Origin of the sequence: Oerskovia douganii, assembly GCF_015142735.1 — a bacterium.
Lineage (GTDB): Bacteria > Actinomycetota > Actinomycetes > Actinomycetales > Cellulomonadaceae > Oerskovia > Oerskovia douganii.
Genome location: NZ_JACSPN010000019.1, coordinates 1,175 through 58,088, shown reverse-complemented (window position 1 = coordinate 58,088; position 56,914 = coordinate 1,175). Strand labels below are relative to the sequence as shown.

Genomic DNA, 56,914 nt, shown 5'->3' with positions numbered 1-56,914 from the left:
CGGTGCCCGGGCGGGAGAACAGCGGGCGATTTCACGGCCCGACGGCGCTGCTCGCCCGCCCGGGCGGGTCCGGCCGCGCAGGTCTCCCCCGGGCCCGGGGCGGGTCCTGCGGGCCGCGACCCGTGCGCGGGACCGCCGTGGCGCCGTCGGGCCTGCCGTGCCTCTTCCCGGAGAGAGCGACGCCTGCCACGGCCGCCCGCTTGGCGCTCCCCTCGCGCCTGAGGAACACTGCCAGAGAGGGACCCCGGCCGACCGCCGGGGTCGGGCGAGCTCAGGAGGACGTCGTGACCAGCGAGGAACAGCGGACGATCACCGGCATCGGGGTGTGCCCCGGAAAGGTCGTCGGGCCGGTCGTCCTCCTGCCCGAGCCGCTCGCCGAGCCCTCCCCCGGGCTCCGGCTGAGCCCCACGGCCGACCTGCGCGCCGAGGCCGACCGCATCCCGGTCGCGGCCGCGCAGGTGCAGGCCGACCTCGACCGCGCCGCGGCCGCCGCGACCGGGGACACGCGCGACGTCCTGGAGGCCACGGCCGCCATGGCCACCGACCCCACGCTCGCGGCCGACGCCGAACGACGGGTCGTCGAGGAGCACCTCGTCGCCGAGCGCGCGGTGTGGGAGGCCGCCGAGTCCGTGGCCCAGCAGTTCGAGGCCCTCGGCGGGTACTTCGCCGAGCGTGCGCGCGACATCGCGGACGTGCGCGACCGGATCGTCGCCGCGCTCTCGGGCCGTCCCGCCCCCGGCGTCCCGGACCACCCCGAGCCGTTCGTGCTCGTCGCGTCCGACCTGGCCCCCTCGGTGACCGCCGGGCTGGACCCCGCACGCGTGCTCGCGATCGTGACGGACGGGGCCGGGCCGACGTCGCACACCGCGATCGTCGCGAACGCCATGGGCATCCCTGCGGTCGTCGCCGCGGCCGGGGCCAGCGCGGCGCTCGTCGCCGGCGACGCGGTCCTCGTGGACGGGTCGGCCGGGACCGTGGTCGTGCACCCCACCGACGCGCAGGTCTCGGCGGCGCGCGCGCTCGCCGCGACCGTACGGACGTTCTCCGGGGAGGGACGCACCGCCGACGGGCACCGCGTCCAGCTCCTGGCCAACATCGGCGACCCGGCCGGTGCGGCGCCCGCCGCGGCGGCCGGGGCCGAGGGGGTCGGCCTCTTCCGCTCCGAGTTCGCGTTCCTCGACCGTGAGGAACCGCCCACGACCGAGGAGCAGGTCGAGGCCTACCGCACCGTCTTCCGCGCCTTCCCCGGCCGCAAGGTCGTGATCCGCACGCTCGACTCCGGGGCGGACAAGCCCCTGCACTTCCTGTCGGTCGACGACGAGGAGAACCCGGCCCTGGGGGTGCGCGGGCTGCGCACGGCCCAGAAGTGGCCCGACCTCCTGGAGCAGCAGCTCGAGGCGATCGCCCTCGCGGCCGCCGCCGAGGAGGCCGTCGTGTGGGTCATGGCACCGATGGTCTCGACCGTGGCCGAGACCGAGTGGTTCGTCGCGCGCTGCGCGGCCCACGGCCTGGGGACCGCGGGCGTCATGATCGAGGTGCCCAGCGCGGCCCTGCTCGCCGGGCCCGTGCTCGCCCGCGCGCACTTCGCGTCGATCGGCACCAACGACCTCACGCAGTACACGATGGCGGCCGACCGCCTCCTCGGCTCGCTCGCCGAGCTCAGCGACCCCTGGCAGCCCGCCGTGCTCCAGCTCGTGGCCGCGACCTGCCGCGGCGGCGACCTCCAGGGTCGACCCGTGGGCGTGTGCGGCGAGGCCGCGTCGAACCCCGTGCTCGCGTCCGTGCTCGTCGGGCTCGGGGTGTCCTCGCTGTCCATGACGGCCCGCGCGATCCCCGACGTCGCCGCCCTGCTGGGCGCGGTCACGGTCGCCGAGTGCCGCGAGGTCGCACAGCTCGCGCTCGCCGCCGAGAGCGCGGCCGACGCGCGAGCAGCCGTGCGTGCCGCCCTCCCCCAGCTCGACGAGCTGGGGCTGTGAGGAGCCCGACAGCGGCGAGCGTCACGTCACCCGGGTCCTCCGGCCGGTCCGACCGGGTGGGATGATGGCCGCGTGACCAGCGATCCTGTCCCCCACCCCGGCGGCTCGCCCGCGCCGCCCGGCAGCTCCCCCAGCGCCCTCCCGGTGAGCACCGCGGCTCCGCGCCTGCGCGAGTCCGTCGCGTCCTCGGACAGCCTGTACGACGCGATCGGGGGTCACGAGACGTTCGTGCGCCTCGTCGACGTGTTCTACGAGGGCGTCGCCGCGGACCCCGTGCTCAAGCCCATGTACCCCGAGGAGGACCTCGGCCCCGCCAAGGTCCGCCTGACCATGTTCCTGGAGCAGTACTGGGGTGGTCCCACGACGTACTCCGAGCAGCGCGGGCACCCGCGGCTGCGCATGCGGCACGCGCCGTTCAAGGTCAACCCCGACGCGCGGGACCGCTGGCTCGCGCACATGCGCGCCGGCGTCGACTCCCTGGACCTCGCCCCGCTGCACGAGGCAACTCTCTGGGACTACCTGGAGCGTGCCGCCCACTCGCTGATCAACACCTTCGAGGAGTGACGTGACCGACGTGACGGCCCCCCGCGCCGACCAGCCCGAGCAACGCGACCGAGCCCAGCCCTTGCGCACCAAGGTCACGGCCGACGAGCTCGCCCGCGACCCCCTGGGCAACCTGCTGCGAGCGCTCCAGCTCGAGGAGAAGCCCGCCGACGACTCCCGCTCCGACGGCGCCGACGTGCGCTTCGGCGGCCTGAGCGTCGACCAGCCCAACGCCCGGATCTACGGCGGCCAGGTCCTCGCGCAGGCGCTCATGGCCGCGGGCCTGACGGTCGACGGAGACCGACGCCCCCACTCGATGCACGGGTACTTCCTGCGCGCCGGGGACCTCGACGCCCCGATCGAGTTCGCGGTCGAGAAGCTGCGCGACGGGCGCTCGTTCAGCGCGCGCCGCACGCACGCCGTGCAGCACGGCAAGCCGATCCTGTCGATGATCGCCTCCTTCCAGGAGGAGCAGGACGGCGTCGAGCACACGTCGCCCATGCCCGAGGCCCCGGACCCCGAGACGCTGCCCTCGGCGTTCGACGAGCTGGGCGCGATCCCGCACCCCGCGGCGCGCTCGCGCTCGCACGAGTCGGCGTTCGACCTGCGGCACGTGGGCGGGTCGCTCTACCTGGGCCCGGGCGCCGAGCGCACCGACCAGCAGATGGTGTGGATGAAGGCCCGCGGCCCGGTCGAGGGCGACCAGCTCCTGCACCGTGCCCTCATGGCGTACGCGTGCGACCAGATCATGCTCGAGCCCGTGCTGCGCAAGACCGGTTCGAGCTGGGTCACGCCCGGTGCGTCGATCGCGAGCCTCGACCACGCCATGTGGTGGCACCGGGACGCCCGCGTCGACGAGTGGCTGCTGTACGTGCAGTCCTCGCCGAGCGCGCAGGGTGGCCGCGGCCTCGGCGCCGCGCGCGTCTTCACGCGTGACGGGCGGCTCGTGGCGAGCATCGCGCAGGAGGGCATGCTGCGGCTCCCGGTCTGAGGGCCTCGCTGAACGAGCGAGCCACCGGGACGCGGTGCAGGATGACCGGATGGTCCGCCTGCGCCGCGTCTCGCTCTCCTCCCCCGGGTACGGGCGCCGCCGCCACGGGAAGGGATTCTCCTACCTCGACGTCGACGGGTCACGCCTGACCGACGCGGACGAGGTCGCACGCTGCACCCGGCTGGTCGTCCCGCCCGCCTGGACCGAGGTCTGGATCTGCCGCTACCCCGACGGCCACATCCAGGCGTTCGGGTACGACGACGCGGGCCGCGGCCAGTACCTGTACCACGAGCAGTGGCGCGAGCGCCGGAGCCGCCGCAAGTTCGACCACGTCCTCGCGGTCGGTGCCCGGCTGCCCGCCGCGCGCCGTCGGGTCGCCAAGGACCTCGCGCTGGACGGCATGCCGCGGGACAAGGTCCTCGCGCTCGCGTTCCGGCTGCTGGACCTCGCGTACTTCCGCGCGGGCAGCGAGACGTACGCGAAGCAGAACGGCAGCTACGGGCTCGCGACGCTCCGCACCGAGCACGTGCGCGTCCGGCGCGACGGCTCGGTCCACTTCCACTACCCCGCGAAGTCGGGCCAGGTGCGCGACGTCGTCGTCGAGGACGACCACGTCCGCGAGGTCGTCACGACGCTCGTACGGCGTCGCGGTGCGCGCGACCTGCTCGCGTGGCGCGAGGAGACGCCCGACGGCGTCGTGTGGCACGACGTCACGAGCACCGACGTGTCCGCCTACCTCAAGGAACGCCTGGGCGAGGACGCGACCGCGAAGGACTTCCGCACCTGGCACGCCACGGTCCTCGCGGCCCGCGCCCTGGCCGACGCCGGTGACGCGCCGCGGTCCGCACGCGACCGTCGGGCCGTGGTCGCGGGCGTCGTGCGCGACGTCGCCGACGAGCTCGGCAACACGCCCGCCGTCGCACGCTCGTCGTACATCGACCCTCGTCTGATCGACCTCTGGGAGCGCGGGCAGACCGTCGCGCCGTTCCTGGGACGGCGTCGGAGCCAGGCCGCCGCCGAGCGTGCCGTGCTCGACCTCCTCGGGTGACGGGGACGGCCGGTCGCGAGTCACGCGCACCCGCGTCACCATGGGGAGCACCATGACTCCCGACGACGCCGCTCCCCCACAGCCCGCACCGCCCGCGCCCGCCGACGCGCCCGCGCCCGCCGACGCGCCCACGACGACGCCGACGGCCTCCGGCCCGGCCCTGACCGTCGCGGTCACGGGCGTCACGGGCTACGTCGGGGGCCGGCTCGTCCCCGAGCTCCTGGAGGCCGGGCACCGGGTGAGGGCCCTGGCCCGCCGTCCCGAGCGCCTGGCCGGGCGCGACTGGGCCGAGCGCGTCGACCTGGTCCGCGCCGACGCGTCCGACCTGGACCAGATCCGCGAGGCGCTGCGCGGCGCCGACGTGGCGTACTACCTCATCCACTCGCTGGGGACGGGCCGCTCGTTCGCGGCCCGCGACCGTCGCACCGCGCTGACGTTCGCGCAGGCCGCCCGCGAGGCGGGCGTCGGGCGGATCGTCTACCTGGGCGGCCTGTCGCCCGACGTCGACGACTCCGAGCTGTCCCCGCACCTGGCCTCGCGCAAGGAGGTCGGCGAGATCCTGCTCGCCTCGGGGGTCCCGACGACGGTGCTCCAGGCCGCGGTGATCCTCGGCTCGGGCTCGGCGTCGTTCGAGATGATGCGGTACCTGACCGAGCGCCTGCCCGCGATGACGACGCCCCGCTGGGTCGACAACCGGATCCAGCCCATCGCGATCCGCGACGTGCTGCGCTACCTGGTCGGCTCCGCGAGCATGCCACCGGACGTCTCGCGCGCGTTCGACATCGGTGGCCCGGACGTCCTCACCTACCGTCAGATGATGCAGGGCTACGCGCAGGTCGCGGGGCTCCCCCGCCGCCTGATCGTGAGCGTCCCGGTCCTGACGCCGCGCCTGTCGAGCCACTGGGTGGGCCTCGTGACGCCCGTCCCCGCGAGCATCGCGCGCCCGCTGGTCGAGTCGCTCGTCCACGAGGTCGTGTGCGACGAGCACGACGTCGCGCAGTACGTCCCGGACCCTCCCGAGGGTCTCATCGGCTTCCGGCGCGCGGTCGAGCTCGCGCTCGAGCGCATCCACGACGGCGAGGTGACCACGCGCTGGTCCTCGGCCGCGGTCGAGGGCGCCCCGAGCGACCCGCTGCCCTCCGACCCCGACTGGGCGGGCGGCTCGCTCTACGTCGACGAGCGTCGTCGTGTCGTGGACGCCCCGGCGGACGTCCTGTGGCAGGTCATCGAGTCGATCGGCGGGCAGCGCGGCTGGTACTCGTGGTCGCTCGCGTGGCGCGTGCGGGGCCTGCTGGACCGGTTGTCGGGCGGTCCGGGTCTGCGGCGCGGCCGTCGCGACGAGCGCACGCTCGTGGTCGACGACGTCCTGGACTTCTGGCGCGTCGAGGCGATCGAGCCGGGGCGTCGTCTGCTGCTGCGCGCCGAGATGCGGCTCCCGGGGCTCGCGTGGCTCGAGCTGCGCGTCGACGAGGCGGCCGTGGAGATCACGGGGCCCGACGACGTCGGGCCCGCTCCCGAGGAGGCGTCCGGCCCGGACCGGAGCTACTTCGCTCAGCGGGCGCTCTTCCACCCGCACGGGCTTGCCGGGCAGGCCTACTGGTGGGCGGTCAAGCCGTTCCACGGCGTGGTGTTCGGAGGCATGCAGAAGAACATCGCCGAGGCCGCGGAACGGGCGGCCCGCGCCGGGAGCTCGGCCCCGCGTGCTGCGACGCACCCGAGCCCTCGTCCCCCGGAGCCGTCGAGGAGGTTCACTCCTCGAGCGCGCTGAGCATGCGGTCCACGAGCGCGAACGCGGTCTCGCTCACGACCATCCCGGCGAGCGTCACGTCGGTGAGGTCGGCGTAGTCCTCGATGAGCTCCCGGATGTCCTCGTCGAGGATCCCGGGCCGGTGCACGGCCCCGCGGGCCGGGACCGCCCCCGAGACCAGGTCGAACGTGAGGGACGCGATCGCGGCCACCAGGGGGTCGTCGTCCGCGACCAGTCGGGCGATCGCCGCGCGACCGGCGGCCGAGGTCGCGTCGCCCGTGACGGCCTGGAACGCGAGGAGCGCGACCTGCAGGGTCCGCGGACCGTCGAGGAACGAGCGGTCCAGCGCGGGCAGGACCTCCTGCGCGGCGAGCAGCACCTCGAGCTGGAGGTCGACCTGCTCGGCGGGCTCACCGGGCAGGTGCGCGGCGCCCATGGTCAGCAGCAGGAGCGCCACCCCGCTCCGCACGTCCTCCGCCAGGCGCTCGTCGCGCACCATGGCCGTGAGGACGCGCAGCGCGGGGACCGACACCTCGTAGAGGGCGCCCTCGTAGTTCACGACCTGCCACAGCAGGTCGAGCGCCTCGTCCTGCTCGGCTCCGGGGGGCCCGACGACGGCACGCACGAGGTCCGGCAGCACGTCTGCCGCGCCGAACGCCCCCTGGTAGGCAGCCCAGTCCACGACGTCGAGCTCGGCGTCGACCTCCGAGACGGCGGCCTCGGACCGGTGCACGACGGGCAGAACGACGGGGAGCTCGGTGCTGACGGCCGCGTCAGCGCCCACAACCTCTACGGTGTCCACGCGCGCATCATGACATCTACCAGGGGCATCCGTCACGGCCGGGTTCGTCACCGGCCCTTCGACCGTCTCGTCCCGGCGCCGGGAGCGCCGGCGGGCAGGACGTTCCGCGGCCCCCTCAGCGGCCCCGGCGGCGGAACTCGAGCGGCTCCTCGACGAAGGGCTGCCAGGCGGCCCGCTCGGCCTCGGTGATGCGCCGCGGCGCACCCGTCGCCGCGTCGACGACCACGATGGTCGTCGCAGCCTTGGCGTACGGGCGGCTCCCGATGGCCGGACCCGTGCGCCCCGGTCCCTCGGGCCACTCGGTGTGCACCTCGTAGCAGACCTCGAGGCTCGCGCCGCCGAGGTGGCCCAACCACATCTCGACCCGCACCGGGCTGCGCGTGAACCCGAGCGGCCGCAGGTACTCGATCTCCTGCCGGGCGACCAGGGTGTGCGAGGTCGCGTGGGGCCCGGTGTCGAGCACGGCCGTGGGCCAGCTCTCCTCGATCGAGGCCTCCGGGTGACGCCAGAACGCCGTGATGCGGGCGTCCTCGAGGAGCCTGAGCATCTCGACGTTGTTGACGTGCTGGTAGGCGTCGAGGTCGGACCAGCGCAGGGCGACCGGGACGTGCAGGCGAGTCATGGAAGTCCTTCCTTGGCGAGAGGTTCGCGCCCTCCGCGACCGAGATCCGGCAGGGGGCACCCCGGTCACCTTACGCCCGCCTCACGTCCCCGCGACCTGGGCGGCCACCCGGCACGTCCCGAGCGCCGAGAGCTCCTCGCTCACGGGCAGCCAGACGCGTCTGCCCGCGACCTTCGCGACGGACTCCCGCAGCCTGCGCCGCGCGCGGGCCGCCCGCCGTCGGGCACCGAGGGCACCCGCGACGCGCGCGACGAGGGCCAGGAGCAGACCCACCACGACCCCGCCCACGACCAGGAGCGTCGGCCAGGGGAAACCTCGCCACGCGGGCGTCTCCGGGGCCGGGAGCTGGAGGTACGCGAGGACCGCCAGCACGCCCAGCCAGACGAGCCCCGCCACGACGACCGCGAGCACGACCCACTGGACGAAGCCCACGACCGCCCACCAGCGGGGACGTCGCGCAGCCTCGAGCTCGGTGCCCGCGACCGCCTGGTCGAGCGCGTCGGCGAGCCCCCCGGCGCTGTCCGTCACGCGTGACCGCGCGGCGAGCGCCCAGTCCTCGGGGATCCCCGCGGTCATGGTCGACACGTAGTCACGGACGGCGACGTGCGCGCGGGCCGCGACCGTGGGCGAGGTCTGCGGCAGGGACGTGCGCGCGAGGTCGGGACGGTCGGTGCCGCGCGCGAGCCCGAGCCGCCGCAGAGGGTCCGCCCGGAACCGGCCGATCCAGCGCGTGGGCGGCCAGCCCGTCGCGGCGCGAGCTCGGCGGGCGGCCGAGACGCGCACCGCGTCGACCACGGTCGTCACCCCGGCCGCTGCCTCGAGGGCGTCGACCAGCCTGCCCCGGGCCACGTCCTGCGACCGCTCGGACACCTTGTCGCCGCACGCGTCCACGATGCGCCGGGCGACCCCGCGCACGTCCGCGACCATGCGTGCGACCGCGGCCTCCCGGCGCGCCGCAGCCTGCTCCAGGAGCGTGTCGAGCTCGTCGATCCCCTGCCCCGTGGTCGCGGACACGCCCAGCACGCGCGCGGCGGCGAGCCCGTCCTCGGCCACGAGCCTGCGCAGGTCCGCGAGGCACGCGGCCGCCTCCTCGGGCGTGAGCCGGTCGATCTGGTTGAGGACGACCACGACGACGTCGCCGTGGTCCGCGAGCGGGCGCAGGTAGCGCTCGTGCAGGGCCGCGTCCGCGTACTTCTGCGGGTCGACGACCCACACCAGCAGGTCGACGCGCTCGACCAGGCGCTCGGCGATCGCGCGGTGCTCGGTCACGACCGAGTCGTGGTCGGGCAGGTCGAGCAGCACGAGCCCGTCGGTGGCGACGCCCGCACGGCCCGGCGCGTGGTGTCGTTCGCCCACCTCGAGCCAGCCCAGGAGCGGGTCCGCCCCCGGGCCCCACACGACCGCCAGGGGGCGCGACGTCGTCGGGCGGGTGACGCCCGGGCGGGCGAGCGGGGCGCGCGCGACCGCGTTGAACAGGGACGACTTGCCCGACCCGGTCGACCCGGCGAGCGCCACGACCGTGTGCTCGGCCGACAGCGCGCTGCGCTCCGCCGTGCGCGCGAGGACGGTGCGCGCGTCGGCGAGCAGGTCGTCGGGGAGACGGTTGGTGCCGGCGGCGACCGCGGTCTCGAGGGCCGCGACGCGGGCGGAGAGGTCGAGGCGGGCCATCAGCGCTCGCCCTCGGCCGGTCCGGCGGCGTCCTGGCGCGGGCCGAACAGCCGGCGCCAGAAGCCCGGGCGCCCGTCCGGGGCCGTCGCGTCCCGGGTCTCGTCCTGGGGGGTGGACGCACGCGCACCGCGCAGCGCCCCCTCCTGCCCGACGACGTCGCCCACCTCGCGCGCGCCGCCCGCCGGCACGGGGCGCGCCCTCTGCTCGCGCCGGGCCGCCATGCGCACCTCGTGCGCCGCGGCCCGCAGCGCGGCGCCCGTGGCGTCGCCCGTGCCGAGCGCGTCGAGCTGCGACGTGAAGCGCCGGGCCTCGCCGTCGAGGACCGTCGCGACACGGTCGCCGAGCCGGTCCTGCGCGGTGCGGGCCAGGCGACGCACCGCGTCGTCCCCGAACACGGCCTCGAGAAGCTTCTGCGCGAGCACCGCCGTGCCGCCCGCGATGCCGATCTCCGCCCCGGTGACGCCGCCCGTCGAGGCGAACACCAGGATCATGAGCGCCACGCCCAACCCGTTGAGGCCGAAGGACAGCGCGCGGGCCGTCCCGCGCCGGGCCGCTGCCTGCTCGCCCACCAGGGCCAGGACGTCCGCCTGCCAGCCCCGGATCTCCTGCGCGACGCGGGGGCGCAACGATCCGGAGGCGCGCGACAGGTCCAGCCCGTCGAGCAGCGCTGCCCCGGCCGGGTCGACGCGCCACGCCCGATAGGTCCGTTCGGCGGCCTCCTCCGCGGCGTCGAGGACCACGGCCTCGAGCCCGTGCGTGATCGCCTCCTCGACCTGCGGGACGTTGCGCCCCCGGCCCCGGAAGAAGCCGCTGATCGCGTCCCGGACCGAGCCCACCTTCTGCTCGACCGCGCGGAAGACCTCGCCCGTCCCGACGAAGTCCTGCCACCGGGCGAGGACCTCACCGCGCAGCATCGCACCGTCGCTCGTCGCGGACGCGACCGTGCGGCGGGCGTCGTCGTAGGCCTCGACGACCACGGACCGCAGGTGCGCGTCGGCCTCGTGCTGCGCGTCGACCGCGGCGGCGAGCACGTCCGCACGGCGCACCAGGTCGTCGACCACGCCGTCACGCGTCGCGTCGATCACGGCGGTGCGAGCGCCCGCGTCCCCGCCGAGCGCGGACAGCCACCGCGAGACCTCGGCCACCGCGCTCTCGGGCAGCAGACCGTCCGTGAGGGGGGCCTCGGGCACCAGGAAGATCGGCGCGTCGCCCAGGCCGTTCTCGGTGGCCAGGCGCCGGAGGTCCGCACCGACGGCCTCCGCGCCGGGGTCGACGCGGTCGAGCACCAGGGCGACCTGGGCCCGGCGGGACGCGGCCTCGTCGAGCAGGTCCCACGGCACCGCGTCGGCGTAGCGCGCGGCCGTGGTCACGAAGAGCCACAGGTCGGCCGCCCCCAGGAGCTGGGCCGCGAGCTCGCGGTTCTCGACCACGACCGAGTCCACGTCCGGAGCGTCGAGGAGCGCGAGCCCCTGCGGCAGGACCTCGGACGCGACCAGCCGCACCGACCGGTGCGACCCGTCCGCGGTGCCGTGGTCCGCGGTCCCCGAGACCCGCGCGAGGCCCGGCAGGATGCGGTCCGTGCTGAACCAGCGGACGTCGAGCGGGTGGTGCACGAGCACGGGCGAGCGCGTCGTGGGCCGCAGGACGCCGGGCACCGTGACCTTCTCCCCCAGGAGCGAGTTCACGAGCGTCGACTTGCCCGCCCCCGTCGAGCCCCCCACCACGACGAGCAGCGGGGCGCTGCGCGACCTCAGGCGTGGCAGCAGGTAGTCGTCGAGCTGGTCGACCGCGAGGGCGAGCGTCCGACGGTCCTCCTCGACGCCGGGGGTCACCAGCGGGAGGCGTTGCGCCGTGAGCTCGCCCCGCAGGACGTCGAGCGCCGCGACGAGCTCGTCGGTGCCCTGCGACGCGGAGGTGGTGGCCCGCTCCACGACGGGGTCCTCGTCCGCGGCGTGGCGGCCGACGGCGACCTCCTCGGTGCCAGGGGGCGGTGCGTCACCGGTGGTCCGGCCGAGGTCGTCGCTCGGGTGGGTCATGGGGTTCAGTCTGCCGGACCGGACGCCGTCACGACCGGTGGGGGCTCCCGGCACGCCGAAGGGCCCCGGCGACGTGCGCCGGGGCCCTTCGGTCCGTCGTGCCGACCACCCGCGCGGGCGGTCCGTCGGCGTCGGGTCAGTCGCGCGTCAGCTTGCGGTACGTGACGCGGTGCGGGCGCGCCGCGTCGGCGCCGAGGCGTGCGACCTTGTTCTCCTCGTACGACGCGAAGTTGCCCTCGAACCAGTACCAGTTCGCCGGGTCCTCCTCGGTGCCCTCGTACGCCAGGATGTGCGTCGCCACCCGGTCGAGGAACCACCGGTCGTGCGAGACCACGACGGCGCAGCCCGGGAACTCGAGCAGAGCGTTCTCGAGCGAGCCGAGGGTCTCGACGTCGAGGTCGTTGGTGGGCTCGTCGAGCAGCAGGAGGTTTCCGCCCTGCTTGAGGGTCAGCGCGAGGTTCAGGCGGTTGCGCTCACCACCCGAGAGCACGCCGGCGGGCTTCTGCTGGTCCGGCCCCTTGAAGCCGAACGCCGCGACGTACGCACGCGACGGCATCTCGACGTTGCCGACCTTGATGAAGTCCAGCCCGTCCGAGACGACCTCGAACAGCGTCTTCTTGGGGTCGATCCCGCCGCGCGACTGGTCGACGTAGGAGATCGACACCGTCTCGCCGACCTTCAGCTCGCCACCGTCGAGGGGCTCGAGGCCCACGATGGTCTTGAAGAGGGTCGTCTTGCCGACGCCGTTGGGGCCGATCACGCCGACGATGCCGTTGCGCGGCAGCGTGAAGCTCAGCCCGTCGATGAGCTGACGGCCGTCGAAGCCCTTCTGCAGGTTCTGGGCCTCGAGCACGACCGAGCCCAGGCGCGGGCCCGGCGGGATCTGGATCTCCTCGAAGTCCAGCTTCCTGGTGCGGTCGGCCTCGGCAGCCATCTCCTCGTAGCGCGCCAGACGCGCCTTCGACTTGGTCTGGCGGCCCTTCGCGTTGGAGCGGACCCACTCGAGCTCGTCCTTCAGACGCTTCGCGAGCTTCTGGTCCTTCTTGCCCTGGATCGCCAGGCGCTCCTGCTTCTTCTCCAGGTACGTGGAGTAGTTGCCCTCGTACGGGTACAGGCGGCCGCGGTCGACCTCGCAGATCCACTCCGCGACGTGGTCGAGGAAGTACCGGTCGTGGGTCACGGCCAGGATCGCGCCGGGGTACGACGCGAGGTGCTGCTCGAGCCACAGGACGGACTCGGCGTCGAGGTGGTTCGTGGGCTCGTCGAGGAGCAGGAGGTCCGGCTTCTCGAGGAGGAGCTTGCACAGCGCGACGCGGCGACGCTCACCACCCGACAGGACCGACACGTCGGCGTCCGGCGGCGGGCAGCGCAGCGCGTCCATGGCCTGCTCGAGCTGCGAGTCGAGGTCCCACGCGTCGGCCGCGTCGATGGCCTCCTGGAGGGTGCCCATCTCCTCGAGCAGCGCGTCGAAGTCCGCGTCCGGCTCGGCCATGAGCGCCGAGATCTCGTTGAAGCGGTCGAGCTTGCCCTTGATCTCGGCGACGCCCTCCTCGACGTTGCCGAGGACCGTCTTCTCCTCGTTCAGCGGCGGCTCCTGGAGCAGGATGCCGACCGAGTAGCCCGGCGACAGCCGGGCCTCGCCGTTCGAGGGCTGCTCGAGGCCGGCCATGATCTTCAGGATCGTGGACTTACCGGCACCGTTGGGGCCGACCACACCGATCTTGGCCCCGGGCAGGAAGTTCAGGGTGACGTCGTCGAGGATGACCTTGTCACCGTGCGCCTTGCGCGCCTTGTACATGGAGTAGATGAACTCAGCCACTGGCTCTGTTCCACCGTTCGATCGCTCGCGGGATGCTGTGCGCCCGCCCCGGGACCGGGGGTGCCCCCGGTGGGGCGGGCGTCTTCGACCCCCCAGCCTACGCGGTCGGACCTCAGCGCGTCGCCAGGAGACCGCCCGTCAGGACGTCGTCGCGGTCGGCGTCGGTCCCGTCCGTGAGCCCCTCGTCGACGGGGCCCTCCGCCCCGGTCTCCCGGTCGCCCTCGTCCTCCTCGCCGGGGCGGGACCCGGCCCCCGTCCCGGGGACGCGGTTCGCGAGCGAGTCGTCGACCAGCCCGTGCTCGGCGTCGTCGTCCTCGGGGAACGGCTCCCCCAGCCGCCCCAGGTCCCACACGCTCCCGTCACCGGGTCCCGCGGCGAGGCCACCCGCCTGGGCACCGGCTCCCGCCTCCCCCGCGCCCTGCCCGGGCGCGCCCGAGGTCGGGGCGGACGTGCCGGCGTCGGGCGTCCCTGCGCGGTGCACCGTGTGCGAGAACTGCGCGCGGCCCCGCGTCAGGTCCGGTCCGAGCGCGCTCGCCTCGATCACGAGGTTGGTGCGCGGCCCCTCGGGACTGGTCCACTCGTCGACCGCGAGGCGGCCCGTGACGACGACCGCGTCCCCCTTGCGCAGCGACGCCGCGACGTTCTGCGCCATGGCGCGCCACGCCTTGACCGTGAACCAGATGGTCCGGCCGTCGACCCACTCGCCGCGCGAGCGGTCGAGGTAGCGCGTGGTGCTCGCGATGCGGAAGCTCGTGAAGTCGTTGCCGGTCGGCGACGTGAAGAGCTTGGGGGTCGTGCCCATGAAGCCTGCCAGCGTCACCGTGACGTCGTTGCCCATCGTTCCTCCTGGGTGCGGGGCCGGCCTGGTGCCGACCTCGCCCTCAGGCTGACGGTTCGCGCGTCGCGGCGTCCTCGGTCGAGGGCGCGTCTGTGGACAGACCGCTCAGGTCCTTGGCTGTGGGCAACGTCAGGGGCCCGGTGAGCGGCGACGCCTTGCCCGTGTCGCGCGCCGACTGCGCGAGCTCTCGCACCCTGCGGTGCTCGTCGAGCAGCGTCTGCGTCGGCTTGCCCATGGTCTCCTGGACCACGCGCTCGACGGCGCCACGCCCCGACGCGAGCACGGTCGCCTCCCGACGGCGCGCCAGGGTCCGCCGGATCTGGATGCCCGCGAGGAAGAACCCCAGGGCGACCAGGACCGCGACCCCCGCCACGATCGCGAACGTCGCCACGATCGCCCGGTCCAGGTCGAGGACGCCCAGCGAGCTCAGGATCGCGAGCGCCCCCGTGACCACGGCGACGCCGATCGCCACGAGCGCGGTGGTGCGCGTCGCACGCGCCGACGACGGCCCGCGCGTGTCGAGCGAGACCTTCGACAGAGCACGCTGCGTGTCCTCGACGAGCCGGTCCGCGGGGGCGACGGCCTCGTCGAGCGCGCGCTTCCAGCCCGGACGCAGGGCCTTGCCCGCCCGGGCGAGCCAGCGGCTGCGCGACAGCGCGACCGCGTCCGCCTGCGGCGGGGCGAACTCCGGGCGGCCGTACCCGTTGCGCACCGCTGCCGCGACCTGCCCCGCCACGGCCGAGAGGCCCGTGGCCTCGCCGATCGCGACGACCTCCTCCTCGACCGCGGTGCTCATGGTCCACGGCACCTCGCCCGGCGTCTCCTCGAGCAGCAGCGCCCCCGCCCGGTCGAGCTCGCCCGCGACGCGGCTCGCGGCCACGCTCCGGCGCGCCACGGCCTGCTCCAGGAGCTCGCGCACCTGGCCCAGGCCCTCGCCCGTGCGGGCCGAGACCATGGTCACGTACACGCCCGAGAGCCCGTCCTCCTCCAGGAGACGGCCCATGTCGGCGACCAGGTTGCCGCGCTGCGTCGTCGGGACGGTGTCGATCTGGTTGAGCGCCACGACCATCGACGCCTCGAGGCCCACCGACTTCTGCAGGTAGCCCGAGTGCAGCGCGTCGTCCGCGTACTTCTGCGGGTCCACGACCCACACGAGCAGGTCCACGAGCGGCAGGACGCGGTTCACGACCTCCTGGTGCGCGGGCTCGATCGAGTCGTGGTCCGGCAGGTCGAGCAGCACCAGGCCCTCGAGGCCCTGCTCCGCGTCGCCGTCGAGCTCGCTGCCGCGCGCGATCCGGCGCTCGGGGTCGACCTCGAGCCAGTCCAGCAGCGCCGTCGCGCGGTCGCTCCACGAGCACGCCGTGATGCGGGCCGTCGTCGGGCGCTTGGCTCCCACGTCCGCGAAGTTGAGCCGGGAGATGCGGTTGAACAGGCTCGACTTGCCCGAGCCCGTCCCGCCCGCGAGCGCCACGACCGTGTGGTCGACCCCGAGCGCGAGGCGCTCGCGCACGCCCTCGATCGCGGTGCGGATGCGGGCCGCGACCTCCGGGTCGAGGCGGTCGCCCGCGAGGTCGAGAGCCTTGGCGAGGTCGTCGGTGCGGGACCGGAGCTGGGTGTCGTGGGACGTCATGAGAGCCTCCTGAGCTCGGCGAGGCGTAGGCGCAGCCCGACGGCGGCATCCGGTGCGAGGGCGGGGACGTCGAGGCGTTCGTGCAGGTCGACGGCCTCGCGGTCCACCATGGCGGCGGCACGGTCGGCGAGGTCGGACCGGAGGGTCGTGACCGACGCGTCCCCCGCGTCGCCCAGCAGGTTCTGCACCAGGCGCGCGGCGTCGTCGGACCCGGCGGCGGCCGTGAGGAGCAGCGCCGCGACGCCCGTGGGTCCGAACGCCTTGACGGCGGCCTCCGCCCGGCGGGTCTCGGCGGTCTCCTGCGGTGCGATGCCGGGCTCGTCGACGCCACGCAGGGCCTCGACGGCGCGGTCGGCGACCGCGACCCACTCGTGGACCTGCTCCGCGGCGGCCTTCTCCCGGGCGGCCTCGCGGTCGGGGTCGCCGTGCTCGGGCGCGAACGCCGGGCCGCCCGGAGGGGCCGTGGGGCCGGACAGCGCGGCCCGCAGGGCGTCGTCCGCCGTGGCCCCGGCGGCCACGAGCGTGCGGGTCGCCGCGGCCCGCACCTCGTCGAGGAGCGGTTCGAGCGCGACCTCGCGCGAGCGCCCCCGGCGCTTGGTGGAGCGCGCCAGGCCGTGCCGGATCTTGACGCGGTCGATCTTCTCGGCGCCCGCGAGCTGCGCCCAGCGCGAGGCGACGGACCCCTCGGCCACGACGCCCGAGGCGACGGACGCGCGGGCCGTGGCCTCGGCGTCGGGCAGTGCGCGGTCGATCGTCTCGCGCAGGACCTCCGCGGCCTCGACCTGCTCCTGCACCGCGTCCGCGATGCCCGTGACCCACGCCGGCAGGGCTGCGAGCGACCCCTTGAGCGTGCGCACGATCACGGCGCGCGACCGGTCCGGGCCCGCGAGCATGGTCAACCAACGCGCGATGGGCGCGACCGTCGCGCGGTCGAGCATGCCCTCGTGCGGCCCGACGTCGGGGATCACGAACAGCGGGACGCCCGCCATGCCGTGCTCGCGCAGTCGCGCCAGGAGGTCGCCGCGGATCGTCGTCAGGTTGTGCTGCGGCACGCGGTTGAGGACCATCGCGACGCTCGCGCCCCGCTCCATGGCCTGCCCCAGCGCGACCCAGGGCAGCGCGTCGCCGTAGCGGGCCGCCGTGGTCACGAAGAGCCACAGGTCCGCTGCCTCGAGCAGCTGCGCGGCGGTCGACCGGTTCTCCGCGAGGAGCGAGTCCAGGTCCGGGGCGTCGAGCAGCGCGGTGCCGCGCGGGACGCCGTCGTGCTCGACGACGCGCGACATGGCCGTGGTGGGGCTGTGCACCAGGACGTCCACGTCGAGCGGGTTGTAGGCGAACACGGGCTCACGCGTCGTGGGGCGCAGCACGCCCGCCGTGGAGACCTCCTCGCCCAGCAGCGAGTTGTACAGCGTCGACTTGCCCGCGCCCGTCGACCCCGCGATCACCACGACCGCGGGCGAGGACAGCTCCTTGAGCCGGGGCAGGAGGTGCTCGTCGAGCTGGTTCAGGAGGCGCTTGCGGGCCTCCTCGACGTCGGATGCACCCGCCAGGTCCAGCGGGAGGCGGACGTCGGCGACGTCTCGTCGCAGGTCTCGGCCCACGTCGTAGACCGTCGTCCCGATCTCCTCGGGGGCGTTGCCAGGCGTGCTGCCGGGCGCCCGGCCCGAGGCGGAGAAGGCCCGCGGGGCGCGGTCGGAAGCGTGTCGGGTCGTCACCCGTTCATCTTCTGTGGTTCACCGGGCGATGCCAAACGCGCGCGCCGGTGAGCGGGTGACGGACTCTCCGCGAGCGGGTGAGTTGGCCGGCGGGGGGCGTGCCGGGGGCTCCGGGTGGCGTGCGACACGTGGCGTCGGCCCCACGACGGCACGGCCCGACGGCGGCGCCCGCCCCGCGCGACACGTCCGCCTCGCGCGCGTGCGCGCAGGTCACGGCCGCATCCCACTACGATGGTCCCCGCGCCCCGATAGCTCAATGGATAGAGCAACGGCCTTCTAATCCGTAGGTTGCAGGTTCGAGTCCTGCTCGGGGCACCTCGGCTGAGCTTCTCCCCGCGATGCCCTGCGGCGGCTCGTCCTCGCGCGCGTCGTCGGTGGCGTGGCCCGACGGGCGCAGCGCTGGACTCCCCCGCACGACCCGCTCGCCTGACTCCCGACCTCACGTCCGGGTGGGCCGCTGCGTCTTCAGGTCGTACCGGCCCACCCGTCGCGGAGGTTTCCCCATGCTGGCCGTCGAGAGCACCGAGCACGTCACGATCGACCCGTCGATCCTCTACTTCGGGACCCCGGTTGTGCTCGTCAGCACGACCGGCGCCGACGGACGGCCCAACCTCGCCCCGTTGTCGTCGATCTTCTGGTTGGGCCACACCGCGGTGATCGGGGTGGGGGCCAGGTCGCAGACGGCGATCAACCTCCGCGCGACGGGCGGGGCCGTGCTCAACCTCCCGTCGGTCGATCAGGTCTCGGCGGTCGACCGGATCGCGCTCACGACCGGCCGCGACCCGGTCTCGGCACGCAAGGCGTCCGTGGGGTACCGGTACGAGCCCGACAAGTTCGGGCGCGCGGGCCTGACCCCCGTCGCGTCGGACACGGTGTCGGCGCCCAGGGCGGGCGAGTGCCCTGTTCAGCTCGAGGGTCACGTGGTGGACGTCCACCCTCTGCGCGAGGACGACCCGCTCGCGGCGGGCAGCATCCTCGCGGTCGAGATCGCGGTCAGCCGTGTCCACGTCCACGAGTCGATCCGCCTCGCGGGCTCGGCCCACCGGATCGACCCCGACCGGTGGCGGCCGCTCATCATGAGCTTCCAGCAGTTCTACGGGCTGGGCGACCGGGTGCTGCCGTCGAGGCTCTCGACGATCGACGAGGAGTGGTACCGCTGACCGGCCCGCCCCGGCACCCGCCACGTCTCTGACACGATCTCCCCATGTCCCTCCCCGACCTCCTGCGGCTCGCCGTCGCAGTCCTGGCCCTGCTCGCCCTCGCGTGCGGGGTCATGGCGTGGACGGGACGTCGCACGATCCCCGACGCCCTCGTCGCGGTCCTGCGTGCCGCGGTGCAGCTCGCCCTGGTGGCCCTGGTCATCGGGTGGATCTTCGCGCACCCGGTCGCGGTCGGCCCGTACCTCGCGGTCATGCTGCTCGCGGCGGCGGTCACGTCCGCGCGACGCATCGGCGGCGGCTGGGCCGTCCTGCCGTCGTTGCTCGTCTCGATCGGGTCGGGGGCGGCGATCGTCCTCGGAGTGGTGCTCGCGGCGGGGGCGCTGGCCCCGACCGGACAGGAGGTCCTGCCCTTCACGGCGCAGGTCATCGGCGGCGCCATGACGGCCGCCTCGCTCGCGGGCCTGCGCATGCGCGACGACGTCGCGCACCGCTGGGGCGAGGTCGAGGCCATGCTGGCGCTGGGCTTCTCACGGCGCGAGTCGGTCGCGGACCTCGGCCGGCGGGCCGCGGCCCGTGCGCTCGTCCCGACGCTCGACCAGACACGGGCAGCGGGCCTGGTCACCCTGCCGGGGGCCTTCGTCGGGCTGCTGCTCGCGGGCGCCCCGCCCTGGCGGGCCGCGCAGGTCCAGCTCCTGGTGCTCGTGGGCCTGCTGGCCGCCCAGGCGGTCTCCGCCGTCGGGACCGCGGTGCTGACGGCCCCTCTGTGGGCGGCCGCCCGGCCCATGGTGACGGCCCGGTGAGGGGCACCGCGCCGGTGGTCGGCCGAGCGTGGACCGCGGCGTCCGGGCGGAAGGAGGCGTCAGCCCGCGAGCACCTCGTCGAGGAACCCCGACGCGTCGGCGAGCTCCTCGGCGCTGATCGTGTGCGGCAGCCCCGCGTACTCGACGTCGGTCACGACGGTGAACCGCGGGAGCCAGTCCGAGGTCCGCGCGGTCGCGTCGGGCGAGATGACCTGGTCCGCGTCCCCGTGACCGAAGAACACGGGCAGCCGCCGCTCGGCGAGCGCCGCGTCTCCCGGGAGCGGGCCGTCGAGCACGAAGCCCGAGAGCACGACGGCCGCCGCGAAGCGCTCGGGCGCGGTGCGCAGGAGCTGGGTGGCCATCAGACCTCCCTGCGAGAAGCCCACGGGCACGACGACCGTCCCGGAGGTCACGTTCGCGTCGAGCCACGTGAGCACCGCGTCGGTCGACTCCGTGACGGGTGCCGGGTCGGGGCGCCCCGGCACGCCCAGCGGGAACCACGAGAACCCGCCGTTGCCCGCGTCGAGGGGCGCGCGCAGCGACGCCCAGTCCCAGACCGGGTGAAGATGACCGGCGATCGCGGGCAGGTCGTGCTCGTGCGAGCCGAAGCCGTGGAGCAGCAGCAACAGGGGGCGGCCCGCCTGGTTGCTGCCGCGGACGTGGACCGTGATCGGGGTGCTCATGCCGAGAATCCTCACATGGGGAGTTCTCTCCTCTCCCAGGCCGTGAAAGAGTAAAGAACCGGCCACCCGTCGCGGATATACTCCCCGGACCGGCCGGTCGACCGGCTTGCCCGGTTCGCCGGGTTCCAGGGGTGGGTCTCGCACCGGCCCCGGTCCAAGACGAGCGAAGGATCATCGATGACCGAGGCAGCACCGCTCCAGCCCCCCGCCGCGACCGAGCACCTGGTGCTCTCGGCTCCCGAGCCCGTCAAGCCCGTCGCGACCACGCAGGCTCCCGCGATGGCGCCCCGCGTCGACGAGGCCGCGATCCCGGGCCTCGACCAGAAGGTCACGTCCTACCTCGACGCGCTCATGGCGTCCGACGCCCGCTCCCCCGAGTTCGCCGCCAAGGCCAACGACGTGCGCACCATGGGCGACCAGGACATCCGCACCGCGGCAGACTCCTCGAACCGCCTGCTGGCCACGCCCGTGCGCGCCCTCAAGGAGGGCGGGCTGTCGGAGGGGTCCAAGGTCGGCAGCACGCTCCTCGAGCTGCGCCGTACGGTCGAGAACCTCGACCCGTCCGAGGCGAGCGTGGGACGCAAGCTGCTCGGCATCATCCCGTTCGGGGACAAGCTCACGGACTACTTCCGCCGCTACGAGTCGGCCCAGGGCCACCTCAACGCGATCATCCGCGCGCTGTACGACGGGCAGGACGAGCTCCGCAAGGACAACGCCGCGCTCAACCTCGAGAAGCAGCACCTGTGGGACACCATGGCGCGCCTCAACCAGTACATCTACGTCGCCGAGCGCCTCGACGCGCAGCTCTCCGCGAAGACGGCAGAGCTCGACGCGACCGACCCGGAGAAGGCCAAGGCGCTGCGCGAGGACGTCCTGTTCTACGTGCGCCAGAAGCACCAGGACCTCCTGACGCAGCTCGCGGTGTCGATCCAGGGCTACCTCGCGATCGACATCGTCATCAAGAACAACGTCGAGCTCATCAAGGGCGTCGACCGCGCGACCACCACGACCGTCTCCGCGCTGCGCACGGCCGTCATCGTGGCGCAGGCCCTCGCGAACCAGAAGCTCGTCCTGGACCAGATCACGGCGCTCAACACGACGACGTCGAACATGATCGCCTCGACCTCCAAGATGCTCGCGGACCAGTCGGCGACCATCCAGTCGCAGGCCGCGAGCGCCACGGTCGGTCTCCCCCAGCTCCAGGCCGCGTTCCAGAACATCTACGCGACCATGGACTCGATCTCGACGTTCAAGGTCCAGGCGCTCGACTCGATGGCGCAGACCATCGGTGTCCTGGAGACGGAGACGACCAAGGCCCGCGAGTACCTGGACCGCGTGGCCCAGGGCGACCAGTCGGGCGCGGCCTCGGGCTCGCTCGACCTCGGGAAGGTCTGAGCCGCACACCATGGGCTGGTTCCGAGACCTGTTCGGCGGCGGGCGCGGGCGCCCGCCGGAGACCCCCGTGCTGCCGCCGGCGCCGACGAGCGCGGACATCCTGGCCTCGGTCGACGCCGTGCAGGCGCAGATCGAGGGCCGGGTCCCGCCCGCGGTCACGGCCCGGGTCAACCGCATCGCGAAGACCGTGGACGACATGGCTCCCCGCCTGGACCGCCTGGGCGGTGGCAGCGCGCAGGCGCACACCGTCGTCGCGACGGCCACGAGCTACCTGCCGGAGGCGGTGGGCGGCTACCTGCGCCTGCCGCGCGACTTCGCGGACACGCGCGCGGTCAACCGTGGCAAGACGTCGCTCATGATCCTGTGCGACCAGCTCGACCTGCTGGGCGTGACGCTCGACAAGATCTCCGACGCGGTCTCGCGCGCGGACGCCGCCGCGCTCGTCGCGCACGGGCAGTTCCTCGCGGAGAAGTTCCAGTCGTCCTCGATCGCGCTGTCCCCGGACGCGGGGGTGGGTACGGCCCAGCCCCAGGCGCCGGGCACCCCGGGCGGGTTGGAACGGCCGTGAGCGCCGCGCGCCAGGGGGCGCTCGCCCGCAGCATCGAAGCTCTCGTGACGGTGGGCCGTGGCGCGTCGCTCGTGCCCGACGACGTCGCGCACGAGGGAGAGCGGCTCGCCGCCGCGGTGGCCGAGTCGTCCACGGGCGCGGCCCCGGCATGGCTCGAGGCCGTGGGTCGCGACCCCGGCGACTACACGGCGTTCTTCGATGCCGCGCAACGCGGTCGGCGGTGGCGCTCGGCCCCGACGGACCAGCTCACGGCCCTCGTGGTCGGCGGCTCGGAGCACGCGGCCGCGTACGCGGAGGCGCTCGCCGCCGTGGTCGACGCGGCCGCCGCGCTGGGCTCCCCGGGGCTGTCGGTGGCGGCGACGGCGGCGAGCACCACGGCCGTGCAGCGTGCGGCCGCCCAGCCGCACACCGCACCGCACGGCGCGCCCACCCGCTTCCCCGCTCCTGCGTTCGACCCCACGCTCCCGAGCGGCACCAACCCGTTCGACCTCGGTGCGCTCCTCGGTGCGGGCGGCACGCGGCCCCCCGCGCAGGACGTCGTCCCGACGGTCGACGCGATCCTCGACGCGCTGGGCGCGCGCGGCCCGGGCGCCCCCGCCCCGGGCGCCCCGACCCCCGGGACGGACGCGGCGCCGTCGGGCTCGCCGGGTGCGGGTGCCGGGCAGACGGCGACCGTCGGCGACGTCTCCGCCACCGACGAGGACGCCGAGCCTCCCCGCTCGCTCGAGGAGCTGCTCGCCGAGCTCGACGCGCTGATCGGGCTCGACCGGGTCAAGCACGAGATCCGCCAGCAGACCGAGCTCCTGCGCATCGAGAAGCTGCGCACTGCCGCGGGCCTGACGACGCCCACGCTCACGCGCCACCTCGTGTTCCTGGGCAACCCCGGCACGGGCAAGACGACGGTCGCCCGGCTGGTCGCCGGGATCTACCGCGCGCTCGGGCTCCTGAGCACGGGGCACCTGGTCGAGGTCGACCGCTCCGAGCTCGTCGCGGGCTACCTGGGCCAGACGGCCGTCAAGACCTCGGAGGTCGTGGCGACCGCGATCGGCGGCGTGCTGTTCATCGACGAGGCGTACGGCCTCGCGGAGGACCAGTACGGCGCCGAGGCCATCAACACGCTCGTCAAGGACATGGAGGACCACCGCGACGACCTGGTGGTGATCGTCGCCGGGTACCCCGGCCCCATGGCCGGCTTCATCGCGACCAACCCCGGCCTCGAGTCCCGCTTCTCGACGACCATCACGTTCGACGACTACTCGGACGCCGAGCTTCGCGGGATCTTCGAGCGCATGGCCTCCTCCTCGGACTTCGAGGCGCTCCCGGAGACCCTCGACCGGTTCGAGCAGATGGTCTCGGCCGTGCCGCGCACCGAGGGGTTCGGCAACGGCCGCCACGCGCGCAACGTCCTGGACGCGGCCATCGCCCGGCACGCGTGGCGCCTCAAGGACACCCCGGAGCCCACGCTCGACGAGCTGCGCCGCCTCCAGCCCGAGGACCTGCTGCCGCAGGACGCGTCCGGGGGTGCCGCGAGCATCCTGGCTCCCTCCGACGACGCCGACGACGCCGACGCCACCGACAAGAGCCCGGCCGTCGACGCGACCGAACCGACCGACAACCCGACCGTCTCCCCTCAGGAGGAGCCCGCATGAGCCAGACCCTGACGCCGCCGCCCGGGTCCGCCCCGGCGACCGGTCGGGCCGTCCAGCCCGCGACCGCCGGGCAACCGGCGGCGCAGGCGGGGGCGCCCGCCCCCACGCAGGCCCAGGAGCGGGCCGCGCGCCGCGCGGGGGTGCGCAGCGCGCTGCGACGCTCGCCCGGCAGGCTGCGGATCGCGCTCGCGCTGTGCGTGCTCGCGTCGGTGGTCTTCGGTGCGCTCGGCTTCCAGGCCGCGCGCGTCCAGGAGGCCGCGCTCGACGACGCCCGCGCGGACACGAGCCAGCTCGTCGGCATCCAGGACGTCCGCAACGCCCTGGTGGTCGCGGACGCCTCGGCGACCAACGCGTTCCTCGTGGGCGGGCTCGAGCCCGCGGACCAGCGCGAGCGCTACGACGATGCGATCGCGGACGCCTCGGTCCGCCTCGCCGAGCTCGCGGGCTCCAACAGCGCGGACGCGAGCGAGCTGGGTGCGGTCGCGTCCCAGGTCGCGGTCTACACGGGCCTGATCGAGCAGGCGCGCGCGAACAACCGGCAGGGGTTCCCGGTGGGGTCTGCCTACCTGGACCAGGCCTCGACGCTGCTGCGCGACGAGATCCTGCCGACGCTCACCACGCTCGTGGACGACAACGCCGACCGTGTCGCGGCAGACCTGTCGATGGTTCGCAACGCGCTGTGGATCCTCGCGGCGGGCGTGCTGTGCCTCGCGCTGCTGATCGGCACGCAGGTGTGGCTCGCCCGGCGCACGCACCGCGTGCTCAACGTGGGGCTGCTCACGGCCAGCGTGGTCGTGCTGGTCGTCGGGGTCGTGGGGGCGGTCCTGCTGAGCCAGACCAACGGCGCCGCCGCCGCGGTCCGGGACGGGCCCTACGCGGCGACGCTCGCGGCCTCGACCGCGTACTCCGAGGCCAACGACGCCAAGGCCATGGAGAGCTTCACGCTCATCAAGCGGGGCTCGGGCCAGTCGTACGAGGAGTCGTTCGTCGAGCTCACGGCCGACGCCGCCCAGCGCCTCGACGAGGCCGGCGACGCGGGGGTTCTCGACGGGACGGCCGCGGGGCACCTGGACGACTGGGTCACGCAGCACCAGGCGATCCGTGCGCTCGACGACGAGGGCGACTGGGACGGGGCGGTCGCGCTCGCGACGAGCTCGGCCGAGGGCAGCCCGAACGCCGCGTTCGCCGCGTTCTCCCAGGCCGTCACGAACGACATCACCGACAACATCGAGGCCACGCAGGCCGACCTGTCCTCGGCGGGCACCCGCTCCGCCCTCGCGGGCTGGCTCCTGCTGGCCGCGGGCCTCGTCGCCGCGGTCCTCGCGTGGCGCGGTCTGAACGTCCGACTGGAGGAGTACCGGTGACCACGACCTCACGCAGCAGCGGGCGCGTGCGCGCCCTGGTGGCGCTGGCCTTCACGGGCGCCCTCGTCCTGACCGGCTGCACCGCGCCCGACGGCGGGTCGTCCGCGGGTGCGCCCGTGGCCTCGGTCGTCAGTGCGGCGGGCGGCTCCGCGACCGTGAACGGCACGGCGGGCAGCTCGGTCTCCGCGGCCGCGGCGTGCGAGAACCCGGTCGCGTCGTACGCACCCGACGGCCCGCTCCCCGCGCCGGGAGCGTTGCCCGCGGGGAGCACCATGGCCGCGATCCGCGACCGCGGCTCCCTGATCGTGGGCGTCTCCGCGGACACCCTCCAGCTCGGTGCCCGCAACCCCCTGACGGGTCAGATCGAGGGCTTCGACATCGACGTCCTGCACGAGGTGTCGAACGCGATCTTCGGTGACCCGGACCGCCTGCAGTTCCGGGTCATCACGTCGGGTCAGCGCCTCGAGGTGCTGGAGCAGGGCACGGTCGACGTCGTGGCCCGTGCGTTCACGATCAACTGCGAGCGCTGGGAGACCATCGCGTTCTCGTCCGAGTACTACCACGCGGGCCAGAAGGTCCTGGTGACGCGCGACTCCGAGGCTGCGGGCATCGCGGACCTCGCGGGGCAGCGGGTCTGCGCCCCGGACGGCACCACGACGCTCGAACGGCTCCAGGAGTACCCCGACATCGAGGCCGTGCCCGCGACGACCCACACGGGCTGCCTCGCGCTGTTCCAGCAGGGCAAGGTCGACGCGATCACGGGAGACGACACGATCCTCGCGGGCTTCGCGGCGCAGGACCCGTACGCCAAGGTCGTCGGGCAGGCGATCTCCGACGAGCCGTACGGGCTGGGGGTGCCCGCCGCGAACGTCGACATGGTGAAGTTCGTCAACGGTGTCCTGGAGCAGATGCGCACCGACGGGACGTGGACCGCGATGTACGACGAGTGGCTCGGCGTCCTCGGCCCGGCTCCCGCCCCGCCGGCCGCCGTGTACGGCCGTACGCCGTGACCCCAGCCTCGTCGCCCTCCCCTGCCGCGGGCAGGCAGCCCGTGGTGCCGCGCACGCAGCAGGCCCCGAGCGCGCCCGGACGCCTGGGCGAGGCGATCCCCGCGGCGGAGCTGTACGAGTACCTCTCGCGGCTCGAGGAGTGGCTGCGGGCGCGGCGCACCGAGCTCGACCGCCTCGACGCCGCCGCCCTGGCCGCCGCGTCCCCCGAGACGTACACCGCGGACATGCTGCTCGCCCTGACGCTCTGGCAGGCGGCCCGTACGCGCGCCGACGAGATGGGCGTGGTGTGGGACTCGGGACGGGCCGACGCGGTCGCGCGCGAGAAGATCTCGCAGCTCGTGTGGGGGCGCCTCAGCTCGCCCGACGGGTCCTCGCTCGTGTCCCTGGTCGAGGCGACGCGGCTGTGCGACGCGATCGTGGCCGCGCTGCGCACGCGCCTGTCGTTCGACCCGAACGCGGCCGACGAGGTCGCCCGGTTCCGTGGTCTGCGCGCCGAGCTGGCCCGGTGCGACGACCTCGCGGGCTCCGACACCGAGGCCCGCGGCCGGGTCTCGACGCTCCGCACGCGCTGGACGCGCCTGCGCGACAAGGCGTCGCAAGGCGCCGACGTCACGGGACCGCTGACCGAGCTCGAGGCCGAGGTCGCCCGCACCGAGCGCGACCTCATCGTGGGCGCGTCCGAGCGGCGCGAGCTGGCCCGCGACCGCCAGCAGGCCGTCGAGCGCTACGCCGCGCTCGAGGCCCGCGAGCCCTCGCTGCGCGAGCTCGCCGCGCGGTGCCGGCGAGAGATCGCCGCTCCCCCGCGCCTCGCGGTGCCAGACGTGTCGCGCCTCGGCGAGGTCCCCGCGGACCGGGCCGGGCTCGACGGGTTCCTGACGCGCCTCGCGACGGTCGCGCGCGCGTTCGACACGGTCGAGTCCGCGTACACCGCGCCGCTGCGCGAGCGTGCCGAGCTCCGGTACCGGCTGGACGCCTACCGCGTGAAGGCCGACGCCAACGGCCGCAGCGCGTCTCCCACGGTCCGCTCGGGCCTGGCCGAGGCCCGCGCGGCGGGCGAGGCCGTGCCCTGCGACGTCGTCCTGCTGCGCTTCCTCGTCGAGCAGTACCAGTTCCTGTCCCGTGACCTGCCCGCACACCTCTCGTCGCCCGGATCGTCACCCGCACCGCCGCCCGCACCGGGCCAGGAAGGATCGTCCCGATGACCACGACCGCTCAGGAGCCCTGCTCCCAGCCGGGCTGCACCGGCTTCATCGAGGACGGCTACTGCAACGTCTGCGGCTCGCCCGCGGCGCCGTCGGGTCCGAGCGCTGCTCCCGCAGCGGCCGGGACGTCCGCGACGAACGCCGCCGCCTCGCCGTCGGCCCTGCTCGGCACGGGCATCGCGCAGGCCGCGCCGAACTACGCGGCCGGCACCGGCCCCGAGGGCGAGGCGGTCTCGACGCGCACCGGGCGCACGAGCTCGACACAGCTCGCGAGCGCCGCCCTCGGCTCGGCCCGCTCGGCCGTGACGGGCACCAGGTCGACCCGGCGGGTCGGGACGTCCTCGACGCGCCTGCGCGGCCACCGCCTGGGCGCGGGCCTGACGACCGTGCCCAGCGCCCCGGTCCGCGACCCGCTCCAGGCCATCATGGCCGTGCCCGAGCTCGCCGAGTCCAAGCGCTTCTGCCCCACGTGCGGTGCCAAGGTCGGCCGCTCGCGCGACGGCGTCCCGGGCCGCACGTCGGGGTTCTGCCCCCAGTGCCGGACTGCGTTCTCGTTCGATCCCCAGCTCTCGCCCGGGGACGTGGTGGGCGGCCAGTACGAGGTCGTGGGCTGCCTCGCGCACGGCGGCCTGGGCTGGATCTACCTGGCCCGCGACCAGAACGTCTCGGGCCGGTGGGTCGTCCTCAAGGGCCTGCTCAACTCGGGGGACCCCGACGCGTTCGCGGCCGCGATCTCCGAGCGTCAGTTCCTGGCCGAGGTCGAGCACCCGCTGATCGTCGAGATCTACAACTTCGTGATGCACGACGGCGCGGGCTACACCGTCATGGAGTACGTGGGCGGCAAGTCGCTCAAGGAGCTCCTCAAGGACCGCCGCGACGCGAACGACGGAGTGGTGGACCCGCTGCCCGTGGACCAGGCGCTCGCGTTCGTCCTGGAGATCCTCCCGGCGTTCGCCTACCTGCACGACCTGGGCCTGATCTTCTGCGACTTCAAGCCCGACAACATGATCCAGCAGGGCGACGGCGTCAAGCTCATCGACCTGGGGGGCGTGCGGCGCCTGGACGACATGACGTCCGCGATCTTCGGCACGGTCGGCTACCAGGCACCCGAGGTCGCCGAGATCGGGACCTCGGTCGCGTCCGACATCTACACGATCGGGCGCACGCTGGCCACGCTCGTCCTGGACTTCCGCGGCAACCAGACGACGTACGTCGCATCGCTGCCGCCCGTGTCGGAGACCCCCGTCTTCCAGCAGTACGACTCGTTCTACCGCCTGCTCGCCAAGGCGTGCGCGCTCGACCCGTCCGACAGGTTCGCGACGGTCGACGAGATGCGGGCCCAGCTCATCGGTGTGCTGCGCGAGGTCGTCGCGACCGACCGCGGCCCCGGCAGCGGTGCGCTGCACTCGGCGGCGTCGGTCCTGTTCGAGGCCCCCGTGTCCGACGACGCCGACCACCCCCTGACGTGGGACGCCCTGCCGACGCTCAAGATCGACGAGTCCGACCCCATGGCGAGCTGGCTCGCGGGCGTCAACATCGCCGACCCGGCCGCACGCATGGCTGCCCTCGCGGCCGCGCCCGAGGCCACGGTCGAGGTGCGGCTCGCGTACGCCAAGGCCGCGATCGAGCACCGCCGGTTCGCGGAGGTCGACAAGACCATCGTCGAGATCCTCGCCGACGACCCGTGGGAGTGGCGTGCCGCGTGGATCGGCGGACTCGCCGAGCTCGCGCGCGGCGAGGCCGCGGACGCCCGCGCCTCGTTCAACGCGGTCTACGGGCAGGTGCCCGGCGAGCTCGCACCCAAGCTGGCGCTCGCGGTCGCGTGCGAGGTCAGCGGCGAGCCGGACATCGCCGAGTCGCTGTACGTGATCTGCGCCCGGTCGGACGCCAACTACACGGCGCCCGCCGCGTTCGGGCTGGCCCGCATCCGGCAGGCGCGCGGAGACCTCGACGGGGCGCTGCACGCCCTGGACCTGGTCACCCCGACCCGCAGCTCCTACACCGACGCCCGCATGCGCCGCGCCCGGCTGCTCGCCGGTTCCGACCGCGGGCTCACGGCCCTGGCCGAGGCCCTGGCGAGCGTCGAGTCGGTCGCGATCCCGCAGCGCGACCGGGTCGCGCTCTCGATCGACGTGCTGCGCTCCGCGCTCGAGGAGGTCACGGTCAAGAAGCAGGTCGGGACCGCGCGGCTCGGCGGGGTCGAGCCCAAGGAACCGCCGCTGCGTGACGCCCTCGAGGGCGCGTACCGCGAGATGGCGTCGCTCACCGAGGACCGGGTCGCGAAGATCGACCTGGTCGACCAGGCGAACGCCGTGCGCCGCTGGACCACGACGTGAGCGCGCAGGAGAGCGCGTCCGGCCTGCTCGCGCCGTGCGCCACGTGCGGCGAGGTGCCCGCGCCCGGGGCGAGGTTCTGCGAGAACTGCGGCTCCGCCGTCGGGCCGGGGGCTGAAGCGGGCGACGGGCCGCCCATCCTGGCGCGCCCGCCTGTGCCCGCGCTGCCGCCCCTGACCCTGCCGCCGCCCCCGCCGGACCTCAAGCCCACGGATCCGGACTCCGGCGCCGTGCCGCCGCCTCCCCCGCCTCCCCCGGCGGCCCGGCGCCCCTGCACGAGCTGTGGCGGGGCCGTCGCGGACGACGGGTACTGCGAGCAGTGCGGCGAGAAGGCCCAGGTCGAGCGCGACCACTGGGCCGAGCGACCCGCGCCGTGGGTCGCGGGGGTGTGCGACCGCGGCATCCGCCACGCGCGCAACGAGGACGCGATGGCGCTCGCCGCGTCGGGCGACCCGGTCACCGCCGGGCGCTTCGCGGCGCTCGTCGTGTGCGACGGGGTCTCGGCCGCGCCGGACTCGGACGTCGCGAGCCTCGCCGCCGCGCGTGCGGCCCGGGACGTGCTCGCGTCCGGCGGGCCCGACGGCGCCACCCCCGTCACGGGGGACGTCACCGAGCGCATCCAGGCCTGGCAGACCCTCATGGTCACGGCGTCGACGACCGCGAACGACGCCGTCCTGGTCGCGGTGGGCGACAAGGCCGAGCGGGCCGAGCCGCCGTCGTGCACGTTCGTCGCGGCCGTCGTCGACGGCCCGCTGATCGTCGCCGGGTGGGTGGGCGACTCGCGCGCCTACTGGATCCCCGACGCCGGCACGGCGCGCCAGCTCAGCGTCGACGACTCGTGGGCCCACGAGCTCATGGCCATGGGCACCCCGCGGCACGTGGCCGAGAACGCGCCCCAGGCGCACGCGATCACGCGCTGGCTCGGGCCGGACTCGACCGACCCCGCGGCCCGCTGCGCCCCGACGGTCCCGGACACGTCGGGCTGGCTGCTCGTCTGCTCGGACGGGCTGTGGAACTACTGTTCCGCGGCCGACGACCTGGCGCACCTCGTGCGCTCGACCGAGGCCACGACGGGGCGCGAGCCCCAGGCGCTGGCGACCGAGCTCGTGCGCTGGGCCAACGCCCAGGGCGGCCGCGACAACATCACGGCGACCCTCGCCCGGTTCGAGGCGCTCCCCGCCGCGACCACCTCCGATAACCTGCACACAGACGCTGTCACGGGCGCCGAGCCCGCGACGCGCGCCCTCTGATCCACGAAGGAGCCCAGAACCCATGGCCGAGTTCTCCGCCGAGGTCTTCCAGAACGAGTTCCTGTCCGAGGGCGCCACGGATGTGCACGCCATCGTGACCGTGACCGCCCGCGGGGCGGGCCAGGCGGGGGCCGCGACCTCCGGGGGCGGTGTCGCCGAGATCATCATGGTCGACACGTCCGGCTCCATGTCAGGGCGCAACATGGAGTCCGCCAAGTACGCGGCTCAGGTCGCGGTCGACCAGATCCTCGACGGGACCTGGTTCGCGATCGTCGGCGGCAGCCACGTCGCGCAGCGCGCGTTCCCCTACCCGAACGCGCGCGTCGCGATGGTCCAGATGGAGCCTGCGGCGCGTGAGGAGGCCAAGCGGGCCATCGCGATGATGAGCCCGTCGGGCGGCACCGCGATGAGCACGTGGCTCCAGCTCGCGGCCCAGCTCTTCGACACCGTGCCCCAGGCCGCCCAGCGCCACGCGATCCTGCTGACGGACGGCAAGAACGAGTCCGAGCCGCGCGAGAACCTGTCGCAGGTCGTGCGCAACGTGACCGGGAAGTTCCAGTGCGACGCGCGCGGCGTCGGGTCCCGCTGGCAGGTCGACGAGCTGCGCGAGATCTCGACGGCCCTGCTCGGGACGGTCGACCTCATCGCCGATCCGAGCGAGATCGCGGCCGACTTCTCGTCGCTCATCCAGAAGTCCATGTCGCGCGGCGTGGCCTCCGCGGACCTGCGCGTGTGGGCCCCGCAGGGCGCGCAGGTGCTGTTCGTGCGCCAGGTCGCCCCGACGGTCGAGGACCTCACGACCCGCCGCGCCGTGGTCAACCCCCTCACGGGCTCCTACCCCACGGGGTCGTGGGGCGACGAGTCCCGCGACTACCACGTGGCCGTGCGCGTGGCCTCGAAGCCCGTGGGCTCCGAGCAGCTCGCGGCGCGCGTGCAGCTCGCCGTGAACGGCGAGGTCGTCTCGTCGGGCCTCGTCAAGGCCAAGTGGTCCGACGACGGCTCGCTCACCACCCGCATCAACCCCGAGGTCGCGCACTACACGGGCCAGGCCGAGCTCGCGTCCGCGATCCAGGAGGGCCTCGCGGCCAAGGCCGCGGGCGACGAGGCGACCGCCACGGTCAAGCTCGGCCGCGCCGTCCAGCTCGCCGCAGAGACCGGCAACGACGAGGCGACCTCACGCCTGCGCAAGGTCGTCGAGATCGAGAGCGAGGAGCAGGGCACCGTGCGGCTCAAGCGCAACACCGACAAGCTCGACGAGATGGCCCTCGACACCGCCTCGACCAAGACCACGCGGGTCAAGCGATGAGCGCGATCTGCCCCAACGGGCACACGTCCGAGTCGACCGACTACTGCGACGTGTGCGGCGAGCCCATGGGGGCCGCGTCGAGCAGCGCGTCGGGGGCGGTGTCCTCCGGCTCCGCGGGGGCCGGCGCGCCCGCTGCCGGTGCTGGTGCCGGTGGTGGCGAGCCCATCGCGTGCCCGCACTGCTCCTTCCCGGCCGCGGCCGGGGCACTGTTCTGCGAGAACTGCGGGTACGACTTCACGACGGGTTCGCTGCCCGAGCCCGCCGGGGCGCCGTCGGCCGCGACCCCTGCGCCACTCGCTCCCCCCGCGTCCTCGCTCGACCTGGACCCGGTCGCTCCCCCTCCGGGGTCGCCCGCGGCCGCGCCGTCGCCCGACCCCCTGTCGGCTCCGGCAGCCCTCACGCCGCCCGGGACCGGTCCCGAGGCGGGTGGCCCGTCGACTGCCGCGGTCGCCGCTGGCGCCCCGGGGACGGGTCCGCTCGTCGCTCCCGGTGCTCCTGTCGACCCGGCCGAGGGCGAGGCGACGTCCGCGCGGACGGGCGCGACGCCGTCGGGCTCCGGGACGCACCTGCCCACCCCGCCCGTGCCGGGCGAGGACCAGTGGGTCGTCGAGGTGTGGATCGACCCCGACTGGTACCAGGCGCAGAAGGCCGAGGACCCGTTGCCGTCCGCCGGACTGCCGGGGCTCGTGGTCCTGCGCGAGCGCAGCGTGCTCGTGGGGCGCCCGTCGGCGTCGCGCAACATCCACCCGCAGATCGACTGCGGCGCCGACTCGGGCGTCTCGCGGCGGCACTGCCAGCTCAACACCGACGGGCAGCGCTGGTGGGTCGAGGACCTCCAGTCGTCCAACGGGACGTACCTGAGCCCAGCGGGCGGCGAGCTGCCGATCGACCCGATCCCCGCCGGCCAGCGCCGCGAGGTCGCCGACGGCGACCGCATCTACCTCGGTGGGTGGACGCGGCTCGTGATCCGCAAGGCGATGCCCGGCGAGGTCTGAGAGCGGGGTGTGTTGTTCGCGCAGCCACCACCATTGTGGTGGCTGCGCGAACAACACACCTGTCCCCGGACACCGGTCGAGCCGCTGACCGTCAGGAGATCGCCCCGTCCTGATGCGCACGGTGACGGCTCGTTCCCCGGTTGCACGCCCCACCTCGCGGAGTACGCTCAAAAATGAGCACACTCACCAGGAGGTGGTGTCGTGATCGCCACGGCAGCAGCGAACGAGCTCCGCACGACTCCCCCGACCGGGCGCCGCCAGCGTGCGATGCGCGAGAAGGAGAAGCGCATCTTCGAGGCGGCCTCGACGCTGTTCGACCAGCGCGACTTCCAGCACGTCGTGACCCAGGAGATCTCCGAGCGTGCCGACGTCGCGGTCGGGACCCTGTTCCGGTACGCGGCGTCCAAGGGCGAGCTGCTGCTCATGGTCTACAACGAGCACCTCCGCGAGGCTGTCGCGGCCGGCGAGAGAGCGTCGACCGGGATCGACGACCCGGCCGACGCCGTGGTCGCGCTCGTCGCACCGATCCTCGTCGAGAGCTCGAAGCACGCGCAGAACGCGGCGGCATACCAGCGCGAGCTGTTGTTCGGCTCCCCCGAGGAGAAGTACCGGATCGAGGGACTGGCCCTCGTCGAAGGCCTCGAGGCGCGGATCGCCGAGCGGCTGGTCGCGGCAGCGAGCCCCGCCCCCGGTGCGTCGGGCACCGGTCCCGGCCCAGCGGTGGAGGTACCCGACGCCGTCGGGCAGGACGCCTCCCGCGCGGCCCGCAGCGTCTTCGCGGTGCTCCACCTGCTGCTCGCCCAGGCCTCGACCGGCGTGCACCCGAGCCGCGACGCCTCGGTCGAGCTCGACGCGCAGGTGCGCCAGATCGTCCGCGGGTTCCTCGCGACCGTCGCCCCCGCACCCACCCCCTGACGTCCGGGCCGAGGGCGGAGATCCCGCCCCGGCCCGTGCTGCACCTACTTCAGAAGATCCGTCGATGAAGGGAATGGCACATGTTCTACAGCAGCGGCAACTACGAGGCGTTCGCGCGACCGCGCAAGCCCGAGGGAGCGGAGAGGAAGTCGGCCTGGTTCGTCGGCGCCGGCCTCGCGTCCCTGTCCGGGGCAGCCTTCATGATCCGTGACGGGCAGGTCCCCGGGAGCCGGATCACGATCCTCGAACGCCTCAAGCTGCCGGGCGGCGCCCTCGACGGCATCCGGGAGCCCAAGAAGGGATTCGTCGTGCGCGGCGGACGCGAGATGGAGGACCACATGGAATGTCTGTGGGACCTCTTCCGGTCGGTGCCGTCGATCGAGATCGACGGGGCGTCGGTCCTCGACGAGTTCTACTGGCTCAACAAGGACGACCCGAACTTCTCCCTGCAGCGCGTGACCGAGAAGCAGGGGCAGGACGCGCACACCGACGGCCTCTTCACGCTCAACGACAAGGCCCAGAAGGACCTCGTCAAGCTCTTCCTCGCGACCCGCGAGGAGATGGAGGGCAAGCGGATCAACGAGGTCCTGGGCAAGGACTTCCTCGCGAGCAACTTCTGGCTCTACTGGCGCACCATGTTCGCGTTCGAGGAATGGCACAGCGCCCTGGAGATGAAGCTGTACCTGCACCGGTTCGTGCACCACGTCGGCGGGCTGCCCGACTTCAGCGCCCTGAAGTTCACCAAGTACAACCAGTACGAGTCGCTCGTGCTGCCGCTCACCCGCTGGCTCATCGACCAGGGCGTGACGTTCCACTTCCAGACCGAGGTCACGGACATCGACTTCGACATCACGCCCGAGCGCAAGCTCGCGACGCGGATCCACTGGATCAAGGACGGCGAGGAGGGCGGCGTCGACCTGGGCGAGGACGACCTGGTGCTCACCACGATCGGCTCGCTCACCGAGAACTCCGACGACGGTGACCACCACACCGCCGCGAAGCTCGACGAGGGCCCGGCCCCGGCCTGGGACCTGTGGAAGAACATCGCCCGGCGCGACCCGTCGTTCGGGCGCCCCGAGGTGTTCTGCACCAACATCCCCGAGAGCAAGTGGGAGTCCGCGACCGTCACCACGCTAGACGCCCGCATCCCGGAGTACATCCAGAAGATCGCCAAGCGCGACCCGTTCAGCGGCGGCGTCGTGACGGGCGGGATCGTGACCGTGCGCGACTCGTCCTGGCTCATGAGCTGGACGGTCAACCGGCAGCCGCACTTCAAGCAGCAGCCCGAGGACCAGATCGTGGCCTGGGTCTACTCGCTGTTCGTCGACACCCCCGGGGACTTCGTCAAGAAGCCCATGCAGGAGTGCACGGGCGAGGAGATCACCCAGGAGTGGCTCTACCACCTGGGCGTTCCCGTCGAGGAGATCCCCGAGCTCGCGGCGACGGGTGCCATGACGGTGCCCGTCATGATGCCGTACGTGACCTCGTTCTTCCTGCCCCGCCGGGCAGGCGACCGCCCCGACGTCGTCCCCGAGGGGGCCGTGAACTTCGCGTTCATCGGCCAGTTCGCCGAGACCACGCGCGACACGATCTTCACGACCGAGTACTCGGTGCGTACCGGCATGGAGGCGGCCTACCAGCTCCTCGGAATCGAGCGGGGTGTGCCCGAGGTCTTCAACTCGACCTACGACGTGCGCAAGCTGCTCGCCGCGACCACACGCCTGCGCGACGGCGAGGAGCTGCACATCCCCGGCCCCGGCATCCTGCGCAACCGCCTGCTGCGCAGGATCGACGCGACCGAGATCGGAGAGCTGCTCAGCGAGTTCGGGCTGCTGCACGAGAAGAAGTAGGGCGGGTCGTCGCACCGCGTCCGGCTCCCCGGGGGTGGGGTGCGTTGTTCGCGTCGTCGCAACAATCGTGGTGACTGCGCGAACGACACACCCCACCCCCCGGGGCCGTCCCGACCGGGAACGGGGTGCGGCCGGACGACCACGCACATCGACGAGCGCATCCTGCCCCCTCGAGGGGGCAGGATGCCGGTATGAGCACAGCATCAGCCGGCCCTCTGTCCGGCTACGTTCTCGAGGTGGTGCGCAACGACAGGTCCACGACCCTGTGGTGGGGTGAGGGGGCCGACGGCGGCGACGTCGTCGCGACGCGCAGCGGCAGGGTGCTCACGTGGATGAGCCCCGAGGCCTGCTTCGCCGCGGCGGCCGTCGAGGGCTGGGAAGTGGCTCACGACGAGGTGACGCGGATGGACCTGACTCCTGCCCTCGAGTGGCTGGCTCGCCGACGAGCCCTGGATGCCGAGGCGGCTCTGAACGCGTGGAACCTGGCAGGCGACATGGCGCGCAGCACGGGAACACCCTGGGGAGACCGTGGGCGCGTCGCGGACGCCTGTCACGACAAGCTCACCGTGGCGTGCGTCCCGTGGCTCGTCGGGCAGGACGACTGCTCGCCCCGTTGGACCGTGACCGAGGAGCGATACCTGCGCAGGCGAGTCGGTGCGGCGATCGCGCTGGTGGCCCAGCAGGTCGCGGGGCGTCGCCACCTCCGCCCCTAGACCCGCGCCGGGACGATTCCTCAAGCCGGGACCCCCACGAAAGGCCCCGGTTGGAGGTTTCCTCCAACCGGTTGTCGACTTCCCCCAACGCTCCCAGCACTCCGTGATCCATGACGCCGACGCGCCGGCGCCCCGTCCCCGACAAGAGTGGACACGTGCCACCCGGCACCTCACGCCCTTCCCGAGGAGACCCCGTGGCCCGCTCAGTGCGCACCGACCTGCCCGCAGAACTGCCCGCTGACGTCCCCGGCGGCGAGCACCCCGACGCACCGGTGTCGCACGAGCCGGCACCCCGCAGTGCGGGCTCCGAGACCTCCGCGACCTCCCGCTGGCGCCTCACCGCCGCCGACGCCGCCCGCATCGCGACCTTCGCCGCGCTGACCGCGGTCCTCGGCATGCCCGGCTCGCTGGCCCTGTTCGGCAACGCGGTCCCGATCACGCTCCAGACCCTGGGCGTCATGCTCGCCGGTGCCCTCCTGGGCGCGTGGCGCGGTGCGCTCGCGATGCTCACCTTCCTCGCCCTGGTCGCGGCGGGCCTCCCGCTCCTGTCGGGCGGCCGCGGCGGCCCCGCGGTCTTCGTGGGCCCGTCGGTCGGCTACCTGATCGGGTTCGTGGCGGGCGCTGCGGTCGTCGGCCTGATCGTCGAGCGCTTCCGCACCCTGACGTTCTGGCGGGTCCTGGTCGCGAGCGTCGTGGGCGGCATGCTCGTCATGTACGCCCTGGGCATCCCGCTCCAGGCGCTCGTCACGGGCTTCCCGCTCCAGACCGTCGCGACCGGGTCGCTCATGTACCTCCCGGGCGACCTCCTCAAGGCCGTGATCGCGGCCTCCGTCACGGTCGGCGTGGTCCGCGCCTACCCCTCGGCGTCGCCGCTGCGTCACGACGCGAAGGCACCGATGAACCTGCCCGCCGCGAGCCCCGCGGCCTGATCGACCTACGATCCCCTCATGCCCGTCGCCCGCACCGTCATCGCGCACGCCCGCAGCTCCGCAGGGGGTCGCTGCGCGCTGCGCTCACCGGAACGCTCCCGCACCTACCGAGCCCTCGCCGCGGACGTCGTGGCGGGAGCGGAGTTCTTGCGGGCGACCGGGACGGTCGTGGGCGACGTCGTCGCGATCTCGCTGCCCGACCCGGTCGACCTCCTCACGGCCCTCCTCGCGGTCGACCTCGCGGGAGCCACCCCCCTGGTCTGCGACCACTCGTGGTCGCGGGCCCAGCGCGCCGAGGTCCTGCGGACCATCGCCCCGGCGGGCTTCGTCGAGGTCCCGCTCCCGCGGGGCACCGCGCTGGACGCGCTGACCCCGCTGAGCACCCCGGGCGGGCCCGACGACGTCGCTCACCCCGAGCCCTCGGCCTCGGACCTCGCATGGGCCGGGTTCTCGTCGGGCAGCACGGGTCGCCCGCGCGCCGTGGTCCGCACGCGCGGCTCGTGGGTCGGGTCGTTCGAGGCGGCGGCCCGCCTCACGGGCACCAAGCCCGAGGACACCGTGCTGGTGCCCGGCCCGCTCGCGTCCTCGCTCTACTGCTTCGCGGCCGTGCACGCGCTCGCGACCGGGGCGTGCGTCCAGCTCGCCACGGGGGACGCTGCGATCACGACGGCCCTGGCGACCTCCGACGTCGTGCACCTCGTCCCCTCGGCGCTCGAACCGATCCTCGACGCGATCGAGGCGGGGGCCCCGAGCCGTCTGCGGACCGCCGTGGTCGGCGGCGCCTCGCTGCCCACGGACGTGCGCGAGCGCGCGGCGCGCGCCGGGGTCGCCGTCGTGACGTACTACGGGGCCGTCGAGCTGTCGTTCGTCGCGATCGACGCCGAGGGCACGGGCCTGCGCCCTTTCCCCGGGGTCGAGGTCGAGGTGCGCGAGCTGCCCGGCGCGACGCTGGGCGAGGTGTGGGTCCGCTCGCCGTGGGTCGCGCACGGCTACCTCGCGCACGCGACCGGCCCGTTCCGCCGCGACGGCGAGTGGTGCACCGTGGGCGACCTCGCCGAGGTCCCCGGACCCGGCGAGCGGGGCGCCCCGCTGGTGCTGCGCGGACGCGGCGACGGCGCCATCCTCACGGGGGGCGCGACCGTGGTCCCGGAGGACGTCGAGGTCGTCCTGCGCGCGATCCCGGGCGTCGAGGACGTCGTGGTCGTCGGCACCCCGCACCGGCGCCTGGGCGCGGTCGTGACGGCCGTGGTCCAGTGCGCCGACCGGCCAGGGCTGCGCGCCCACCTCGAACGGGTCGCCCGGGCCTCGCTCTCCACGGCCCAGCGCCCGCGGCGCTGGTACGGCGTGCGCGAGCTGCCGCGGACGCCGTCGGGCAAGGCTGCACGCGGCGCGATCAGCGAAGCCCTGCTGTCCGGCGGCCCCGCGTACGAGGCGCTGCGGTGAGCGCCAGCAGCGCCCCCGTGATCGTCGCGGCCCGGCGCACGTGGATCGGGACGGCGGGCCACGGGCACGCCGACGTCGGCGCGGCGGACCTCGCGGCGCCCGTCCTCGCGGCGGCCCTCGCCGACCTCCCGGCGAGCCACGGCCTGACCGTCGAGGACGTCGCGCTCGGCAACTGCACGGGACCGGGCGGGAACCTGGCGCGGGTCGCGGTGCTGGCCGCCGCGCTCGACGACCCCGCGGGACCGCTCACCGAGCAGGTCCCGGGCATCACGGTCGACCGGCAGTGCGGCAGCGGGCTGGCCGCGATCCTCCTCGCGGCCCACGGGGTCCGCGCGGGCGAGGGAGACCTGGTCCTGGCGGGCGGCGTCGAGAGCCCGTCGACCGCGCCCCTGCGCGCGCGCCGCCCCCGACGAGGCTCGACCGCTCCCCCGATCCCGTACGACCGCGCGCCCTTCACCCCGCCCGAGTACGGCGACCCCGACATGGGGGCCGCCGCCGACACCCTGGCCCGCGACCTGGGCATCGGCCGCGAGCGCCAGGACGCCTACGCCGTCCGCTCGCACGCACGCGCCCTGGCGGCTCACGCGGCGGGCCGCTTCGACGCCGAGGCCGTCGCGGTGGGCGACCTCGCACGCGACGAGCGCGCCCGGGCGCTGGACCCCGCGCTGCTCGCGCGCCTGCCGTCGGCGTTCACACCGGGCGGCGCGGTGACGGCGGGCAACGCGAGCCCGATCAGCGACGGGGCGGCGGTCGTCGCGGTCGTGCCCGAGCACGTGCGGGCGAGGCTGGGCCTGCCCGGCCTGCGGCTCGTGCGCGGAGTGACGCGCGGGTCGGACCCGCGCCTGCCCGGGTGGGGGCCCGTCCCGGCAGTGCGGGAGCTGCTCGCGCGCACCGGCCGAGGCATCGACGACCTCGCCGCGATCGAGCTCGTCGAGGCGTTCGCGGCCCAGGTCCTGGCCTTCACGGACGCCCTCTCCCTGCCCGACGACGACGCGCGCCTCTGCGCGGACGGCGGCGCCCTGGCCCTGGGCCACCCGTGGGGAGCGAGCGGGGCCGTGTCGGTCGTTCGGTTGTTCTCGCGGCTCGTGCGCTCGGGCGCACCGACGGGTTCGCTCGGGCTGACTGCCGCAGCCGTCGGCGGCGGGCTGGGAGTGAGCGCCCTGTTCGAGGTGGTCCGATGAGAGGGACGAGCATGCGGACAACGGCAGCGACGGGAGCACAGGATCAGACGACCGCGCCGCCCGAGGTGGGCTGCGTCGTCGGGCTGGAAGACGTGCACGTGCGCCTGGGCGAGCGCGACGTGCTGCGCGGGATCACCGTGGACCTCACGGAGCGGCGCATCGGGATCGTGGGGGCCAACGGCTCGGGCAAGAGCACCCTGGCCCGGCTGCTCAACGGGCTCGTCCTGCCCACGCGTGGGACCGTCCGCGTCGACGGCCTGGACACCCGGCGCTCGGGCGGCCAGGTCCGCCGGCGCGTGGGCTTCGTGTTCTCCGACCCCGACGCCCAGATCGTCATGCCGACCGTCGCCGAGGACGTCGCCTACTCCCTGCGCCGCGGCGAGCACGACCGTCCCGCGCGCGACCGGCTCGTCACGGACTGGCTCGCCCGCCACGGCCTCGACGGGCACGCCGACCACCCCGCCCACCTGCTCTCCGGCGGGCAGAAGCAGCTCCTCGCGCTCACGTCCGTGCTCGTGACCTCCCCGCGGCTCGTGGTCGCCGACGAACCCACGACCCTGCTCGACCTGCGCAACACGCGCCGCGTCGCCGCGCTGCTCGCCGAGATCCCGCAGCAGGTCGTGCTCGTCTCGCACGACCTCGACCTCATGGCGGGCTACGACCGCGTCCTCGTGATCGACGACGGGCAGGTCGTGGCCGACGACGAACCCGCCCCCGCGATCGCGTACTACCGCCGACTCCTGGACGAGCGACCGTGACCGGTGCGCCGACGACCACCCCGCACCGGGCGACGAGCCACGCGGCCGGGGCCTACGTCGTCGGGCGCTCGCTGCTGCACCGCGCCCCCGCCGGGCCCAAGCTCGCCGCGCTCATGCTCTGCTCGCTCGCCCTGCTGCTCGTCCGCTCCCCCGCGGGCGTCGGGACCGCGACCCTCGTGGTCACGGGGCTCTACGCGCTCGCCGGCCTCGGGCCCCGCGCCGCGTGGGGCCAGGTGCGTCCCCTGCGCATGTTCCTGCCCGTCGTCTTCGCGCTCCAGTGGTGGCTCATGGACCTCACCTCCGCCGCGGTGCTCAGCACGCGGCTCGTGGTCCTCGTGGCGCTCGCGGGGCTCGTCACGTGCACCACACGGGTCAGCGACCTGCTCGCGGCGATCGAGCGCGGGCTCTCGCCCCTGGCGCGCGTGGGTGTGGACGTCGAGCGCATCGCGCTGGTGCTGGCCCTCGCGCTGCGCAGCGTGCCCGTGATCGCCGACCTCGCCGGTCGCGTCCGCGACGCCCAGCGGGCCCGCGGCCGCGAGCGCGACGTCCGGGCCTTCGCGGTGCCGCTCGTCGTGGGCTCGATGCGGCAGGCCGACGCGCTGGGCGAGGCCCTGCGGGCGCGCGGGTTCGACGACTGAGGTCGCGGTGCCACGCGGGTCACCGAGGTCGGTCGCCGGGCTCCGAGGCCCGCTGGAACCGCCGGGCGAGCTCCCCGAACGCCACCCGGAGCTCGTCCGGCTGCAGCACGTGCACATCGGCCTCGAAGCGTCCGAGCAGCGCAGCCAAGGCGACCCACGACCACGAGCCCACCTCGACGCTGCACCGGTCCGGGCCCAGGTCCTCGACGACGCCGTCCTCCACGAACGGCGCCACGGCCCGGGCGGGAAGGTCGACGACCACCTTCCCGCGGCACGGCCAGTCGTTCGCGGACCACCCCTTGAAGCGTGCCGCGACGAACTCCCGGACGTCGTCCTCGGGGAGCGTCCGGGGCGTGAACCGTGGACCGGTGTGCGCGCGCAGGGCCATGCGGTCGACCCGGAAGATCCGCCAGTCCGCGACCCCCAGGTCCCACGCCACGAGGTACCAGCGCCCCCGCGAGGCCACGAGGTGGTGCGGCTCGGCCCGCCGGGGCGGTCGCAGCAGGTCGGCGGTGGCTGCTGCGCCCTCGACGCCCGTCCGGGTGACGGCCTCCGCGGTGTAGTCGAAGCGCACGACCTCGCGCGCACGGATCGCGGTCGACAGCAGCACGAGGTCGTCCGTCACGTCCGCCGTACCGGCCGGGTTCGCGGGCGCGTCGGCGGTGAGCGTCGTGAACTGCAGCGCGTCCACGCGGTGACGCAGCCGAGAGGGCATGACGCGGCGGATCGTGGCGAGCGCCCGCCCGGCCGCCTCGTCGACACCCGCCCCCGCCAGCGGCACGGCCCGTAGCGCCACGGCGATGGCCGTGACCTGGTCGTCGTCGAGCAGCAACGGCGGCAGCTCCGCGCCGGAGTCCAGGCGGTACCCGCCGATCGACCCTCGCCCGGCCGTGATCTCGTAGCCCATGTCGCGCAGACGCTCCACGTCGCGGCGCACCGTACGCAGGCTGACCCCCAGCCGCCCGGCGAGCACCGGCCCCGGCCACTCGCGGCGTGCCTGGAGCAGCGACAGCAGCGCGAGCAGCCGCGAGGCGGTGCCGGCGGGCTGGTACATGTCCCCATGCTACGAACCATGAGGACAGGAACTGACCTCATGGATCGGCACAGTGGTCCTCGACGGGGCACGAGCCCCGCGAACGAACCGCCCGAGGAGCCGACATGACCATCACCACCACGACGCACCTGAACTTCCGCGGCGACGCCCGCGACGCCCTGGCCTTCTACCGGTCGGTCTTCGGCGGGGACCTCGCCGCCGTGACCTACGCCGAGGCGCACGCCGTGACCGATCCCGCCGAGGCGGACCAGATCATGTGGGGCCAGGTCACCTCCGACGCCGGGTTCCGCGTCATGGCCTACGACGTCCCCTCGCACACGCGCCACGACCCCGGCGTCATGCCGGTCTTCGTGTCCGTCCGCGGCACGGACCCCGACGAGCTGCGCCGCTGCTGGGACGGGCTCGCCGACGGCGCCACGACCCTCGTGCCGCTCGCGGAGGCTCAGTGGTCCCCGCTGTACGGCATGCTCACGGACCGCTTCGGGGTGACCTGGGTGCTCGACGTCGAGGTCCCCTGGAACGGGTGACCTGCGCCCGCCCGCACCCCGCTGATCATGCCCGCCGCTGCTCGAGCCACTCGATCGCGGCGACCCCCTGGTTGCGCTGCAGAGCGCGCAGGGTCGGCTGGTCCAGCGGGGCGGGCTGCCGTGCCGCGTCGAGGAAGTACCCCGCGAGTCCCGCGAGGAACGCGTCGACGTCGTCGCGCGCTGCTCCCCGGAACAACGGGTGGGACGACACGATCCGGTCGACGTCGACCGTGCTGCCCCCGGCGCGCGCGTCGAGGAGCAGCGTGAGGCCGTCGAGCCAGCGGGCCCCCGTCGCCGCCGAGCACCAGTCGACGACCCACACCCGGGCGGACGCGTCGATCAGCACGTCGTCCACGCGCAGTCCGAGATGGACGAGCCGGTCGCCGTGCACCGCCCGGGCGGCCCCGGCCGCGAGCGCCTCGAGCTCGTCGAGGTGGTCGGCTGCCCAGGACGGCAGCGTCGACAGGGCGTCGTCGGCCCGCAGCCGGGACCAGCCGGCGAAGGTGTGCGCGAGCTCGGGGGCCGCGTCGGGGAACGGCGAGGCACCGTGGGCACGCACCACGGGCTGCTCGAACAGCGCACCGAGCACCGCGATGAGCTCCCGACGCTCGGACGGCAGGGTCGGGCGGCGACCGTCGACGTCCTCGATGACGAGAGCGACCCACTCGTCGGAGTCGTGCGCCCCGAGGAGGCGCGGCGCGGGCGCCGCGTCGGGCAGGCGGCCCAGCACGTCGAGCTCGCGGCGCAGCAGGTCGTGGGCGACGGCGTCGTGCGACCGGCTCACGGCCTTGACGAACGCCCTGGCTCCCCCGGCCGTGCGCACGCGGTCCGCGCTCACCGAAGAGGCCCCTGGGGCCTGGCTCACGGCCTCGACCACCTCTCCGCCGAGGACGTCCTCGACGTCCTCGCGCACCCGTGGCGGGAGGTCCTGCCAGGTCGTGCGCCGTGTCGAGGTGCTGCGTGGTGTCGAGTCCATCCGGGAGACAGTAGCCGTCGCACGCCGCGATTCCGGTGAGCGCGCGCCCACTCGCCGCCGGGTGCGTCGCCGGGGGGCGACGCGTCGGGTGAGTTCACCCTCGGGCCACGTGCCCGGCGTGCCCGGCGGTCCGGCTGGTGCCCTCGTGCTGCGGGCGCCGGCCGGGTCACCGGCCCAGGTCGACCCCTGTGTCGAGCCAGCCGAGCTTGTCGGGGTTCGCCGTCGTGTACACCTCCGTCACGCGGCGGCCGACCACGACGAGGCTCGCCACGCCGACGAGCCGCCCGTCCAGCTCCATCCGGATCCCCGCCCGGCCGTTGACCCGGGTCGGCGCAGCGACCAGCGATCCACCGGCCTTCGCCATCCCTCCCACGAGGTATCGCGCCAGCCGCTGCGCCCCGACGATCGGTCGCCGGGCCGCGCCGCGTGCCTTGCCGCCGCCGTCGGCGACCGAGACCACGTCCGGCGCGAGGACGCTCAGAAGACCGTCGACGTCCCCCGAGTTGAGCGCGGAGACCAACCGGGCCACGACCTCCTCGTGCTCGCTGCGGACGACGTGCACCCTGGGCCGCCGCGCGGCGACGTGCCCCTTGGCGCGGTGAGCGATCTGCCGCACGGCGGTCGGCGACTTCCCGACGGTCTCCGCGATCTCCGCGTACGGGACGTCGAACACCTCGCGCAGGACGAACACCGCTCGTTCGAACGGCCCGAGCGTCTCGAGCACGGTGAGCATCGCGATCGAGACGCTCTCCGCGAGCTCGACGTCGTCCGCCACGTCGGGGCCGGTCAGCACCGGTTCCGGGAGCCATTCGCCGACGTACTCCTCGCGGCGACGGGCCACCGTGCGGAGGTGGTTCAGCGCCTGTCGGGTCACGACCCGGACGAGGTAGGCGCGGGGCTCACGGACCTCGGACCGGTCGGACGCCGCCCACCGCAGCCACGACTCCTGCAGGACGTCCTCGGCGTCACCCGCCGAGCCCAGCATCTCGTAGGCGATGGTGAAGAGCAGCCTCCGATGGACGACGAACGGGTCGTCGTCGGCCACGCGCGCGACATCTGCCACCTGCACGAGCCTACTCAGCGCCCTGCGAGGCCGACGGCACGGCGAGCGCGGGAAGCCCGCAGGCCGCCGCGAACTCGTCGGAGCGGATGCCGAGCGCGACGTTCATGCGGGCCGACATGTTCATGAACGCCACCCGCGCCGCGAGCTCGACCAGGGCAGCAGGCCCGAGGTCGGCCAGGAGCGCGTCGGACAGCTCGTCGGTCACGGCAGGTGGGGTCAGGCTCGCGGCCTGCGCGTACTCCATGACCCGGCGCTCGCGCGGGGTGAAGACCGACGACTCCCGCCAGCGCGGCACCTCCCGGACCTTCGCGGCGTCGAGCCCGTGGCCGTGCGCCAGGAAGTAGTTGAGGTCGAGGCACGCACCGCAGCCGACCGTCGCGGCCGCCGCCATGGCTGCGTACGTCGCGAGCTCCCGGTCGAGCGCGTCCCACGCGTCGACCTTGCGACCGATCCGCAGGGCGCCCTTCAGGACGCCCTGGTGGTGCCACAGCACCCCGAGCGAGGCGGGCACGTGGCCCAGCATCTTGCGGGCGGCGAGCTTCACGAGCGCCCCGTACGCGCCGGTGACCTCTCTGGTGGGGATCCTGGCTTCGGTGGTCATGGCTTCTCCCTGGTGTCGTCGACGGGTCGTCCGTCGACATGTAGACACCGGCCGGACCTCGCCTGTGACACCTCGGCCGTGACTCCCGCACCCGCGCGACGGGCGTGGGACCGTCCGCGAGGCGGCCGGCGCCGGGCGGATGCTCGGCTACGGCTGCGCGGGTGCGCTCGGCCCGTCCGCACCTGACGCGGGCGCCCCGGACCGCGCCGCGACGTCCTCCCCTGTCGTGGCGCGCGGACCCGTGAGGGCGAGCAGCGCCGAGGCAGCGAGCCCGGCAGCGGTCACGCCCACGAGCACGCGGTAGTCCAGGACCCCGACGGCGCCCGCCGCGACCACGGTCATGACGAGCTGCGGGACGTTGAGCAGCATGTTCGTCGCGGCCGACGTCCGTCCCTGGAGCGTGGCCGGGGTCTTGAGCTGGCGCTCGGTCACGAAGCCGACGATCGCCCACGTCACGCCCAGCCCGATCGCGCCCATGCCCACGACGATCGCCGCGAGGTTCGTGCCCAGCGCGGGCAGGATGCCGAGCGTCACGAGCGCGAGCGCGAGCGCGACCAGACGCTGCGACCCGATCCGTCCGATCATGCGGGCCGCCGTGAGCCCGGCGACGATCGCCGTGACGCCCTGGACGCTCACGATCGGTCCGAGCATCTCGGGGCCCAGCCCCAGGCCGTTCTCGATGATCGCGAAGCTCACCGCGTTGAGCACTCCCACAGCCCCGAACGCGACCGCGAGCGCGACCGTCAGGACACCGAGCGGCGCGGTACGGACCAGGTGACGGAAACCCGCCGTGACCTCGGCGAGGAACGGTTCACGCTCCGCCAGCGGGGTCGGGGGCGTCTCGACCAGCACGATGCGCGAGACGAAGAACGCCGCGACCACGAACGCGACGACGGCCGCGACGACGAGCGGCAGCGGCCCGACCGCGACGTAGACCCCGGCGCCGACGACGGGCACGACGAGCCGGAACGTCTGGTCGATCGTCGTGAGGCGCCCGTTCGCCGGCCCGAGCGCCTCGTCGGGCAGCAGGTCGCGGACGAGCCCCGACTGGGCCGCGGCCGTCGCGAACCCGATCCCCGAGTAGAGGACCGTGACGACGAAGATCAACCAGACCTGGTCAGGGCCCCGGACCGCGAAGAGTGCGAGGAGAGAGACCGCGCCGACGAGGTAGGCGACGACCATCATGCGCCGGCGCGAGACACGGTCCGCGACCTGGCCGAGCAGCGGCGAGACGAGCGCGGGAAGGCCCAGGGCCGCGAGCACCAGGCCCGCGGTCCCGTTCGAGCCCGTGAGGTCCTTGACCCAGACCGCGAAGATGATCGCGAGCACCGAGTCCGCGAAGTTGGTGAAGCCCCATGCGACCGTCAGGAACGCGAAGGGGCGCGTGCGCAGGGCGCGCTCGACGGGCACCGCCCCGGCGTCCGTGGTCATGAGCGGGGCTCGTCGGCCCGAGCCCCCGGGGCGGCCGGGTCCGCGTTGACGACGCCGAAGAACCGCGCGGGCCGTGCGCCCTCGGGCCGCAGCTCGGGGTGAGCCCAGCGCCCTTCGAAGCGGTCGGTGATCCTCTCGAGCTCGCGCGAGAGCTCGTCGAGCTCCTCCGCCGTGGCCCAGAACGAGCTCTTGGTCATCAGCGAGGCCAGCACCCACTCCGGCGACTCGTGGGCCACGCTGTCGATCCAGTCCTTGACGCGAGCCGCCTCGCGGTCGACGACCATGCGCGCGAGCTCCCCCGTGGCCCGCAGCGACCCGGGCTGCTCGGGGTCGTACCGAGAGTTCCGGCTCGAGCCCACGGGCTTCCACGGCTTCTCGCGGCCGATCCTCTCGGCGGGCTCGACGAACCCGTACTTGGCGAGCATGCGCAGGTGGAACGAGCAGCTCGCGACCGACTCCCCCGTGACCTCGGCGCAGCGCGTCGCGGTGGCCTGTCCCTCGTCGTCGAGCAGGTCGAGGATCGCGAGGCGCAGCGGGTGCGCCAGGGCGCGGATGCGCTCCGGGTCGGAGGTCGTGATCGCCTCGCGCTGCGCCGGCGCGGGGACGTGCGCGGGCGGGGGAGCGTCGTCGTCGGACGTGAGCGGCATGTCCGCACGCTACAACTCTAAAGAAGTCTTGCGCAAGGGTTCTTTAGAATCCTCTACTCGCACCCGACCCCGTCCCCGTCACGGTCGAACTTGCGCTGGAACCCGGGGTCGCCATCGACGATCGGGGCCGCCCCCGCAGCCCGCACCGCGTCACAGTTCTGGTAGTAGACGTCGACCGGGGCGGGCTCGGGCTCCGGAGCAGGGGCCGGGGCCGGGGCCGGCGGGACCGGCACCGGGTCGGGAACCACGACGGGCGCCGGGTCGGGAAGGACCACCACGGGATCCGGCCCGGGCGCCGGGACCGGCACGGGCACGACCGGGACCACCGGGTCGCCGGCGGGCTCGAGCGCCGCCTGGGCCGCGTAGGCGCCGTCACCGGTCGGGAGGAGCTGCCCCGGGCAGTCCGACAGGACGCGCGCGATCGCGTCGCGCTCGGCCTGCGTGACCCACAGTCCGTAGGCGGCCTTGACCGCGACCTGCCTCGCGACGTACTCGCAGCGGTAGGCGCGGTTCGGCGGGAGCCAGGTCGCGGCGTCGCCCGCGCCCTTGGCCTGGTTGGCCGGCCCGTCGACGGCGAGCAGGTTGAGCGGGTCGTTCGCGAACCTCTTCCGGGTCTCGGCGTCGAGCTGCTGCGCACCCTTCTGCCAGGCGTCGGACAGGGCGACGACGTGATCGATCTGGACCGCGCTCGAGGTCGCGCTCCCCCGCTGGAACGCGATGGTCGTCGCGGTGTACGGGTCGGCGAGGGTTCCGGTGAGCACGACGCAGTCCTGCGTGCCGGGCTTGAAGGTCTCGCCGGTCAGGTCGCGCCGCAGCAGGTCGTTGCGGGTGTCGCAGCCGTTGCGGTCGGTGTCGGCCCACGCGGGCCCGAACTGCTCACGGTCGTACCCGGTCTTCGGGGCGCGGCCCTTGACCTCGAGCGTGGCGAGCGTGGCGAGCGCGGTCTCGGCGCCCGCCCCCGCCACCGCGTCGTCGAAGCGCACGAGGTCGGCCGGGTCGGCGGTCACGGCGTCGCTCGCCGCGACCACCTCGGGGTCGACCTCGACCAGCCCGACCTCGGGCGCGTCGAGGAGGTCGCTCCGCGTGACGGCGTCGGCCTCGATCACGGGGCCCGCGGCGGGCGAAGCCCTGATCGCGACCGCGACCGCGCCGGTCGACACGAGCGCCGGGCGGCCCCCCCCCGGCGACGGCGGTGAGGCGCGCACGCTGCGAGAGCGGCCGGGGCGCCGCGGGCTGAGCGGCGGCCTGTCGCTCGACCGACCGGGCGGTCTCCCGCAGCCCTTCGGCGATCTGACCGAGCTCGTCGGCGCTCGCCCCCTGCGCCGCGCGGGTGGCCCACAGGACGGCGGTGGCACCCGCGACCTCGGCCCCGCGCGGGAACGCGACCCCGCACTCGAGGACACGGGTCGCCACGTCGATGCGCACGTGGTCGGCGCCCCGCACGACCTGGGTGACGGAGGCCCACTTCCAGACGCGCGCCCGCCCGTCCGACCCGACGAACCGTGCGGCCTTGTCGGTCACGAACAGCGTCCCCTGCCCGACCGCCGTGGGCACCTTGGCCCCCGCGCGCCCCCGCGGCTCGACGAGCCGGACGCCGTCGAGCACGAGCCGGACCTTCTCGCTGCCCGGCACCCGGACGTCCGAGCGCGGGACGGCGCCGTCGATCATGGCGAGGACGAGGTCCGCCGTGCCCTCGTCGAACGGCGGCGGTCCGGCGGTCCGGCGGTGACGCACCCACAGCCACCGCCCTCCGAGCAGGGCGAGCACCACGAGGTAGAGCACCTCGAAGACCCACCCGAGGACCGACCGCTGCGTCGAGGGCAGCCCGGCGCCCATCTCGACCGCGATCCAGGTCCCCAGCTGGTAGGGCCAGGTCACCGCGTAGTACGCGACGGCGACCCCGACGACCAGGGCGATCAGGCCAGGGGCTCCACCAGCAGACTTCTTCGCCATCACCGCGTCCTCCGGGTCGTGCCGTGCGGTGCCGTGAAGCCGGTGCGCGCGGTCGGTCGTGCGCGCTCAAGGTAGTGCACAACCCCTCGGACCGGACGCGAGGGCCGGAGAGAACTCGAGCGTTCCCCTGGGAACTGGCTGGTCCACAGCCCGCCCCCGTGCGGAATTCACCCGTGCGGAGCCCTCAGGGCGAGGCTCGGGCGGCGCTCAGGCCGCGGCGATCGCTCGCGGCCGGTCGCGCGCGAGGTCGTGCAGCCGGTCGATCACGACCACGCCACCGAGCACCGCGACGGCCAGGCTCGCGCCCGCGAGCACGTCGGTCACGAAGTGGTACCCGAGGTAGAGCCGGCTCCCGCCGACCACGACGATCACGACCACGCTCACCACGACCCACAGGACGAACACGAGCCGACGCTGCCGCCCCTCCTTCCACTGCCGCCACACGAGGTACCCGCCGACGAGCACCAGGGTCGCCGCGCCGATCGTGTGCCCCGACGGGAACGAGAAGCTGTGCTCGACGCCCGCGACGACCATGTCGGACTCGTCGGGCCGCGGCCGGGCGACGAGCATCTTGAGCAGGGTCGAGGTGAGCGTCGACGCGATCATGGCCCCCACGAGCAGCCCCGGCTCCCACCACCGCCTGGTCGCGAGCCCCCACCACAGGCAGGCCGCGGCCACGACGATCGGCAGCACCACGGGCCCGAAGATGTTCGTGATGAACGTCAGGACCGCGGTCGCGGTCGCGGTGCGGTGCGCGACCATCCAGTCCAGGACCACGTCGTCGGCGAACCAGAGGTCCTCCCGCTCGCGCACCGAGTCGTAGACGACCAGGAAGCCCAGAACACCGATCACGATCAGGACCAGTCCGGGCAGCGCGGCGACGAGCCGCGCACGCCACACCTCGCCCGTGCCCGACGGCGCGCTCTCCCCCGTGCTCACGTCACCTCGGGCGTCGCGCGCCTCGTCGTCGTGGTTCATCCCAGGAGCCTAGGGAGAAAAAGGGGTGCGCCGCTCGGCGAGGAGGTGGAAGTGTGGCCCCCATCACCGCGGTGGCGCCCGTCCGGTCCGTACCGGGCGGTGGAGGACCCGGCCAGGTCCACGAATCCGACGTCACGAGAGACACCACCATGCATCCACAGCTGATGTTCGACGTCGCCGACCTCGGTCGGCGCGAACAGCTCCAGGAGCAGACCCTCCGCCGCAGGAACCTGCGTCGGACGACGACGCGACTGCCCGAGCACACCCGCGAGGCACGCCGGCCCCGCGACACCGCATGAACCGGCCCGGCTCCCCGGCTCCACGCCGGGCGCCCGCACGACGAAGGCCCTGACCTCCCCGCACGGGGAGTCAGGGCCTTCGCGCTGCCCGGGACGCGCCGTCCGGGTGAGGCCTGGGGGCTGTCAGGGGCGCGGGGCGCTCGCACGCACGGCCGCGTCGACCTCGCGCAGGAAGTCGGGCAGGTCGTCGGGGGTGCGCGACGTCACGAGGACCCAGCCGCCCGTGTCGTCGGTCACGACCGAGCGGTCCACCCAGGAGCCGCCCGCGTTGCGGACGTCGGTGCGCAGCGACGGGTAGGACGTGAGGGTCTTGCCGGCGAGCACGTCCGCCTCGACGAGCGCCCACGGGCCGTGGCAGATCGCGGCGACCGGTCGACCCGAGGTGGCGAAGGACCGCACCGCCTCGATCGCCTTCCCCTCGAGCCGCAGCGAGTCGGCGTTGAGCGTCCCCCCGGGCACGAGCAGCAGGTCGTAGCCCGCCGGGTCGACGTCCTGCAGCCGGAGCGTGGGCTCGACGGTCGCACCAGGGTCCTGGTCGCCCACGAGGGTCTCGATCACGTCGCTCGTGACGGCCGCGACGTCGACCTCCGCGCCCGCGGAGCGCAGGTGCTCGACCGGCACCACCAGCTCGTCCTGCTCGACGCCGTAGTTGGTCACGATCGCCAGGACGCGACGGCCTGCCAGGTCGGTGTCAGCCATGGATGTCTCCTTCTCGTCGTGGTGGAGCACCCGGGAACGGGTGCCCCCGGGTCCACCTCGACCGTAGGTCGGGCCCGTCCGGCTCGCAGGGCGGGCCGCCGTGTCGTCCCTCACGGCCTAGGCTGTGGGCGTGAGCCCTGTGAACACCAACGACCGCATCGTGTGGATCGACTGCGAGATGACCGGCCTCGACCTGGGCGCCGACGCGCTCATCGAGGTCGCCGCCGTCGTCACCGACTCCGAGCTGAACGTCCTGGGCGAGGGGGTCGACGTCCTCATCACGCCACCCGCCGAGGCGATCGAGCAGATGGGTGACTTCGTCCGCGAGATGCACACCACGTCGGGTCTGCTCGAGGAGCTGCCCGGCGGCACGACCATGGCCGACGCGCAGGCCCGCGTGCTCGACTACATCCGCACCTGGGTCCCCGAGCCCGGCAAGGCTCCGCTCGCGGGGAACTCGGTCGGCACGGACAAGACGTTCCTCGAGCGGGACATGCCCGAGCTCGTGGGTCACCTGCACTACCGGATCGTCGACGTGTCCTCGATCAAGGAGCTCGCACGCCGCTGGTACCCGCGCGTGTACTTCGCGTCCCCCGCCAAGACGGGCGGGCACCGGGCGCTGGGCGACATCCTCGACAGCATCGACGAGCTGCGCTACTACCGTGAGGCGCTCTTCGTGCCGCAGCCCGGCACGGACTCCCGGACCGCGAAGGCGATCGCCGAGCGGATCAAGGAGACGTCGGTCGGGACGACGCTCGGGAAGTCGCCCTCCGCCGGGACCGACGCGGCGGCCGAGAGCCCTGCCACGGACCTCGGTCCCGCCCCGACCGGGACCGGCACCGGAAACCTGTCCTGAGAGCCCTCAGAAACCAGGTACACTTTTCGACGGCTGCTAGAACGGTTCCTCGGAACCCGAGCAGGCCGTGGTGGGTATAGCTCAGCTGGTAGAGCACCTGGTTGTGGTCCAGGGGGTCGCGGGTTCAAGTCCCGTTACTCACCCCACGGGAAGAGGCTCCTCGCGTTCGCGCGAGGGGCCTCTTCTGCTTCTCCCGACCTCGCGCGACCGTCGAGGAGCCGTGTGATCCCGCTCACCGGTGGCGGGTCCGCCAGCCCGTCCTACAGTGGGTGAGGTGTCAGCCTCCGCGAACACTGCCGTCCGTGGTGAGCACCAGCATGAACAGGCCGTGGCTGCCTTGGTGCGCTCCTCCGCCGCCGTCGATCCCGATCGTCCGCTGCGCCTGGCGAAGCGGACGACCAACCTGTTCCGCCCCAGACGCCCGTCTCCCGGGCCGGGTCTCGACGCGTCGGGCCTGACGGGGGTGATCTCGGTCGACGACGCCGCGGGCACCGCGGACGTGCAGGGCATGTGCACGTACGAGGACCTCGTCGCGGTCACGCTCCCCCACGGCCTGGTCCCGACGGTCGTCCCGCAGCTCCGCACGATCACGGTCGGCGGCGCCCTGGCGGGTCTCGGCATCGAGTCGAGCTCGTTGCGCAACGGCCTGCCGCACGAGGCGGCGCTGGAGATCGACGTGCTGACGCCGTCGGGCGAGGTCGTCACGGCGACGCCCACGGGCGAGCACGCCGACCTGTTCCACGCGTTCCCCAACTCGTACGGGACGCTGGGCTACGCGACGCGCGTGCGGTTGCGCCTCGACCGGGCGGAGCCGTTCGTCGCGCTCCGCAACGTCCGCCTCCACTCGGTCGCAGAGGTCGCTTCCGCGGTCGCCAAGATCGCGGCGGACGGGTCGTGGGACGGCGAGCGCGTCGACTTCTGCGACGGGGTCCTGTTCGCTCCGGGCGAGGTGTACCTGTGCCTGGGGCGCTACGCGGCCCGCGAGGAGGCGCGCGCGCTGCGCCCCGCGCCGAGCGACTACACGGGGCAGCGGATCTACTACCTCTCGCTGCCCGAGCGCCCCACGGACGTCCTGCGCACGCTCGACTACCTGTGGCGCTGGGACACGGACTGGTTCTGGTGCTCGCGCGCGTTCGGGGTGCAGAACCCTGTCGTGCGCAGGCTGTGGCCGCGCCGGTGGCGGCGCTCGGACGTGTACCGGCGGATCGTGGGTCTGGACGAGCGGTGGGACCTGACGGGGAGGCTCGCGGACCTGCGGCACCGGCCACGCAACGAGCGGGTCGTGCAGGACGTCGAGGTGCCGCTCGACCAGCTCGAGAGCTTCATGGCGTGGTTCACGGGGCACGTCCCCATGACGCCCGTGTGGCTGTGCCCGTTGCGGCTCGCGTCGTCCGAGCCGTGGCCGCTGTACCCGCTCGAGCCGCACCGTGCGTACGTCAACGTGGGCTTCTGGGGCGGGGTCCCGATCGCCGAGGGGAGACGTGACGGCGACGTCAACCGTCAGATCGAGATGGCGGTCGCGGTCCGGCACGGCCACAAGTCCTTGTACTCGACGTCCACGTACGGGCGCGAGACGTTCGACACCTTGTACGGCGGCCTCGACTACGCGGCCGTCAAGGACCGGTACGACCCGGCGGGACGCACGCCGACCCTCTACGAGAAGGCGGTGCAGGGAGCATGACGCAGATCGCGGTGGCCGACGTGCTGGACCAGCTCACCGATGCCCCGTTGCCCTTCGGGTTCAGCGCGTACGACGGGTCGAGCGCGGGTCCGGTGGAGGCGCCCTTCCACGTGCACCTGGCCAACGAGCGCGGCCTGCGGTACGTCGCGACGGCGCCCGGCGGGCTGGGCCTGGCGCGGGCCTACGTGGCGGGCGACCTGCAGGTCGAGGGCGTGCCGGGCGGGGACCCGTACCCGTTGCTCCGGGCGGCCGCGGACGGGCTGAGGCTGCGCCGCCCGGGCCCTGCCGAGGCGGCGCGGATCGCTCGCGGCCTGGGCCTGGGGGTCTTGCGCCCGCCCGAACCACCCCCGGAGGAGCACCTGTCGCGGCTGCGCCGGCTCACCGAGGGCCTGCGTCACTCGCGCCGGCGCGACGCCGACGCGATCAGCCACCACTACGACGTGTCGAACGCGTTCTACTCCCACGTCCTGGGGCCGTCCATGACGTACACGTGCGCGTGCTTCCCCACCCCGCAGTCCACGCTCGAGGAGGCCCAGGAGCACAAGTACGCCCTGGTCGCGGGCAAGCTGGGGTTGCGCAGGGGCATGCGGCTGCTCGACGTGGGCTGCGGATGGGGCGGCATGGTCCGGCACGCGGCCCGGTCCGGGGTCCGGGCCCTGGGGGTGACGTTGTCCCGGCAGCAGGCCGAGTGGGCCCAGGCGCGGATCGAGGCCGAGGGCCTCGGTGACCTCGCGGAGGTCCGGTACGGCGACTACCGCGACGTCACGGAGGCCGGGTTCGACGCGGTGAGCTCGATCGGGCTGACCGAGCACATCGGGGTCGCGAACTACCGCTCGTACTTCACGTTCCTCCAGGGGCGCCTGCGGGACGGCGGTCGGCTGCTCAACCACTCGATCACGCGCCCGACGAACACCGCCCGCCCCCGTGCGGGCGGGTTCATCGACCGGTACGTGTTCCCGGACGGCGAGCTCACGGGGTCTGGCCGGATCATCTCGACCATGCAGGACGTGGGGCTCGAGGTGCGTCATGCGGAGAACCTGCGCGAGCACTACGCGATGACGCTGCGCGAGTGGTGCGCGAACCTGACGCGGCACTGGGACGAGTGCGTGGCCGACGTCGGGATCGGCACGGCCCGGGTGTGGGGCCTGTACATGGCGGGGTCGCGGCTGGCGTTCGAGCGCAACGAGATCCAGCTGCACCAGGTCCTCGCGGTGCGTCCGGAGCCGGGCGGGGCGGCGGACTTCCCGCTCCGTCCGGACTGGACGCCGTAGGCCCGACGCCGCCGCTCGCCTCGGGAGCCCGGGCCCGCCCTGGCGGACGGGCGGGGGCTCGAGCGCGTGGGCGCGTGGGTCAGGTCTCGTCGCGGGCGGCCGTGAGGTGTGTGTGCACGCACAGCCACCCGTCGGCGCCGCGGACGAACACGTCGGTGACCCACTCGTCGGAGCCGAACGCCTGCCCCCGGTAGCGGCCGGTGCTGGTGCCGCGTCCGGTGAGGATGGCGACGTCTCCGAGGTCTCGCACGCTGCCCGTGATCCTGCCCATCGACTCGTGCGTGAGGTCTCCCGACCGGACGAGGCTCAGGAAGTCCTCGCGGGACGTGATGCCGTCCTCGCCGATGATCTGCCAGTCGTCGGTCACGAAGCGGCCGATCGCGTCGGGGTCGTCGGCGACGATGGCTCGTCCCCAGGCCTCCTCGACGGCCTCGAGCTCGCGTGCCAGGTCGTGGTCCGTCCTGTGGTTCATCGGGTCCTCTCCCGTCACTGCCTGGTACGGTCCGGACGGCATCGAGGACCTACGTCCCGGTGGTCAGACTCCCTTTGGCCCTACGCTCGGACGCGCGTCATTCCGCGGATTCTCCGCACGTTGACACTCTGTCACCTCCGCGTGACGCAGGCCACAGCCAGGCGCTTGTGAAGGCGTTCACAAGGCCCGTAGAGTCGACTTATCGAAGCGCTCCCCACATAGGGTCCGCGACGAGGATCCACCTCTTCTTCTCACCTCAGGTCGCACCGACCTCTTCCTCTGGGAGCAACATCATCATGACCGCCCGCACCGCTGGCCCCGCCCGCTCTGTCCGCCTCATCGGTACGCTCTCGATCGTCGCAGGCATCGTCCTGCTGCTCGCCGGCGCGGGCACCTGGGCCACCATCACCTCGCAGCTCGCCGCCGAGAAGATCACCGTCTCCGAGGACGCGTCGATGTTCGCCGGCTCCGAGGTCAAGGGGCCCTTCACCGCCTTCGCGCAGGCCCAGATCATCAACGAGCACGCGCTCAACATGAGCGAGGGCAAGACCTACGCCGAGCTCGACAAGGAGGACCCGACCCGCGCGGTCGTCATGAACGGCTCGTTCCTTCGCGCCTCGCTCTTCACCTCGGTCGTCTCCTACGGTGTCAGCGCACTGGTCATGGGCCTCGGCGTCCTCTTCGGCCTCATCGGCTACGCCCTCCGTCAGCTCGGCGCAGCCCCCGCGGTCGTCGACGGATCCACGAACCCCACCCCCGAGGTCGTCAACGCCTGACGGAGCACGTTCCACGATTCTCCCGGCATGGTGAAGGGGCCCCCCCCCCCCCC

50 protein-coding genes and 2 tRNA genes are annotated in these 56,914 nt (G+C 74.0%); 33 read left to right on the top strand and 19 right to left on the bottom strand.

Annotated elements, in window-relative coordinates; genetic code table 11:
- The first annotated feature begins 284 nt into the window (after positions 1 to 284).
- The 5 genes from ptsP (at position 285) to H9623_RS14145 (ending at position 6,326) form a co-directional block, all read left to right on the top strand.
- The gene (ptsP, locus tag H9623_RS14165) at positions 285 to 1,976 is read left to right on the top strand and encodes a phosphoenolpyruvate--protein phosphotransferase (RefSeq protein ID WP_321575453.1); all 1,692 of its coding nucleotides are present in this window, start codon (positions 285 to 287) and stop codon (positions 1,974 to 1,976) included.
- Positions 1,977 to 2,120: 144 nt separating this feature from the next.
- Positions 2,121 to 2,540: a globin gene (locus H9623_RS14160; protein ID WP_407671932.1), complete on the top strand. Its 420-nt coding sequence runs from the start codon at positions 2,121 to 2,123 to the stop codon at positions 2,538 to 2,540.
- Positions 2,541 to 2,601: 61 nt separating this feature from the next.
- The gene (locus H9623_RS14155; RefSeq protein WP_193720704.1) at positions 2,602 to 3,510 is read left to right on the top strand and encodes an acyl-CoA thioesterase; all 909 of its coding nucleotides are present in this window, start codon (positions 2,602 to 2,604) and stop codon (positions 3,508 to 3,510) included.
- A 49-nt stretch (positions 3,511 to 3,559) separates the two neighbouring features.
- The gene (locus H9623_RS14150; protein ID WP_193720680.1) at positions 3,560 to 4,558 is read left to right on the top strand and encodes a DNA topoisomerase IB; all 999 of its coding nucleotides are present in this window, start codon (positions 3,560 to 3,562) and stop codon (positions 4,556 to 4,558) included.
- A gap of 52 nt (positions 4,559 to 4,610) precedes the next feature.
- Positions 4,611 to 6,326 carry an SDR family oxidoreductase gene (locus H9623_RS14145; RefSeq protein WP_193720679.1) on the top strand — a complete coding sequence of 572 codons (1,716 nt, stop codon included), beginning with the start codon at positions 4,611 to 4,613 and terminating at the stop codon, positions 6,324 to 6,326.
- On the opposite strand, the gene H9623_RS14140 is transcribed toward H9623_RS14145, so the two are convergent.
- The 8 genes from H9623_RS14140 to H9623_RS14105 all read right to left on the bottom strand — a co-directional run bounded on the left by H9623_RS14140 (position 6,307) and on the right by H9623_RS14105 (position 17,435).
- Positions 6,307 to 7,107 carry a hypothetical protein gene (locus H9623_RS14140; protein ID WP_193720678.1) on the bottom strand — a complete coding sequence of 267 codons (801 nt, stop codon included), beginning with the start codon at positions 7,105 to 7,107 and terminating at the stop codon, positions 6,307 to 6,309. The two genes, H9623_RS14145 and H9623_RS14140, sit on opposite strands and share 20 nt — an antisense overlap.
- Before the next feature lie 115 nt (positions 7,108 to 7,222).
- Complete coding sequence (locus H9623_RS14135) at positions 7,223 to 7,729, bottom strand: acyl-CoA thioesterase (protein ID WP_193720677.1); 507 nt, start codon at positions 7,727 to 7,729, stop codon at positions 7,223 to 7,225.
- 81 nt (positions 7,730 to 7,810) lie between these two features.
- Complete coding sequence (locus H9623_RS14130; protein ID WP_193720676.1) at positions 7,811 to 9,397, bottom strand: GTPase family protein; 1,587 nt, start codon at positions 9,395 to 9,397, stop codon at positions 7,811 to 7,813.
- Positions 9,397 to 11,433, bottom strand: coding sequence for a dynamin family protein (locus tag H9623_RS14125; protein WP_193720675.1), 2,037 nt, complete (start codon positions 11,431 to 11,433; stop codon positions 9,397 to 9,399). Before H9623_RS14125 ends, H9623_RS14130 begins: the two co-directional genes overlap by 1 nt.
- A 136-nt stretch (positions 11,434 to 11,569) precedes the next feature.
- Positions 11,570 to 13,252: an energy-dependent translational throttle protein EttA gene (ettA, locus tag H9623_RS14120; protein WP_193720674.1), complete on the bottom strand. Its 1,683-nt coding sequence runs from the start codon at positions 13,250 to 13,252 to the stop codon at positions 11,570 to 11,572.
- Between the two features lie 112 nt (positions 13,253 to 13,364).
- Positions 13,365 to 14,090 (bottom strand): single-stranded DNA-binding protein, encoded by a 726-nt coding sequence (locus H9623_RS14115; protein ID WP_193720673.1) that lies wholly within the window; start codon positions 14,088 to 14,090, stop codon positions 13,365 to 13,367.
- Between the two features lie 43 nt (positions 14,091 to 14,133).
- On the bottom strand, positions 14,134 to 15,720 hold the full coding sequence (locus H9623_RS14110; protein ID WP_193720672.1) for a GTPase: 1,587 nt from the start codon (positions 15,718 to 15,720) through the stop codon (positions 14,134 to 14,136).
- On the bottom strand, positions 15,717 to 17,435 hold the full coding sequence (locus tag H9623_RS14105) for a GTPase (RefSeq protein ID WP_193720671.1): 1,719 nt from the start codon (positions 17,433 to 17,435) through the stop codon (positions 15,717 to 15,719). The genes H9623_RS14110 and H9623_RS14105 overlap by 4 nt, the downstream gene beginning before the upstream one ends.
- A gap of 242 nt (positions 17,436 to 17,677) precedes the next feature.
- Here H9623_RS14105 and H9623_RS14100 point away from each other — a divergent pair.
- From H9623_RS14100 to H9623_RS14090, 3 genes are all read left to right on the top strand, one after another.
- Positions 17,678 to 17,750, top strand: a tRNA-Arg gene (locus H9623_RS14100).
- Between the two features lie 188 nt (positions 17,751 to 17,938).
- Complete coding sequence (locus tag H9623_RS14095) at positions 17,939 to 18,595, top strand: flavin reductase family protein (protein ID WP_193720670.1); 657 nt, start codon at positions 17,939 to 17,941, stop codon at positions 18,593 to 18,595.
- Positions 18,596 to 18,639: 44 nt separating this feature from the next.
- Entirely contained in the window at positions 18,640 to 19,395 is a 756-nt protein-coding gene (locus H9623_RS14090; protein WP_193720669.1) for an ABC transporter permease, read from the top strand.
- 59 nt (positions 19,396 to 19,454) lie between these two features.
- Here the strand turns inward: H9623_RS14090 and H9623_RS14085 are convergent, their stop codons facing one another.
- A complete protein-coding gene (locus tag H9623_RS14085) occupies positions 19,455 to 20,078 on the bottom strand; it encodes an alpha/beta hydrolase (RefSeq protein ID WP_193720668.1) in 624 nt (207 codons plus the stop codon).
- 177 nt (positions 20,079 to 20,255) lie between these two features.
- On the opposite strand from H9623_RS14085, the gene H9623_RS14080 reads away from it, so the two are divergent.
- The 18 genes from H9623_RS14080 (at position 20,256) to H9623_RS13995 (ending at position 41,577) form a co-directional block, all read left to right on the top strand.
- The gene (locus H9623_RS14080; RefSeq protein WP_030150916.1) at positions 20,256 to 21,473 is read left to right on the top strand and encodes a toxic anion resistance protein; all 1,218 of its coding nucleotides are present in this window, start codon (positions 20,256 to 20,258) and stop codon (positions 21,471 to 21,473) included.
- A 10-nt stretch (positions 21,474 to 21,483) separates the two neighbouring features.
- Positions 21,484 to 22,041, top strand: coding sequence for a hypothetical protein (locus H9623_RS14075; protein WP_227748681.1), 558 nt, complete (start codon positions 21,484 to 21,486; stop codon positions 22,039 to 22,041).
- Entirely contained in the window at positions 22,038 to 23,690 is a 1,653-nt protein-coding gene (locus H9623_RS19845; RefSeq protein ID WP_193720667.1) for an AAA family ATPase, read from the top strand. Before H9623_RS14075 ends, H9623_RS19845 begins: the two co-directional genes overlap by 4 nt.
- Positions 23,687 to 25,054: a hypothetical protein gene (locus H9623_RS14065; protein ID WP_193720666.1), complete on the top strand. Its 1,368-nt coding sequence runs from the start codon at positions 23,687 to 23,689 to the stop codon at positions 25,052 to 25,054. Before H9623_RS19845 ends, H9623_RS14065 begins: the two co-directional genes overlap by 4 nt.
- Positions 25,051 to 26,064, top strand: coding sequence for a glutamate ABC transporter substrate-binding protein (locus tag H9623_RS14060; protein WP_321575451.1), 1,014 nt, complete (start codon positions 25,051 to 25,053; stop codon positions 26,062 to 26,064). The genes H9623_RS14065 and H9623_RS14060 overlap by 4 nt, the downstream gene beginning before the upstream one ends.
- Positions 26,061 to 27,266 (top strand): hypothetical protein, encoded by a 1,206-nt coding sequence (locus tag H9623_RS14055; protein ID WP_321575450.1) that lies wholly within the window; start codon positions 26,061 to 26,063, stop codon positions 27,264 to 27,266. Before H9623_RS14060 ends, H9623_RS14055 begins: the two co-directional genes overlap by 4 nt.
- Positions 27,263 to 29,602 (top strand): serine/threonine-protein kinase, encoded by a 2,340-nt coding sequence (locus H9623_RS14050; protein WP_193720665.1) that lies wholly within the window; start codon positions 27,263 to 27,265, stop codon positions 29,600 to 29,602. The genes H9623_RS14055 and H9623_RS14050 overlap by 4 nt, the downstream gene beginning before the upstream one ends.
- Complete coding sequence (locus H9623_RS14045) at positions 29,599 to 30,849, top strand: PP2C family protein-serine/threonine phosphatase (protein WP_193720664.1); 1,251 nt, start codon at positions 29,599 to 29,601, stop codon at positions 30,847 to 30,849. The genes H9623_RS14050 and H9623_RS14045 overlap by 4 nt, the downstream gene beginning before the upstream one ends.
- Before the next feature lie 22 nt (positions 30,850 to 30,871).
- Positions 30,872 to 32,155, top strand: a complete 1,284-nt coding sequence (locus tag H9623_RS14040; RefSeq protein ID WP_193720663.1) for a VWA domain-containing protein — start codon at positions 30,872 to 30,874, stop codon at positions 32,153 to 32,155.
- A complete protein-coding gene (locus tag H9623_RS14035; protein ID WP_193720662.1) occupies positions 32,152 to 33,150 on the top strand; it encodes an FHA domain-containing protein in 999 nt (332 codons plus the stop codon). The genes H9623_RS14040 and H9623_RS14035 overlap by 4 nt, the downstream gene beginning before the upstream one ends.
- A 201-nt stretch (positions 33,151 to 33,351) precedes the next feature.
- Positions 33,352 to 34,065, top strand: a complete 714-nt coding sequence (locus H9623_RS14030) for a TetR/AcrR family transcriptional regulator (RefSeq protein WP_321575449.1) — start codon at positions 33,352 to 33,354, stop codon at positions 34,063 to 34,065.
- A gap of 80 nt (positions 34,066 to 34,145) precedes the next feature.
- Entirely contained in the window at positions 34,146 to 35,915 is a 1,770-nt protein-coding gene (locus H9623_RS14025) for an oleate hydratase (protein WP_193720661.1), read from the top strand.
- Positions 35,916 to 36,106: 191 nt separating this feature from the next.
- The gene (locus H9623_RS14020) at positions 36,107 to 36,628 is read left to right on the top strand and encodes a hypothetical protein (RefSeq protein WP_193720660.1); all 522 of its coding nucleotides are present in this window, start codon (positions 36,107 to 36,109) and stop codon (positions 36,626 to 36,628) included.
- A 194-nt stretch (positions 36,629 to 36,822) separates the two neighbouring features.
- Complete coding sequence (locus H9623_RS14015; protein ID WP_321575448.1) at positions 36,823 to 37,557, top strand: biotin transporter BioY; 735 nt, start codon at positions 36,823 to 36,825, stop codon at positions 37,555 to 37,557.
- A gap of 18 nt (positions 37,558 to 37,575) precedes the next feature.
- Positions 37,576 to 39,000 carry a class I adenylate-forming enzyme family protein gene (locus tag H9623_RS14010; protein WP_193720659.1) on the top strand — a complete coding sequence of 475 codons (1,425 nt, stop codon included), beginning with the start codon at positions 37,576 to 37,578 and terminating at the stop codon, positions 38,998 to 39,000.
- Positions 38,997 to 40,181 (top strand): thiolase family protein, encoded by a 1,185-nt coding sequence (locus H9623_RS14005; RefSeq protein WP_193720658.1) that lies wholly within the window; start codon positions 38,997 to 38,999, stop codon positions 40,179 to 40,181. The genes H9623_RS14010 and H9623_RS14005 overlap by 4 nt, the downstream gene beginning before the upstream one ends.
- An 11-nt stretch (positions 40,182 to 40,192) precedes the next feature.
- Positions 40,193 to 40,939: an energy-coupling factor ABC transporter ATP-binding protein gene (locus tag H9623_RS14000; protein WP_193720657.1), complete on the top strand. Its 747-nt coding sequence runs from the start codon at positions 40,193 to 40,195 to the stop codon at positions 40,937 to 40,939.
- Positions 40,936 to 41,577, top strand: a complete 642-nt coding sequence (locus H9623_RS13995) for an energy-coupling factor transporter transmembrane component T family protein (protein ID WP_193720656.1) — start codon at positions 40,936 to 40,938, stop codon at positions 41,575 to 41,577. The genes H9623_RS14000 and H9623_RS13995 overlap by 4 nt, the downstream gene beginning before the upstream one ends.
- A gap of 19 nt (positions 41,578 to 41,596) precedes the next feature.
- Here H9623_RS13995 and H9623_RS13990 read toward each other — a convergent pair whose 3' ends face one another.
- Positions 41,597 to 42,631 (bottom strand): helix-turn-helix transcriptional regulator, encoded by a 1,035-nt coding sequence (locus tag H9623_RS13990; protein WP_193720655.1) that lies wholly within the window; start codon positions 42,629 to 42,631, stop codon positions 41,597 to 41,599.
- Positions 42,632 to 42,735: 104 nt separating this feature from the next.
- Here H9623_RS13990 and H9623_RS13985 point away from each other — a divergent pair, with 104 nt between their 5' ends.
- Positions 42,736 to 43,158, top strand: a complete 423-nt coding sequence (locus tag H9623_RS13985) for a VOC family protein (protein ID WP_193720654.1) — start codon at positions 42,736 to 42,738, stop codon at positions 43,156 to 43,158.
- A gap of 25 nt (positions 43,159 to 43,183) precedes the next feature.
- On the opposite strand, the gene H9623_RS13980 is transcribed toward H9623_RS13985, so the two are convergent.
- From H9623_RS13980 to H9623_RS13950, 7 genes are all read right to left on the bottom strand, one after another.
- A complete protein-coding gene (locus H9623_RS13980) occupies positions 43,184 to 44,134 on the bottom strand; it encodes an aminoglycoside phosphotransferase family protein (RefSeq protein ID WP_193720653.1) in 951 nt (316 codons plus the stop codon).
- A 166-nt stretch (positions 44,135 to 44,300) separates the two neighbouring features.
- Entirely contained in the window at positions 44,301 to 45,197 is an 897-nt protein-coding gene (locus tag H9623_RS13975) for an RNA polymerase sigma-70 factor (protein WP_321575447.1), read from the bottom strand.
- 10 nt (positions 45,198 to 45,207) lie between these two features.
- A complete protein-coding gene (locus H9623_RS13970) occupies positions 45,208 to 45,798 on the bottom strand; it encodes a carboxymuconolactone decarboxylase family protein (protein WP_193720652.1) in 591 nt (196 codons plus the stop codon).
- Between the two features lie 147 nt (positions 45,799 to 45,945).
- Positions 45,946 to 47,229: an MFS transporter gene (locus H9623_RS13965; RefSeq protein WP_193720651.1), complete on the bottom strand. Its 1,284-nt coding sequence runs from the start codon at positions 47,227 to 47,229 to the stop codon at positions 45,946 to 45,948.
- A complete protein-coding gene (locus H9623_RS13960; RefSeq protein WP_193720650.1) occupies positions 47,226 to 47,876 on the bottom strand; it encodes an ArsR/SmtB family transcription factor in 651 nt (216 codons plus the stop codon). Before H9623_RS13960 ends, H9623_RS13965 begins: the two co-directional genes overlap by 4 nt.
- Positions 47,877 to 47,929: 53 nt before the next feature.
- The gene (locus tag H9623_RS13955) at positions 47,930 to 49,036 is read right to left on the bottom strand and encodes a GmrSD restriction endonuclease domain-containing protein (RefSeq protein WP_321575446.1); all 1,107 of its coding nucleotides are present in this window, start codon (positions 49,034 to 49,036) and stop codon (positions 47,930 to 47,932) included.
- A 1,000-nt stretch (positions 49,037 to 50,036) separates the two neighbouring features.
- On the bottom strand, positions 50,037 to 50,807 hold the full coding sequence (locus tag H9623_RS13950; RefSeq protein WP_193720648.1) for a phosphatase PAP2 family protein: 771 nt from the start codon (positions 50,805 to 50,807) through the stop codon (positions 50,037 to 50,039).
- A gap of 149 nt (positions 50,808 to 50,956) precedes the next feature.
- On the opposite strand from H9623_RS13950, the gene H9623_RS13945 reads away from it, so the two are divergent.
- On the top strand, positions 50,957 to 51,106 hold the full coding sequence (locus H9623_RS13945) for a hypothetical protein (protein ID WP_193720647.1): 150 nt from the start codon (positions 50,957 to 50,959) through the stop codon (positions 51,104 to 51,106).
- A 123-nt stretch (positions 51,107 to 51,229) separates the two neighbouring features.
- Here H9623_RS13945 and H9623_RS13940 read toward each other — a convergent pair whose 3' ends face one another.
- Positions 51,230 to 51,805, bottom strand: a complete 576-nt coding sequence (locus H9623_RS13940; RefSeq protein WP_193720646.1) for a type 1 glutamine amidotransferase domain-containing protein — start codon at positions 51,803 to 51,805, stop codon at positions 51,230 to 51,232.
- 130 nt (positions 51,806 to 51,935) lie between these two features.
- On the opposite strand from H9623_RS13940, the gene orn reads away from it, so the two are divergent.
- The 4 genes from orn (at position 51,936) to H9623_RS13920 (ending at position 55,613) form a co-directional block, all read left to right on the top strand.
- Entirely contained in the window at positions 51,936 to 52,661 is a 726-nt protein-coding gene (orn, locus tag H9623_RS13935; RefSeq protein WP_193720645.1) for an oligoribonuclease, read from the top strand.
- A gap of 70 nt (positions 52,662 to 52,731) precedes the next feature.
- Positions 52,732 to 52,807: transfer RNA gene (locus tag H9623_RS13930), tRNA-His, on the top strand.
- A 128-nt stretch (positions 52,808 to 52,935) separates the two neighbouring features.
- Complete coding sequence (locus H9623_RS13925) at positions 52,936 to 54,342, top strand: FAD-binding oxidoreductase (RefSeq protein WP_321575445.1); 1,407 nt, start codon at positions 52,936 to 52,938, stop codon at positions 54,340 to 54,342.
- Complete coding sequence (locus H9623_RS13920; RefSeq protein WP_193720644.1) at positions 54,339 to 55,613, top strand: class I SAM-dependent methyltransferase; 1,275 nt, start codon at positions 54,339 to 54,341, stop codon at positions 55,611 to 55,613. Before H9623_RS13925 ends, H9623_RS13920 begins: the two co-directional genes overlap by 4 nt.
- 79 nt (positions 55,614 to 55,692) lie before the next feature.
- Here the strand turns inward: H9623_RS13920 and H9623_RS13915 are convergent, their stop codons facing one another.
- A complete protein-coding gene (locus tag H9623_RS13915; protein WP_193720643.1) occupies positions 55,693 to 56,085 on the bottom strand; it encodes a nuclear transport factor 2 family protein in 393 nt (130 codons plus the stop codon).
- A 296-nt stretch (positions 56,086 to 56,381) separates the two neighbouring features.
- On the opposite strand from H9623_RS13915, the gene H9623_RS13910 reads away from it, so the two are divergent.
- Positions 56,382 to 56,861, top strand: a complete 480-nt coding sequence (locus H9623_RS13910) for an aromatic ring-opening dioxygenase LigA (RefSeq protein ID WP_193720642.1) — start codon at positions 56,382 to 56,384, stop codon at positions 56,859 to 56,861.
- Positions 56,862 to 56,914: the final 53 nt, after the last annotated feature.

Excerpts from the sequence above, each read along its gene's own strand:
- H9623_RS13980 (WP_193720653.1), bottom strand. The coding sequence starts at position 44,134 with ATGGACTCGACACCACGCAGCACCTCGACACGGCGCACGACCTGGCAG.
- H9623_RS14075 (WP_227748681.1), top strand. The coding sequence starts at position 21,484 with ATGGGCTGGTTCCGAGACCTGTTCGGCGGCGGGCGCGGGCGCCCGCCG.
- H9623_RS14000 (WP_193720657.1), top strand. The coding sequence starts at position 40,193 with ATGCGGACAACGGCAGCGACGGGAGCACAGGATCAGACGACCGCGCCG.
- H9623_RS14090 (WP_193720669.1), top strand. The coding sequence starts at position 18,640 with ATGTCCCTCCCCGACCTCCTGCGGCTCGCCGTCGCAGTCCTGGCCCTG.
- H9623_RS13960 (WP_193720650.1), bottom strand. The coding sequence starts at position 47,876 with ATGCCGCTCACGTCCGACGACGACGCTCCCCCGCCCGCGCACGTCCCC.
- H9623_RS13945 (WP_193720647.1), top strand. The coding sequence starts at position 50,957 with ATGCATCCACAGCTGATGTTCGACGTCGCCGACCTCGGTCGGCGCGAA.
- H9623_RS14035 (WP_193720662.1), top strand. The coding sequence starts at position 32,152 with ATGAGCGCGATCTGCCCCAACGGGCACACGTCCGAGTCGACCGACTAC.
- H9623_RS13940 (WP_193720646.1), bottom strand. The coding sequence starts at position 51,805 with ATGGCTGACACCGACCTGGCAGGCCGTCGCGTCCTGGCGATCGTGACC.
- H9623_RS14150 (WP_193720680.1), top strand. The coding sequence starts at position 3,560 with ATGGTCCGCCTGCGCCGCGTCTCGCTCTCCTCCCCCGGGTACGGGCGC.
- H9623_RS14110 (WP_193720672.1), bottom strand. The coding sequence starts at position 15,720 with ATGACGTCCCACGACACCCAGCTCCGGTCCCGCACCGACGACCTCGCC.
- H9623_RS14095 (WP_193720670.1), top strand. The coding sequence starts at position 17,939 with ATGCTGGCCGTCGAGAGCACCGAGCACGTCACGATCGACCCGTCGATC.
- H9623_RS14135 (WP_193720677.1), bottom strand. The coding sequence starts at position 7,729 with ATGACTCGCCTGCACGTCCCGGTCGCCCTGCGCTGGTCCGACCTCGAC.
- H9623_RS13910 (WP_193720642.1), top strand. The coding sequence starts at position 56,382 with ATGACCGCCCGCACCGCTGGCCCCGCCCGCTCTGTCCGCCTCATCGGT.
- H9623_RS14130 (WP_193720676.1), bottom strand. The coding sequence starts at position 9,397 with ATGGCCCGCCTCGACCTCTCCGCCCGCGTCGCGGCCCTCGAGACCGCG.
- H9623_RS13950 (WP_193720648.1), bottom strand. The coding sequence starts at position 50,807 with ATGAACCACGACGACGAGGCGCGCGACGCCCGAGGTGACGTGAGCACG.
- H9623_RS14115 (WP_193720673.1), bottom strand. The coding sequence starts at position 14,090 with ATGGGCAACGACGTCACGGTGACGCTGGCAGGCTTCATGGGCACGACC.
- H9623_RS13965 (WP_193720651.1), bottom strand. The coding sequence starts at position 47,229 with ATGACCACGGACGCCGGGGCGGTGCCCGTCGAGCGCGCCCTGCGCACG.
- H9623_RS14010 (WP_193720659.1), top strand. The coding sequence starts at position 37,576 with ATGCCCGTCGCCCGCACCGTCATCGCGCACGCCCGCAGCTCCGCAGGG.
- H9623_RS14080 (WP_030150916.1), top strand. The coding sequence starts at position 20,256 with ATGACCGAGGCAGCACCGCTCCAGCCCCCCGCCGCGACCGAGCACCTG.
- H9623_RS13985 (WP_193720654.1), top strand. The coding sequence starts at position 42,736 with ATGACCATCACCACCACGACGCACCTGAACTTCCGCGGCGACGCCCGC.
- H9623_RS14125 (WP_193720675.1), bottom strand. The coding sequence starts at position 11,433 with ATGACCCACCCGAGCGACGACCTCGGCCGGACCACCGGTGACGCACCG.
- H9623_RS14085 (WP_193720668.1), bottom strand. The coding sequence starts at position 20,078 with ATGAGCACCCCGATCACGGTCCACGTCCGCGGCAGCAACCAGGCGGGC.
- H9623_RS14020 (WP_193720660.1), top strand. The coding sequence starts at position 36,107 with ATGAGCACAGCATCAGCCGGCCCTCTGTCCGGCTACGTTCTCGAGGTG.
- H9623_RS14145 (WP_193720679.1), top strand. The coding sequence starts at position 4,611 with ATGACTCCCGACGACGCCGCTCCCCCACAGCCCGCACCGCCCGCGCCC.
- H9623_RS13990 (WP_193720655.1), bottom strand. The coding sequence starts at position 42,631 with ATGTACCAGCCCGCCGGCACCGCCTCGCGGCTGCTCGCGCTGCTGTCG.
- H9623_RS14025 (WP_193720661.1), top strand. The coding sequence starts at position 34,146 with ATGTTCTACAGCAGCGGCAACTACGAGGCGTTCGCGCGACCGCGCAAG.
- H9623_RS14050 (WP_193720665.1), top strand. The coding sequence starts at position 27,263 with ATGACCACGACCGCTCAGGAGCCCTGCTCCCAGCCGGGCTGCACCGGC.
- H9623_RS14040 (WP_193720663.1), top strand. The coding sequence starts at position 30,872 with ATGGCCGAGTTCTCCGCCGAGGTCTTCCAGAACGAGTTCCTGTCCGAG.
- H9623_RS13915 (WP_193720643.1), bottom strand. The coding sequence starts at position 56,085 with ATGAACCACAGGACGGACCACGACCTGGCACGCGAGCTCGAGGCCGTC.
- H9623_RS14065 (WP_193720666.1), top strand. The coding sequence starts at position 23,687 with ATGAGCCAGACCCTGACGCCGCCGCCCGGGTCCGCCCCGGCGACCGGT.
- H9623_RS13970 (WP_193720652.1), bottom strand. The coding sequence starts at position 45,798 with ATGACCACCGAAGCCAGGATCCCCACCAGAGAGGTCACCGGCGCGTAC.
- H9623_RS13920 (WP_193720644.1), top strand. The coding sequence starts at position 54,339 with ATGACGCAGATCGCGGTGGCCGACGTGCTGGACCAGCTCACCGATGCC.